Raw genomic sequence first — 57,671 nt, forward strand, 5'->3', positions numbered from 1 at the left:
CGTTTGGTGATGATGGCGGAAGGGATCCACGCGTTCCCATCTCGAACACGACCGTTAAGCCTTCCAGCGTCGATGGTACTTGAACCGCAGGGTTCTGGGAGAGTAGAACGTTGCCAAGCAGAATACCCCTAGTGGGTATTTTTTTTGCCGCCTTAGGCGAATTAACAAATACATGGGCCCTTAGCTCAGCTGGTTAGAGCGCACCCCTGATAAGGGTGAGGTCGGTGGTTCGAGTCCACTAGGGCCCACCATATTCCTTGGCAGCACGGTTTTATATATAATTATAGATAGACCATTTGGCGGCGTAGCTCAGCTGGCTAGAGCGTACGGTTCATACCCGTAAGGTCGGGGGTTCGAGCCCCTCTGCCGCTACTTATTATTTTGGAGAGATACCCAAGTGGCTATAAGGGGACCCTCTGCTAAGGGGTTAGACTGCGTAAGTGGTGCGAGGGTTCGAATCCCTCTCTCTCCGCCATCTGTATAAACTTAATACGCCGTTGTAGCTCAACTGGTAGAGCAACTGACTTGTAATCAGTAGGTTGGGGGTTCAAGTCCTCTCGACGGCACCACATTACCCAAAAAAGTGTTGAGAAGCTTTGTAGCAACACCGATTGCTTTTTCGGGGGCCGATAAATCTTTTTTACACGGAGGCTTAGTGAAGTGGCTAAACACGGCAGACTGTAAATCTGCTCTCTTCGAGTTCGGTGGTTCGAATCCATCAGCCTCCATCTCCTACATTGGGGATTAGCCAAGCGGTAAGGCAACGGACTTTGACTCCGTCATGCCAAGGTTCAAATCCTTGATCCCCAGTACTTCCCATAAATCATTAGCTCAGCTTGATAGAGCACTCGTTTTACAAGATGGTAACAATGAAGCCTTTGAATAAGGCTTTTTTTTGTTTTTTTCATACAATAGCCATGAACCCTTACGTTAGTGAATGGCGACTAAAGAAGTTCAGGATACGTATTGGAGAAAGTCTTACGAAATAATTGTCACAGAGGGGAAATAATATGTATAAACACATAATTTGGGACTTTGATGGTACTCTATTTGATACATATCCGGTGATGGGGAGAATTTTTAAGGGAGTGCTTGAAGAAGAAGGTATTGCAGAGCCATTAGATGAAATCGTGAAGCATATGAAAGTATCTATGTCTCATGCTTTACAATACTATGAAGAAAAATATCAGATTGATCAGAAATGTATAGGGAAATATCATAAACAAAGAAATGATACGGAAATAAATATATCAAGGCCATTTGAAGGAATTGAAGAAATTTGTAAGTACATTCATGTTTCTAATAGAAAAAATTATTTATATACGCATAGAGGGGAATCAGCAATCCAATTATTGAAAATGTACGGTTTATATGATTATTTTACAGATTTTATAACGTCGCAACAAGGTTTTGAAAGAAAACCGAGCCCTGAAGCTATTACATATCTTATTGAAAAACACCGTATCATTGATACAGAAGCGATAATGATTGGTGATCGAGATTTGGATATATTAGCAGCCAAAAATGCTGGAATAGATGCTTGTCTTTTTACGGATCGTAATGAAAAGCATAGTAGTTCTGATTTTATGATAAATAAGATTCAACAGTTATATTCGATTATTTAACATTATTAAACTTGAATCAAGCCTATACTTTTCACCTTATGCAAATTAGTTGTTTGGATCCTACTATTAAGGACTTGGACAACACTGTTTCTCTAGACCCACACCTGTTATGTCGAGTATGATTGTCTTCGACGTGGATAGTGAGGTGGAAAAAATAGAAAATTTATATGAGGACATCAAGCAAGGTGAAAAAGGTGCTTGGTTAAGTATTATTGCTTATATATGCTTATCGGCTTTGAAATTAACCATAGGTTACATAACCAATTCCGAAGCGCTTTCTGCGGATGGTTTAAATAACGCTACAGACATTATTGCATCAATTGCTGTTCTAGTTGGGTTGAAAATATCCCGAAAACCACCTGATAAAGACCACAGATATGGTCATTATCGAGCTGAGACGGTAGCCGCTTTAATCGCTTCTTTTATTATGTTTGCGGTAGGAATTCAGGTTCTCTTTCAAGCATTTATTAAGTTTCGTTCTCCAAGTATCGAGTCTCCCGATATGGTTGCCGCATGGACGGCAGTTTTTTGTGCGATTGTCATGTACGTTGTATATGTATACAATGTTCGTCTGGCAAGGAAAATAAATAGTAATGCCATGATGGCAGCAGCACAAGATAATCGATCGGATGCGTTTGTTAGTATCGGTGCCTTTATTGGTATTGTTGGTTCTCAATTTGGTCTACCTTGGCTGGATACATTAACAGCTTTACTTGTCGGAGTTATTATTTGTAAAACAGCGTGGGATATTTTCCGAGATTCTACTCATGCTCTCACGGATGGGTTTGATGATGCTGAGCTTCAAACCATTAAACAAACCATTCGTGACGTCCCCGGGGTGGAGAAGGTCATTGATATCAAAGCACGTATCCATGGAAACAATAAACTAGTCGATGTGACCATTGGTGTAGACCATGAGCTTAACGTAAGCGAAAGCCATGACATTACCGAACATATTGAAAATCGAATTCATGAACTTCATAACATATCGTATGTGCATATTCACATAGAGCCTATTGAGGTATCAAGTAGTCAAGAAAAATAATCAGAGTGACTAATCTCACATACACGGCCTTTTCTTCGACCTATAATGAAATCATAAAGGACGAAGGAGATGGTTGAAATGATGAAATGGGTAAGGGAAAATAATTACGCTGCAATACTTCTGACAATCATTCGTTTATATGTTGGTTGGGAATGGATGATAGCTGGATGGCACAAAATCACAGGTGACAAAGCTTTCGACGCTGCAGGTTATCTGAAAGGGGCCATCGCTAAACCTGTTCTAGAAAGTGGTACGACGGATCTGGTTTATGCGAATTATGTGGCTTTTTTGAAAACCGTCGCACTTCCGCATGTCGGATGGTTTAATGTTCTCGTTCCATGGGGTGAACTCTTAGTTGGTGTGGGGTTACTGCTCGGTGCGTTGACAACGACAGCGATGTTCTTCGGCTTACTGATGAACTTCATGTATATGTTTGCCGGCACGGTTAGCTCGAATCCATGGTTAGTGCTCCTCGGATTCATTATTTTAGCAGCTGGGGCGAATGCCGGGAAATTTGGTGTGGATCATTTGATTCTTCCGTACCTGCACAGATGGTTTGATAAGTTATTAGAGGTATGTCATTTAAAGACGAAACTCAGATGAGCTCTGCTTCTGCTTCCATGTTAAATCGTTGATAAACCTATTCCTTTCTCCAGTTATTGAGAGGGGAATAGGTTTTTTTGTGTTTATTGCAGTGTGACATTTTTCACTATGCGGCACTATCCCTAGCTAAATGTGCTTCCGTCTGGGTCGTCGGGTGCGATATGCCCTTCTTATCCAGCTCAGCTGCTCAATTGTTATTGCAAAGTAAGCAGGATGGATTTGAGGCCGTTGTCCCCTTGGTGGCAGGTAGATGGCATTGACTTGAGGATTGTTTCTCAGATAAAGACGATGAGGACTACGAGACCATGAAGCACATGGATATGCAGTGAAAGTAACGAATTGTTCATGATTCCGATTGGTGATCGTGATAAAAGTCACTGTATACGAAGTGTTATTTTCTTAAAATAAGTGCAAGACGTTTACATAGTAGGGGGTGATTGGTATGAATAGTCATCACAAGCATACACACGCATCTGAGCGAACAGAGCATAAGCCAGAGCCTTCCTTGCGGGGTACATTTGCCTCGGTGTTGGTCGTAGGACTCTTCTTAGTAATCAGTTGGGTCGCGGTATTTCTTCTTTTTATATCTAGACAGTAAAGGGGATTAGAACATGCATATCCATAAACTCGAAAAAGTCTGGTTAACCATTGGGATCGTCATGTTGATTGTCTTTCTAGGCGTGTTAGGGGTGTCTGCATTCGCTATGGGAGCCAAGCCGCCAAGTGCGCACCATCATCAGATTGATCCTTCTAAGGTGTCGGAAACTGCGCCTTTCGATAAGCCAGGACTTCATCCAATCGGCAACAATGCCTATGAGGCGGTCATGACTGCATTTACGTTCGGTTATGCACCGGACAAAATGGAGGTCCCAGTGGGGGCAACAATTAATTTTGTCGTGACAAGTCAAGATGTGGTACATGGCTTTGCTATTCCGGGTACGAACGTTAATATGATGATTGTTCCGGGCGAAGTTAGTCATGTTAGTCACACGTTTACGAAGCCAGGTGAATACCTGATCCTGTGCAATGAATATTGCGGTGGTGCACATGAGTATATGAAAACAACGATTATAGTTAAATAGCCCAGGTGCCAAGAAAGGTGGAAGACATCATGAGAAGTGAAGCTATCGGGAAAGTGACTCCTAAATTTGATCTTAAGGATGGCAAATTGGTTGTCGCCCATGTCCTTGTGGCATTCATCGCGCTGCTTATCGGTGGAATTGCAGGACTTCTGCAGACAATGGTGAAAAGCGGGACAATCAAATTACCCTATAACATCGGCTATTACGAGCTGCTGACAGCTCACGGAGTATTGATGGCCATCGTGTTTACAACGTATTTTATCATCGGCTTTATTTATTCTGGTATCTCCTATACGCTTGGCGGCAAACTGCTTCCGGTGGTTCACCGCATGGGGTGGGCTGGATTTACCCTCATGACTGTGGGGACCGCACTTGGCGTTGCGATGGTGTTAACGGGGAAGGCAAGTGTTCTATACACGTTCTATGCGCCAATGAAGGCGTCCCCTTATTTTTATATCGGATTAGCCTTGCTTGTGGTAGGGAGCTGGATAAGTGGTTGGGGGATTTTCTATCAATATAAATATTGGAAAAGGACGCATGAAGGCAAGCTGTCTCCATTATTCGCTTTTATGTCAGTTGTGACTTTTCTGATGTGGCAAATCGCAACCATCGGGGTTGCGGCTGAGGTGTTGATTCAGCTAATCCCTTGGTCTTTCGGTTGGGTGGAAACGATTAATGTGATGCTCAGTCGCACGTTGTTCTGGTACTTCGGCCATCCGTTGGTGTATTTCTGGCTAATGCCCGCGTATATGTGTTGGTATGTGATCATTCCCAAGATCATCGGCGGCAAAATTTACAGCGATGCGCTCGCGAGACTTTCCTTTATTCTTTTATTACTATTCTCGATCCCGGTAGGCTTTCACCATCAATTAATGGAGCCAGGCATCAGCTCTTTTTGGAAATACTTGCAGGTTATCTTGACCTTTATGGTGGTTGTTCCATCGCTGATGACGGCATTTTCATTATTTGCAACCTTTGAACTGAACGGTCGTGCGCTTGGGGCAAAAGGGCTATTTGGCTGGGTGAAAAAGCTGCCTTGGAAGGATGTGCGATTCTTCGCACCTTTCATGGGGATGCTCATTTTCATTCCTGCTGGTGCAGGCGGACTGATTAATGCAAGTAATCAAATGAATGCGGTTGTGCATAACACATTATGGGTAACCGGACATTTTCACCTGACGGTGGCGACGAGTGTGGCACTTACGTTCTTCGGGATTACCTATTGGTTACTGCCAGCTGTTACTGGGCGTGTGTTGACGCCCCGCATGCATACATTAGGGATTATTCAAACGATCATCTGGTGTGTGGGTATGTTCCTCATGTCAGGTGCTATGCATATAGTCGGATTGTTCGGCGCACCAAGGCGGACCGCTTTCACAGACTATGAAGGAAGTGCAGCAGCGGGATGGGTGCCGTATTACGTGTTCATGGCAATTGGTGGAACAGTGTTATTTCTCGGTGTCCTGCTTATGGTCTATAATGTCATTGCTTTGTTGTGTGCCCCGAAAGGTGAGACGGAGTATCCAATTGCTGAAGCGATGGAATCAGCCGAGGCAACGCCAGCCTATTTGGATCGTTGGCGGATATGGATCGCGGTATCGATTCTTTTAATCTTGTTTGCGTACACGATTCCGCTGATGGATATGATTGTGAATCCGGCACCTGGTTCGAAAGGGTTTATTACTTGGTAGGGAATAGGGGAAGGCCATCAGAAGGCAGCAAAGGACTTACAAGATGGTTACAAACATCTAGGCCAAGGATTAGCAATGAAGATATTAAAGGATGTGTCTCCTTTTTTGTAAAGGAGGCATGTCCTTTATTAGTTCTATTATAGTCCTGTGACATATGTCACAGAGAACATGATGAAATAGGAGTACATTTTAATTATAGGATGAGGAGTTGATGATAAATGATCACTTGCGAACAGTGTGGTAAGACGAATGGGTCAAGAAAGATAGGCAACAGTTGGGTCTGCGGGGATTGCAAAATAGGTGAAGTCAAAACGATTCTTCTGAACAAAGCGGGCAAGGTTACGATGGTTAAAGAGAAGATAGTTGGCTATGCATGCGATGAAGAATCATTGTCCAGAGATCATAAAGTTGAATAAAAGATTCATTAGAAATGAGACGCATGCACGAATTAGATTTTGTCGAAACGAAGGTGCTCATTCATGAAGTTGAGTTTAGTCAAAAAAATTGTAGTTGGTATTGTTATTGTTTCTATCGTCACCTATGGCTGCAGTGCGCTATTTATTTTCTACTTGAAAGACATAATTGCGCCAAGTATGGCAGATTGGCTATACCTCTCTATCATTATGCTGCTCGGCATTTTTTGGACAGGATTATTGGGTTGGTTTGGCGCCACCTGGTTTACCAAACCACTTCTCCGATTGACAGATGCCGCAAACGAAGCAGCTACCGGTAACTTACAAGTGGAAATTCCATTTTACCATTCGAATGATGAAATACGCTTACTTAGTGGATCCTTTGAGAAAATGATCGGGAATTTGCGGCAAATGATTACGGATATATCTGCTAGTGTTTCGTTTACGGATAGTCATGCCGGCGTATTACGAAGTGGTATGGAACAGGCAGCCAAACAGATTGAACTGACAGCCGGCGCTGTAGAAATGATATCGAACGGTGCATCGGAGCAAGCAGCATCTACGCAAGGAACGTTGACTGCGGTCGTGCAGATTAAACAAGCGGCAGATGAAATCGGTGCCAAAGCAGGAGATTCGCAGACCATTTCGCGAGAAACGTTGAAAACCATTAAGGAGAGCGAGGTTATCGTACGTTCACTCGTACAAGGTCTGCTGAACTTAGCTAATTCCAATCTGGAATCTATTGGCGTCGTCAGGCAGTTACACGATAATGCGAAGGAAATCGGACATATAACCCGAGTTGTTGGCGATATTGCAGAACAAACGCACTTGCTTGCCTTAAATGCTTCCATTGAAGCAGCAAGAGCAGGGGAGCATGGTGCAGGTTTCATGGTCGTAGCTGGAGAAATTCGCAAACTGGCTGAACAAAGCGCCAGGGCGGTGAAGGATATCGACCAGTTGACCACACGAATTGAATTGGATGTAGCGGGAGTAGTAGAGAAAATAACCGATCAAGAACAACTCGCAAGCCGTGAAGTTGGCAAGGGTGAGGAAGGAAAGAAGGCACTGAATCAAATTAACAAGGCCGTCTTGGAAACCGCACAAACGGTTGAGAATATTGTAGATTGTGTGACGGATCAGATCCAGAAGATTGGAAGTGCCCTAATCAAAACGAACGAAGTAGCGGTGATTGCAACTCAGATTTCAATGGAGACGAAACATGTATCCATGTCTGTACAAGAACAAATGGCTGTTATGGAAGAACTATCTTCATCTTCGGAAATGTTGCGATGTCAGGCGGATCAGTTGAAATCCAAAATTAATGTTTTTCAAATATAAAGCTATCATTTACTCCGAAGTACGGACTTTCACCCTGCGTTGAAAGATTGAATATAAGAAAAAGGATCTCCTAGTCAGGAGATCCTTTTTTACTTTGCGGTTAGTTCATCTTGACTGGGTTTAATAGCGAATAAAGCAAGAAGCACAGCAACTACACATGTACCCGAAATACTATAGAACATTAGTTGCGGTGAAAATTTTACAAGGACTGAGGCCAGAGGGGGGCCAGTTGCAACGCCAATGAATCGCATAGAGCTATAGATGGAAGTTATTGTACCACGCTCCGCTTTATCAATTCCTTCTGTTATTAGAGAATCTAAGCAAGGTAGAGTGACCCCAATTCCAATGCCAGCAAGACTAATTAAGGCAATTAACCAATACAAGGATTGAACCATACCCGAAACAACAAGTGAGGCAGAGACTATTGCTACTCCACCAAAAGTAATCCACTTCATTAAGTTCTTGTTTTCACCAATTCTTTTGCCTGTAAAGAATGAAGCAAGGCATAAAGCAGCCGAAGGGATGGCTATCACACATCCTTTCCATATGCCTTTAATATGGTATTTGTCCTCTAGTGTGTCTGATAAATAAAACAGTGTTCCAAAAATAACAAACATACAAATGCAACCAATAGCAAAAACAGCAGATAACCAACGGCCATTGTTCACAAATATTTGTTTGAGATTTTGAATAAAGTCTCTAAATGTAACACGTATGGCGGTTTCATTCTTTTTAGGAGGAGCCTTAACAAGAAAGGCAACTAATCCAGTAGAAAGGATACATAGTACTGGGATGGTAAGAAAGGGTAGAAACCAAACAATGAAAGCCAATGCAGAACCTACTATCGGACTTAGCACTTTTCCTAAAGTATTAGCTGTTTCTACTATCCCAAGGCTTTTACTAACTTCACTTTCACTTTTATAAATATCACCGACCAGTGGCAGAACAATTGGGAAAGCTCCTGCGGCTCCCACCCCTTGTAACGCTCGACCTAGCATAATGACCACATATGGATGCTCTAGCCACCAAGCTCCTAATCCGGAAATTAAACCACCTATTCCTGTAATGAGTAAACTGGGGACAATAATGATCTTTCTGCCAAAACGATCCGATAAATACCCGGCAATCGGTATAAGTATGATGGCAACTGCAGAGTAAACCGTAATTAATAAGCTCACTTGAAACGATGTTATTTGTAATTTGTTACGAATCGCCGGTAAAACGGGAATAAGCATGGAATTCCCCAACGTCATAATCAAAGGAATGGAAGCAATCGAGATGAGGCCCCATTTATTTTCTTTCAATAGTCTGTGCCAAGCCTATTTGCTGCCATCTCAATCCAACACGTGTTCATTCTTTCACTCATAAATTAACCTCCTCAGCGTACAACTCTTGGATGTAGTAAGGCAGACTGATGGTTTCGCTGCCAGCGAAGCTCCCTTTTCACAATGAAATGACATGATTATCATACCCATGTAATTCTTTACAATTCATGGATGTATTTTTTAGGTTCAGGTACTAGTGAGTTGTGAGGCTGTCTGGCCTTAAACCATTGATAGAAAAAGATAATAATAATAAAAATGTCAATGGCATCCCCGCCATAGTACATAAGCTTAGCCCCGTTTTCCGCTTGAATTGCTGAAATACCGTGAGGGGGGTCCACATAAATGGTTTTAGATAATATGCCATGTGCGGCCATGGTTAATACGAAAACAATACCACGGTAGACGTGGCTAGCTCGATGAGGTGGTTTGTCGATATAAATCATTGAGGTTGTGAATAGGTAACCTGCAGCAAATAAATGTAGATGAACAATAAAATGTAAAAATGAAAAATGGCACATATTCGAATATAAGTTGGTTGTGTATAGGATACATAGTCCACCGATGTTTAATGTTGAAGCTACTGAAGGATCGCAAAATATACGAATCGGCATGCTTTTAAGTATCCGTGAGACCTTCCGAGCAGTTTGTAAGGGGAGGGTCCTTAAGATGAGAGTTACAGGCGCTGCAAGCGCTATGAAAAGGGGAGCCATCATCCCAAGAAGTAAATGGCCTGTCATGTGCGCCGTGAAATTGATATGCGAAAGATTGGCTATAGGGCCAACAACAGAAAACGCAATACATAGTAAACCTAGTAACCAGTAGATATTTCGTGAGAAGGGCCATTGTCTATAAGTGCGACTGGATATGACTGCAGCGTAGAGATAAAGTAAGCATATAACTGAAAATAGGAGTAGGAGGATAAAGTCAGAATTAGCGCTAGTACCATGAGCAAAATGATGGTCATTTGTCATCCGAAGGTTTCCTCTCGACAGGGGCATTAGTTCGGGAATGAAGGGTTAACATGATTCCGACGAATAGCATGATTATAGCGCTGATATTCCATGTGGTATCGTAGATGATGACATCCGGGACATAACGGATTTGGTGAAGTCGCATGATTTTATGTTGGATGGTCCCATCATATAGTTGGAAAAAGCCAGCACCTAGTAAAATGCCACCAACCCACCTTTTTAGGTAGAGTGCTTTTCGACGTCGAAGATCTGCAAACATAAATAGCGAGCCTACGGTCACAAACCAACTAAAAGCGTGGAACAAACCATCGGAAATCAAACCAATTTGGGTCGTGGATTTGTCGTAGAAATGATGCCAATGTAAAAGTTGATGAAACACTGTTTCATCAATAAAGCCGACGAGACCAAGGCCAAATAGTATTCCCGACCATAGATTGCGATTAGCGGTTTCCACTTTTCATAACTCCTTTTCACATTTCTCGGCTACATATCTCACTTCTAATTTGCCCAGTTTATGGAATTGTAACCCAATCACATAACCACGTAAAAGGATAGTAAAGCACTAAATATGTTGTTACGAAAATAAAACAGCCAGCAATTCGATGGAAGCTGAATTGCGTGGCTGTTTAGGAATCTCTTTTTATTTTCTAATGTTGAAGCCGATAAAAGCTTTTGTGTTGAAATCAAACACGGCGGTTAACGGTCCAAGCAGCTCATCTTGATCTGTGTTGTAAGTAACCGTCACGACATTGCCGTGCGCAGCCTGCACGTCTGCAAGCAATTTCTTCTGCTCATCGGTGGAAGGCAATACGCCTACTTCGTTAGAGGAAACGATTTGAACAGCTGCTTCGTCTTGCTTCGTTGTAATATGGGAAGCTTGCTCTTTCACTTGCGTCCATGCCAAGTTGCGGTATTCCTGCGCTGCCTCTGGGGACATTTTCGGCGTGCCGATTACAGGTGATTGAGTCTGAACGACGAGAAGGAACACAGGGCTTTGCGGAGGTAAGCTTTTCGTTTCAATGGGACCGTAGTAGGCTTTTACTTTCGTGCCAGCTTTCAGGTCTTCCCATTTCACGGACTCGCCTTGTGATGTCATAACGCGAGTTTCTTTGCCGCCATTAAGTACCAAATTGTCTAATTGAACTTGCCAACCATCATCAGTATGCTTCACTTCTTTGATTGTATCTTCTTTAACCAAACGGTCTGCATGAACGTTAATGTTTACAGCTTGCGCTTGTCCCGGAAAGCTCATCAGCATCGCTGGACCGAACTCGGCATCGATTTGAGTGCCGGCTTTAAGATCGGCAGCAGTTAGCGTTTTACCTTCTAGGTTCTTGATGGTAGTCGACTTGTCTACGGTTAAAATAACCCATGTGCTGCCGAGCAGCTCGATACGTGTATTACCGTCATCCTTCGTCTGTACGCTTACGATTACACCGGATGCAGGCATCAGGGCAGCTTCTTCAGCTTCGTCAAGCTCGATCTCTTTGTTCGCTTCATCGTAATTTACCGTGTAGCCAAGCTGAGTCGCAGCGTCACGTACGGGAAGGTACGCTTTGCCATCAATATAGACAGGCGTTAGCTTACTGTCTTGTCCATTTACAACAATTTTTACATCCTTTTGTAAGTAACCTGTAACCTTTTCTACGAAATCCTCAGCTCCGACTGCAGCTGTTGTGCCAAGTATCCCAACCAAACTTAATATGACAGTTAATTTCTTCTTCATCTGATAAATCTCCTTCCAATATTTGAAATGTAGCGTCAATCATGTTGACAATCCATCAGACGGAGGTTGATAGGAATAGGTTGCAGTTGTCCAAAAAATTATGTTGTTAAATATGGACTGCACACTACTTTACACGGTTAATTTGTATAACCCAACATTGTGTAATATGTGATAAAATCGACTTCATAGAAACATTGTAGGAGGAATGACATCGTGCGTTATGGAGCCATTGAAGCAGGGGGAACTAAGTTCGTTTGTGGTATTGGGAATGAAGAAGGTATCATTGAGGATCGGATTAGTTTTCCAACAGAACATCCTGAGCAGACAATGCAGAAGGTAATTGACTATTTTGCAGATAAAAATGTGACAGCGATTGGCATCGGATCATTTGGTCCCATCAATGTCGATCCAAGCAGCCCCTTATATGGCTACATCACAACGACGCCTAAGCCAGGCTGGGCCAACTATGATGTTTTGGGGAAATTGAGAGAATCTTTCAATGTCCCTTTCGGTTGGGACACGGATGTGAACGCCGCTGCCTTCGGAGAAGCTAAATGGGGGGCTGCACAAGGTCTTGATAGTTGTGTCTACTATACGGTCGGTACTGGAATCGGCGTAGGCGTGTATATGGAGGGCCGCTTGGTCCACGGTCTTGTTCATCCTGAAGGTGGTCATGTCATGATCAGACCGGCCTCGGATGATAGCTTTCAAGGGACATGCCCCTATCATGGTGATTGCTTAGAGGGAATGGCAGCGGGCCCTGCCATCGAGCAGCGCTGGGGAGTGAAAGGCAGTGAGTTGCCCGTAGACCATCCCACATGGGATTTAGAGGCGTACTACCTAGCACAGTCCATTAGCTCCACGATATTAATGATGTCACCGAAGAAGATTATTCTAGGTGGCGGTGTGATGCAGCAAGCTCATTTATTTCCATTGATTCATACGCATGTTCAGAAGATTTTGAATGGTTACATCCGAACTGAATCTTTATTAGAGAATATACATAGCTACATTGTGCCTCCTGGTTTAGGAACGAACTCAGGCTTGAGAGGATCTCTTGCTCTGGGCGTAGAAGCCAAACGTAATCAGCAGTAATGTTCGCAAGCTCACAACAATCCCCCAAGCTTGATGCTTGGGGGATTGTTGTGATTTCCAGTTAGTTGGCGTACAGGAATTTAAAATGACAGGTACGATAGTACCTTAGTCAGCGAACAGATGAAATGGTTTCGTACATGGGCCGCTTGTTTAAGTGGCTTCGATACAGTGTAATTCCTTGGGATTTCCACGCTAGGAGGTCATCTAGTTGAGACGAGGGGACAGCAAGATTACTCAACTTATCTCGTTCGAAAGGTGTCGTACCCGTATAGTTGCGTGCAAGCGTCAAGTGCGGGTGAAAGGCCCTTTCTTCCGGGGTAAAGCCAAGTGGTGTAAGTGCGCGAGTTACCTGTTGCTGTAAGCTATGAAGTCCTGTTAGGTCGCCGCCGACACCGGCCCATAGAACAGAAGGGTGGGTAGGACGACCAAATAAGCCGAGGGATTCAACACGCAGCCAGAGAGGATTAGTTAGGGCCGATATTTCCTGTAGTGTATGAGTTATGAGAGGGACACGTTCTGACCATGTATCTCCGAGAAACTGCAGCGTAATATGCAGATCCTCATGATGGACCCATTTGCGAAACGGTAGATGTGGTTTGATTTCATCCATCCAATCATGAACTGCAAGCTTTATTTCTGACGGGACGGGCACAGCAACAAATAAACGCACTTGATTGATTGGATTCATAATAGCCTCCATTATTCACTAAAAAGGCAGCTCTTCCCACAGTCGTGTAGAGAGGAGCAGCCCGCAGAAATTAAACCTGATTTTTTGGAATACCATGTAAACTAGGGACGTAATCATCTCCATCGTTGTTAGTATGAGACGGTTGCCCCCATTTTATGCCAATGTGTCCAATTTATAAACTGGACAATCTAAGCACGGAAGGATAACCCCAACTCCTATACCAGCAATGGGAAACCCTTTTTCATTGTATTAATTGAAAATGAATCAATCATAAAATTAACAAACAAACATACCGTTGGAGTAGGAATAGGGAGGTGTGTTTTGTTATGATTCAACAAGCATTGTTCGAACATCGTTTTTGGCTTCAAATATTGGGAGACCACGCTAGGTTTATCTTTAACGCCTTACCGCCGAGAGAGACACAACAAATTGAAAAGGCCAATGAATTTATCAATGTATTCGATCAGCTCCTGCATGTGGCAAGACAACCTGATGCTCCTTCAAGAATCAATGACTTGAATAAACACGCTTATGAATTAACCGTAAACCTACGGGTATTTAAACTAAGCTTGTTAGACCAGATGTTAGTAGGGAAAATAAAAATTGGGCTTGTACCAACCTTTATTAATCATATGGTCAATGAGCTTGAAGAATATTTGAAAATTCTTGTTTCACTCTTAGAGGGAAAACCAGTACCCATTTATTCTCCTCTTCACCATGATTTACTCTGGTTGCCAGATGCTAGCGGACATGCGGTTTCCATTGCCATGGAGTTAGATGCCGTCGAAAAACGATTAATAAAAAAGAGTGAACAGTTCGAGCAGCATTTCAATGCCTTTTATTTAAAGGCGATTGAATTATCCGGATATACACGTACAATGAGAACAACCTTCCCAGCATTGACCAGATTCCATAACGATGTGAATATGGAGATGTCTATATTTATGGCTTTCTTACTGGAACTTGAAACCATAGATATAAGTGCAGAACTGCTTAGCCGATTAAACCCGCTTGTACCAGATCATATGTACCGAGAAGAATGTTATTATTTATTAAAACTTTCACAAAGCGGAGCTTCTGTTACTGTGCCGGAATGCGATCCAACCAAACCAAGAGTTGAAGCGGAATAACTTAGATTTTAGAAAATAAATAATTTAGTTAAATGATGTGAATAAGGTTAGAAAATATCCTCATAATATAGCTGGAAGTCGATCTTTGGAAAAGGAGGATAAAAACGATGACATCAAATAGAGGACAGCAAGGAGCTCATGGCACTGGACAAATTGTTGAGCAACTGAACAATCAAGCAGAAGCCGCGGAGCAAATGCAAGGAAGTAACAAGGTTGATCAGGAAATTAATGCAGCAGCCAACGAACATAGTTCGGAGCTAGATGAAATATTTAATAATGATAATAACTAGCAAAAACTCCTTCAAAATTAATAGGCTTACTCCTGCATAAGTCATTTATACGAAAGTGAAAGCTCGAGGGAAAGCATCCCCCGGGCTTTTATGTGATTTCTGGGAATAAATTTTATCTTCATTACCCATAATAATGGCACAACTTAGAGAATTTTTGGTTTAAAGAATTGAAGGAAGTAAGGAGCACTGTAAATGAAAAAAATAATGATCCCCAGTTCTATTGTTTGTTTGAGTATAGCAACTGCCATTTCGTTTCCTGTTTACTTCGCGCTTAAAGGACGATGAAAAGACGAATCGTAACTAGAGTTTAAAACAACACCAAAAGGCTGCCGTAAATGATCGGCAGCTTTTCTCATGCTCATTCCCCAACTACATCGATAATAACCATCCTGTACATAAAGAATCTCAAGCAGCTACGATCCCTCTTTTTAAAATAATAGTTGCAATAGCATCCTATCCAGCATATGATGAAATTAGTTGCAATAGCATCCTACATAAAGGAGGGAAAGTAATATGAGTCACCAATGGAGTCCTAATAACGATGGTATACCAACTGAATCACATGGCCAATACATCTCAGCGATTTATCGCCATATGCAGATAGCGATCTCAGCCGAGTTGGCACCATATCGTATCGGAAGCGGGCAATATATTTTTCTAATGGCGATCGCGTTTGGGCAGCCCATTACGCAGAAAGCGCTGAGCGAAAAGCTGCTCATTGATAAGACAACAACCGCGAAAGCCATTTCCAAGCTAGAAGCAGAAGGTTATGTACGGAGGGAAGTCGATACCTCTGACAACCGTTATCAGTTGTTATATTTGACGGAAGCGGGACGTGATGTGGTACCTAAGGTACAGGAAGCTCTGGCTCGTGTGAAAAATAAAACTAGAAAAGGCATGACTGATGAAGAGTATGACAAGATGGTAAGCCTGCTGAAAATCGTACTTAACAATTTGACCGATTAGTAGCAGACGCAGGGTTGATCGGAAACGAGCAAATAGCTGTGAGGAGGATGTAGATGATGAAAGCTATTCCCTTTATCGTTGTGGAAAACTGTAAGGATGAAATCAAGTACTATCAGAGTATTTTTGGCGGCGAGGTTACGATTTTACGCAAGCAAGGAGAAGAAGTGCTAAACGCGGACCTACATGTCGAGGGGGCCATCCTTAAGTTTGCCGATACACTAGCGGCAAAGCCAATCATGAAAGGTGATTACGTGAGAGTGTTCGTGACGATTGAGAGAGAGGAAGCGTTTCGAACCATCTACGGAGAGCTTGCGACAGGTGGGTCAATTAACGTGGACATGTATGAAGCGCCATTCAACGGACTGCTTGCCATCGTTACGGATCGAAATGGCGTGTGCTGGGTGTTGTCCTATTATCGATAGAATGAGAAGAAAGGAACCGGCCAGCTGACCGGTTCCTTTCTCATTATAGTTCCAAAACCTTCACACCATAAGGAGCTATCTCCAGCTCCCCCATACGAACCCGTTCACCTTCCAACAAGTCTTCCAGCTCCTTCAGCAGATTAGCTTTGACTGGTTTGTCGGTGTAGTTCAGGATAAAGGCAAACCGGCGATCCCGTTTCACGCGGATGGCAACCTCCACCTCAGACGGCAGTTCCGCCCAACCTGCGGTAGCAGGCTGCAGCCCAAGGCGGCGGATCAACCCATCCGCTACCTCGCGGCTGAACGCGGCCCCGAAATAATAGGCTTCACCGCTGCCATATGGGTTGCGGGTAAGCGCCGGTTTGCCTGTATAGTAGTCGCCATCATACAGGGCTAGTGTCTCTACGCTGCCGCTCTCTGGCAGGAGAATGTCGTTGAACAGACGTGCAGGCGTACTGGCGTCGTCTCCACCATCGATCCAGCGCAAGTTCGGTGTCGCCGCTTCTTTCAGGACGAGCGTAAAGTCTTCCACAGTTATGCCGCACAGTTCTGCGATGAGACCCGGGAATGGCGTCATTCGGCAATGCCCGCGTTGGTCTTTATAACCGGATCGGGCTCCAAAAATAAGCTTGCCTCCTGCAGCTGCATACTGCTTAAGCAGCTCGGCCGTTTCTTCTGACATGATGGCAGGATGAGGGTAGATGAGCACCTTGTAACGAGCTAGGTCATCTAGGGTAGTCTTATTTTGCACATACAAATAATCGTAAGGGATATGGCTGAACTGCAGGGCTTTCCCCCAGTTGTATTCACTCTCTCTTGTTAGCGGCCCATGATATTGGTCAAGTTCCCCATCCCACTCATTGTCATAATCGTGCAGAATAGCCACTTCCGCTGTGAAACGAGATCCGGCAATAACCTCTCCGATTTTCCCCAATTCTTGGCTAATTGTTGCTACTTCAGCAACCCTTCGGTTAGGACGGTTATGGTAATCGTTGATCCCATGCCAATAAATTTCGGTGCCAAATGTTGCCGTTCGCCATCTGAAAAACAGGACCATATCCGCCCCGTGAGCAACTGATTGATAGGTCCATAATCGCATTTGGCCTGGTTTGGGTGCTGATTGTCCCATTGTGTTCACCCAACCGCCAGGGCCTGACTGCTGCTCCATAATGCAGAAAGTGGGTGAGATCGAACGAACCTTGGTGAGTTGGTTGGAATTGCTGCGATCCATGAGTGGATTCTCGCGCTCGGCATCGTTCCAAATGGTTGAGAAGTTCGGATACGAGTCGAAAGAAAAGAAGTCCAACAGTTCATCCGTCATGGCATGGCTATCCAAATGGCCAAACATGCCGTTGGTGGTGACCCACTGTGTTGGGGCAAGCAGTCGCAAGATGTCTGCCTGTAAACGGGCGAAGGATATGGTGTTATCCGAGATAAATCGCTTTTCATCCAGCGCTTGATGTGGGTTAACGGATTTGGAAGGCGCCGGGCGAGGCAAATGAACTTGCTCCCAGTCCGAGTAGCTCTGATTCCAGAAGACGGTTCCCCAAGCCTCATTTAATGCGTCTAAGGTACCATATTTCTCCTGTACCCACTTCCGAAATGCGGCATGATCTGCTTCGGCATAGAAGACGTTCACCTCACAGTTAAGCTCGTTATCAATCTGCCAGCCTACGACCCCTGGATTGTTGGCATAATGCCGCGCCATAGCCTCAGTAATTTTCGCACAGTATTCGCGGTAAATGGGGCTGCTGTAATTGTAGTGACGTCTCAGTCCGTGCTGATACTGCACGCCATCAAAGTTAGCATTCAGAATCTCTGGGTATTTGTAGGTCATCCAAGCAGGCGGTGTTGCTGTGGGAGTGCCGAGAATGACCTGTAGTCCATGCTCGTGAGCAAGATCAATTGCGCGGTCGAACAGATCAAAGGCGAATACCCCTTCCTCTGGTTCAAAGAAATTCCATGCAAACTCACCCATTCGCACGATGGTAAAGCCGATTTCTCGCATTCTCCTATAGTCGTCCGCCCACATAGCCTCAGGCCACTGCTCAGGGTAGTAGCATACGCCTAGATCAAATTTCTCACCCGGAATGGTCTTTTCCATGAATAATAACATCCCCGTTTCTATGGATATAGTAATTTTTTGTTATTCAAAATCCTTATGTACTTATTATATTTCTTTATATTATTATGTATATAACATCATTTTGCTGCATGTATTAGATTTTTGCGCTTTGGAGGGTATATGAGAATTCACTATGTATTACCGGAGCCCATGTACAAACACTACACGGTTTATCCGGATATGATTGGTCAATATGCGGATTTCCCCGAGCATCAGGAATGGCGGTTTAAGGGGCAGTTGCAACAAGCCAATTTGCATATTGTATTAAGTGGTAAAGGCTATGTCAAAGCGAATGGGAAGGAGTATTCCCTGGAAGCAGGGCAAGGGTTCTATTACGGGGCGGGCCTTGAGCAGGAGTATCGAACGGATCCGAATGATCCGTGGCAAGTATTCTGGGTACACCTTGCAGGAGAGGGACTCGACAGGCTGTTGAATGATCAAGGCACTTCAGCTGTGTGGCTGTTTACGTACAGGGATGTACCTAAGCTCAAACAATTGACCGGGGACTTACTGGCGCTGGCATCTCCGTATGATCGGAACGAGGTACAATTGGCTGTAAAACTCTATGAACTGCTGGCTGAGCTTGCCTTACGTGCGGAGACGCACGGAACAGTAACGATACTGGATAAGCGCGCACGGATGAGAGAGGTTGCGGAATATATTCGTACGCACTGCACGAAACCGCTAACTCTCCTGCAGATGGCTGAGCAGGCAGGTTTCAGTACCTTTTATTTTAGTCGAATGTTTCACGAAGTAATGGGGCGGACTCCGGTCGTGTGGCTGTTCGAATGTCGTCTTGTTGTAGCTAAACAACTGCTCATGTCTACCGAATGGACGATTAAGCAAGTGGCAGAGCATGTCGGATTTTCCCAGAGCAGCTATTTTATTGCGCGCTTCCGAGAGCATATCGGAATGACGCCACAGGAGTATCGGCGGCTGTACAGCAACTAAAAACGCGTAAAAAACCTTCAAGTAATTGAAGGTTTTTACATGTTATTGCGAGCCATTGCCTCTACAGCGTGACTCTTTTGAAATTCGGAAAAGGCTTCTCAGCCTCAGGAAGTGACGAGAGGCTTACCATTTCGGCAACTTTCATCATGTTCTCCCAAAGCGGCCATACTTTCGGGGAGCTATGCGCTTTGTGCATAGATTCCTCTGATAACCACTCAAATATTTCAATTAGCGTTCCATCTACAGATTGAAGTGTCACTGGCGGGAATTCGGTGATAAGCCCTTCTTCGCGAAGCATAGGGATGTGCCCTTTAACAATCTCGGCTAGTTCAGCTTCTTTCCCAGGATGGGGGCGATACATCGCCATAGTAATCATGCTTGAAGTGGACATTTGATTCCTCCATTTTAAAGTCATAGGTTCCATTTATTGGAGTTAGTATATCAGATTGATTTCATCGTTTCCAATGGTGTTCGAATTGACGTGATCGTCTTAGCAGCCGACGCCACAGAGCTTTATCTCCTAAAGAGCACTAATAAGTAGCAAAGTATGGGATAATCAACGTCACTCCTATATGTATGCGCTTTCATCAACTACCAAAGTCAAATAAGCAAAAATAAAAGGCGAATCTACGTTTTACATTCGATAAAGAACGGCGTAAGATTCATTACGACAAGTTGATTTTTGTGAGAAAACCTCTATCGAAGCCACTCGAAGATGAGCGACCGCGTATAGAGGTAGGTTTTATCGCCAATAAGAAAGCTATTTTCGGGAACCGAAAACTTATACTTTCTTATGTGGTAATAAGAAACCACTTAATTCCCAGTAGGGGAAACGGGGGAACCAATCGAAGCCGTTTAAGCAATACTTGGCTTCATGGGGTGAATCCTAATGCTCGCAAGCATTAGGTAGGACGCTCTCAAGTCCGAATCCGACAGCTAACCTCGTAGGTGCATTGAGAGAGAACCGTACACTCGCCTTCTTATGTAAAGAAGTCCGAGAGTAGAGATTCTCTACTCTTAGGGCTTCTTTTTGCATGCCGTCAACCCAAAATGTTACATAATTGTTATAAGGAGGCAATACCATGCATGCTATTGAAATCAACAATCTGACCAAAACCTATGGGAACGCAAGAGGGATTACCGATGTTAGTTTTTCAATCGAAGAAGGGGAGATCTTTGGGTTTATTGGGCCGAATGGAGCAGGGAAATCAACGACGATTCGAACGCTGCTGTCACTGATTTTTCCAACTAGCGGCAGTGCCAAAATTTTCGGGAAAGACTGCATCCAGTTTGCGCCAGAAATTAAGAAAGAGATCGGGTATTTACCGTCCGAGGTGTTCTATTATGACAACATGAAGGTGATCGACCTACTCAAGTATTCGGCCAGCTTTTACAAGAAGGATTGCACCAAGAGAATCAAAGAACTTGCTGAAATCATGGATCTAGACGTTACGAAGAAAATTGATGATCTATCTCTGGGGAACAAAAAGAAGGTGGGCATCGTTCAAGGGTTGCTGCATGATCCTAAGCTCATTATTCTGGATGAACCTACAAGTGGACTGGACCCGCTCATGCAGCAGAGGTTTTTCGAATTGCTCGAACAACAGAATCAAAGAGGAGCTACGATTCTTTTTTCCTCTCATATATTGAGTGAAGTTCAAAGATTATGTGATCGAGTCGCTATTATTAAGGAAGGCAGGATTGTAACGGTTGAGAAAATCAGCACGTTAAAAGAAAACAACTTCAAGCGATTTAAAGTGGATACGGCACAAGCGCTTGATCCTAACTTTTTCAAAATGACCGGGGTCAATAACATTGATGTCCATGGCCAGACGACGAGCTTCTTATTTAAAGGCAACATTAATCAAGTCATGCGAAAGATTGCTGAAATCGAAATTGATAATCTGTGGATCGAAGAGCCTGATTTAGAGGAGATCTTTATGCACTACTATGAGAAGGAGGCTTAGAGGGGGATGAATATATACCTTCATGAATTGAGAGCTTATCGGAAATCCACGATGACGTGGACGTGCTCCTTAATTGCGGTCATCGTTTTATTCCTATCCCTTTTTCCTTCGGTTTCTAAGGATTTTGCTGAGTTTTCTTCCATATTAGAAGGGTATCCAGAAGGGGTCAGGAAAGCGCTTGGTATTCAAATCGAAACGTTTGGTACCCTACTCGGGTTCTATATGTACATCTTTATGTACATTACGCTTTGCGGAGCCATTCAAGCTATGGTTCTGGGAACGTCCATACTCTCGAAAGAAATGCGTGAGAAAACAGCAGACTTTCTACTTACAAAGCCCGTAACACGTACGAAAATAGTAACTTCCAAGCTATTAGCGGCTGTTACTTCCTTAGTTATTACCTGCGTAATCTATATCGCTGCAGCTTATCTAATGGCGCTTCAAGTAAAAACGGTCGATTTTGATGTGAGCACATTTCTATTAATTTCCTTCACTTTGCTGTTTATCCAGCTGATGTTTCTTGCTATCGGATTCATCATTTCGGTCGTATTTTCTAAAATCAAAGCAGTTTTATCCGTTAGTCTGGGTACGGTGTTTGCCTTTTTCGTTATCGGAATGATCGTTGCCGTAGATGGGGAGGGGGTCAAACGCTATTTCTCACCATTTAAATACTTTAGTGGAAAATACATGCTTGAACATGCCAGCTATGAAGCCTCTTATGTCAATGCAGCCCTCGCAATTATCGTTGTTTCGATTGCGGCCAGCTACATTATTTACACGAAAAAGGATGTTCATGCCGTATAAAAGCGGGTGAGAGGAGGGAATAGCACGTGAATATTTTTTGGCGTGAACTGAAAACGTATCGGAAATCGATGATTTTTTGGAGTCTAGGACTCATTTTTCTAATCGCAAGCGGCATGAACAAGTATCAAGCAACAGCAGCGAACGGACAGATGAATGATCTTATGGCGGAAATGCCAAAGTCACTCCAAGTGATTATGGGTGGCGGCGCGTTAGATTTATCGAAGGCTAGCGGTTATTTTGGCATCTTGGTCCTATATTTCTTGTTAATGGCAACGATCCATGCGGCCATGCTGGGCGCCAATATCATCGCGAAGGAAGAGCGGGATAAGACGGCAGAGTTTTTATTCGTAAAGCCTTTATCCAGGCATCAAATCATCACGTGGAAGCTACTAAGCGCTTTAGTTAACATTGTTATTTTTAACCTCGTGTCATGGATTTCGAGCATGTTGGTTGTTGGGGCATATAGCAAAGGCGAGGCGGTCAACGGTGATATCTCCATCGTCATGCTGGGTATGTTTATTTTGCAGCTGCTCTTTCTAGTCATCGGAACATCCATTGCAGCCGTTTATCGAAATTCCAAAAAAGCAGCCTCGCTGTCTACGGGCATCATGCTCATTACGTTTATCTTATCCATTGCCATTGATTTTAACGATAAACTGGCATTCTTGAAATATGTAACCCCGTTTAAATTTTATGAGGCGAAGAATTTGATGTATGGCGGTGGATTCGATGCCGTGTTTGTCATCATTTCGGTAGTTATCATTGCCTTACTGACGGTTGTTACGTATGTTTCCTTTCAAAAACGAGATTTGCACGTCTAAAGACTAGAAAGACCTTTCACCCTATCCATAGCTGGATGCGGGCAAAAGGTCTTTCTCATTTAATGGGATTAATAATAAAATAATAGCTTATTTCTTCAAATCCAAACGCACATCGCGACCATCGTCTTGTACGGATAACTCTTTACCAGCAGCCTTCAGGGAATTGACGTGATTGACCCAAGCGTCTAGCATGATGGCGCCATCTTTCCAATCCTTCACTTCGCCGAATACCGTAAAGCCATCGCCACTGCCTGTAGCCATGAAATCATTGGTTGTCACTTTGAACGTACGTTCTGTATTAAACTTGCCATCCACGTAGATCGGAGTGCCATCTACTAAAGTAATTTTGGAATATTTCTCACCAAGTGGCTTTGTGTTATCCCATTCTACCTTCAAACCTGAGAATTGAATGGCAGGAAGACTTGTATACTTGTCTGTAACTTCGAGCGCTTTTTTAATTTGTGCAGCAGTCATCGTACCCGTTACATTGTAATTGCCAAAAGGGAGTACTTCAAACATTTCGCTATAGGTTAGCTCACCTTTGTCAATATCCGTGCGAATACCGCCAATATTCGTGAAAGCAATATCGGATTTCTCAGAAGCGCGCATCGCATCTGTAATGCTGTTGCCTAACTGTGTTGCACCGTCGCGGTCAGCCCCGCCATTAGCAGCAAAACGGAAAGATTTACGATTAAGCTGCTCTGCAACTACGACTTCTACTTCGCCGGATTTGCCTGAGATTTTGGCTTTATAGTCTTCAACCGTTTGGTGAATTTTCGGGTCAGCCGTCGTTAAGTTCGTATAGGTCTCGAGCAAGCTTGCATTGGAGGAAACGACTTGCTTTGTAGTTTTGTTTACGAACAGTTGAATGTGTCCAACTGCATATAGCCAACTTTGAGCTTCAACGACAGGAATGCCATTCACAATACCGGCAACGCGCATGTGGGAGTGACCACCAACAATCGCATCCAAGGTGCCATTCCCAGTACCTTTTGCAAGATCAGCAAGCTCACTAATAATTTCAGCGGATTTTTGATTTTGCTCACCTGGCAGGTGGGAGGTAACCATGATGATATCGACGCCTTTCGCGCGAAGCTCATCTGACAATTCTTTCGCCAAAGGAACTGGATTTACAAAGGAAAGGCCTTCGATGTTCGTTGATTTCGTTGTTGTTTTCGTTTGAGGCGTTGCGAACCCGATGATTCCGATTTTCAGGCCATCTTTTTCAATAATGACATAAGGCTGTGTCCAGTCGACTCGTTTGCCGGTTTGATCATCAATAATATTAGCCCCGAGAATAGGGAATTTAGCCTTCTTAATATTGTCGATCAGAACGTCACGGCCGAAGTCGAACTCATGATTTCCGATTGCCGCAGCATCATATTGCACTTGCGCCATTGTATCCATCACGGATTGACCATTCGTAGTATTGGAAATTAGTGTACCTTGCCAAGCGTCGCCGCCGTCAACAACGACTGTTCCTTTGGGATTGACAGCACGGAAATCGGACACGATCCCGCCGAATGTTTCGATCCCGCCTTGACCTTGATTACGCTTTTTATCGAAGCCGACTTCGATTTTACCGTGAATATCGTTCGTTGTTAAAATATCAACCACTTTAAATAGAATAGGCTTAAGCGCCTTAGCTACTTCATCACGCGTTACTTCAGCAGTAGGGTTGAAGTTACCATCGAGAGTAGGAGTGAAAATTCCGCTAATGACGGCATAAGCGACATAAGGGCGGGAATCTTTGGCGATAGAAGTGGAGTCTTTGAAGTAATTCAACACATTCTCGTTTACTTGTGGCAGTTGGCCGCCAGTAACGACTTTCACGATTAACTCGGCAAGCTCTTGACGCGTCACGGCAGCATTCGGATGAAACGTACCATCAGCGAAACCGCTAATTAGCTTAGCTGCAACGGCATTCGCAACCGCTTGTTTTTGCCAAGTCGCAAGGTCCGTGAACGTAACCGTACTAGGATCAGCACTTTGCAGCTTGGCTGCACGGTTAATCATTGTTACCACTTCAGCGCGAGTAGCGGTATTGGCACCACGATAGTCTGTATCTCCGTAGCCCTCTACAATGCCATTATCAATGGCAAGACGCATATCTGTTTTCATTGAAACAGGTGAAGTCGGTGTGGTTGTTTCGGCAAATGCTAGGTTGCTAGCGAAAGAACCAGTGAGAACGGTTACAAGCGCAAGCGCAGTAAGGCGAGTAGTGAATGTTTTTTTCATGTGTTAAAAATTCCTCCTACTAATTAATAGAACATTGGTTAATAAACCCGTCTTTTAGTATAAAGGAAATGCTAGATTTTGAGAAGTAAAGAAATTATTAACTATTTAGTCTCTGAATTCCTTCGGTATAAGCGATGCTGAAATCGTGGAATACTGATTCTTAAAGGGGAGGATTTTATGCATGTGGACTGGATTTGGAAAGCGATCGTCATTATCACTGTTGGTTCATTGCTCCTCCGACTTACCGGTCGTACATCAATTGGCAAATTAACAATGCTTGACGTGCTGTTAATGCTGATTCTGGGTCCGTTATTCATTCGACCTGTTGAGGATGCAAACATGTGGAAGACCTTCGGCACTGCCATCGTTCTTATATTGACCGTATGGTTGATTAGAACTTTGCTGGTACGTTATGCGTCTCTTCGTGCTTTATGGATCGGCAAACCAATACCGATTATTGTGAACGGAAAAGTGGAGCTTAGTGCAATGAAATCGCTGAATCTTACCGATGAAGGGCTTAATGCGCAGCTGCGCACCGCCGGGATCAACGATCGCGATGATGTGGAATGCGCAACGATTGAGTCCAGCGGTCAGCTGACGATTCGGTTAAAACCACATAAAGTTCCTGCGACGAAGCAGGATATTGAACAGCTGAAACAGCTCATCGAGTCTCGGTTACCCAAATAGATGCACATGAACTGCCGCACAGAATTATCAACCCATAAGACCAAGAGCAAAGGAGCTAAGCGCAAACACGCATTAGCTCCTTTGCGATGCCGTTAAACTTCCTGCGCCGCTAAGCTCATTTCCACGCACATAAGGATAAATGCGCCAGCGCCGTGCAAATCGTTCTCGCTTGTAGGACGCGCGATGTAGTGGGCGTAGTCACCGATTCCTGTACCGATACAGATCTGGCCAATGACTACATGACCGTTCTCATCAAACTTTAGCGTATCAATAACCCCTTGATAGCCCTTCCACGCATAGGTCAAATATTTAGGATCCAAATAACCGAATCGCACGGCTTTGGCAATAGCATGCACATACAAAGCGGTGCAGGAGTTTTCCAGCCAATTATCCGCCATGTCACCCTTATCCACAACTTGATACCATAAACCTGTGGCAGCATCTTGATAGGGGATCAAAGCGATGAGCAGGTCTTGAAGGATTCCCGTTAACTCAGCTTTATCTTTGTGGTCCGCAGGAAGGTATTCGAACATTTCCAGTAACGCAACGGGATACCAGCCGATCGCCCGTCCCCAGAATTCCGGAGCCAAGCCTGTTACAGGATCAGCCCAAGCAGCAGCTTTAGTTTCATCCCACCCGTGGTACAGCAGGCCGGTGTCAGGGTCCTTGGTATGCTTTTCCATGAGAATAGCTTGATAGGTCATCATGTCAAAATACTCGGCTTCATCGAAGGTTTTACCGAACTGCGTAGCAATGGGCCCCGCCATATATAAGCCGTCTAGCCACATTTGATTCGGATAACGCTCCTTATGCCAGAATCCGCCGGATGGATTGGTTTTCCATGCTTTTAATAGGGGAACCAATGTGTGTAAGGCTTTCTTATACCGTTCATCGCCAGTTTTCTCATATAGATTAAAGAGCAACACGCCAGGCTGGATATCATCCAGCTCTTCTGGATTGTACTTCTTGATGCTGCCATCAGGGAGAATCTGGCTGTCCACCCATCGTTTGATATACGTGTAGTATTTATCGTCGTTAGTTTCCCGCCTGCACTTCTCCATACCGGAAAGAAAGACGCCTTGATGATAGTGGAAACGGTCCGGGGGAAGCTGTTCGGGTTCAAATTTGGCCATTAACGCTTCGCACGCTTTTTCCGCCCATTGGATGGGAGTCAGTGCTTCTTGTGTGGTGTTAGTGATTTGGATGTTGTTTTCGGAAGTTTGCATCTTCGTTTATTCCTCCTTCAATCTACTAAGCTTATCTTAGCAGAGGAAAATGTACATTTTTTGCGGAAATACGTAATTTCTTCTTATATCTTGCAGGATATGAGGAGAGGCGTATAATAAATGGTTAAACGGAGTGAAAGGTGAGTAGAACATGGAAGATTTTCAATTCGATAACGGAAAAGGTTCCTTCTCCGTATCTTATCGTAAAGCATTAAGTCACAATATGCCGGTTAACCATTTTCACAGTACCTACGAAATCTTCTATTTGATGTCCGGCAAACGGACGTTTTTTATAAAGGACAGGACGATGATTATCGAAGAAGGGGATGTCGTCATCATCTCCCCGAATATCCTTCATCGGACCACCAATACGGAAATGCCGAAGCATGAGCGGCTCATTGTGAATATTCATGAGAGCCAGATGGCCTCTGTGAATGATGCCTACCGGGACATCTTCCAGCCCCTTTTTGAGCATGCCTACTTAATCATAAAATGTCCGCTGCAAGACAAGCTTGCTATCGAGTCGGTTGCTCAAAGCATCATGCAGGAGATGCAGGAAAAGAAACCTGGCTTCGAGATGTTTGCGCAGACGTTGGTGTTGCAGCTGCTCATTATTTGCTGTCGTCATGTTAAGCAGAACGCGATAGAGCCATTGGATACACCAAGCCCTATGTATGAAAGAATCTTAGAGGTTGTTCGTTATATGAACACCCATTACATGCAGGATCTGCCGCTGCATCTGTTGGCGGAGAAATTTTATGTAAGTCCCTATTATCTAAGCCGATTTTTCAAAGAAGCGACGGGGTTTACATTCGTGGAATATTTGAATAGTGTCAGGATTAAGGAAGCGAAAAAGCTCTTGGAGCAAACTTCGCTGAAAGTAAGTCTGATTGCCAGAAAGGTTGGCTTCGGCAGTGTAACGCATTTTGGCAGAGTGTTCAAATTGGTGACAGGACATGCCCCGTTGTATTATAGGAAGGACAAATAGGAGATGATCTGTGATAAGAGGTAGGGCTAAGCCTGCCTCTTATTTTCTTGTTTGGTTACTGCCATCGCAGGTTTCCCGGCTACTTACTTATGATCTAAATTTTTCATAGATGAAATAGCATTAAGAATAAGCTTGGCGTAAGCTTCAGCTCCCTTAGTTGTTAAGTGGACACCATCACTGACAAACCAATCCAGCTTATTTTCACTATATGAATACCAGTCGACGAGTTTAACATTCGCATGCCCTCTACTTACACTTGCCAAAGTACCATTTACTACATACTCCCATTTTTTGGGTACACGTGTATTAATGAGAATAATCTTGCGGTAATCTCCAATCGTTTCGAGCAGAATATCAAGCTGTTCCGAGGTAAAAGGTCCATTCGTACCGAGGTGAATGACGACAATTGGACCTAATGTGTTATCGGCTTTGAATTGCTTGATCATGTCAGGAGCTTGCGACAGTTGCCGACTGACTTTCCCGTCTACAGTAATCCCTGGAATCATTTTCTCTAAAACCGGAGCAGCGCCCAGCATGACGGAATCCCCGATAGCTGTAACGCTTTGGGTTAACAGAACAGGGTTATTTGCGCCAGAGGCGTTAACTGGGGCAGGGCTTGTCGATGCATTTGAATTCTCAGCTTTAGGCGATACCGTTGGGGCAGGGCTGGTTAGTATAGCTGGATTCTCAGTTTTAGGTACCGTCGGGACGGGGCTTGTCCGTGCAGGTGCATTTTCAGCTGTAGGTGATGCTGTCGGTGTAGGACTTGTTGTAGCAAGCGAATTTTTACCTATAGGTGTAGATGTCGTGACAGGGCTTGTCAAACCTGGCAATTGATTAACGTCAGGAGATGTAGTCAGGACATCGCTCGTTAATTCGCGTGATTGACTCGCAGGCGAGGCAGTCCCAGCTAATCTCGTCAAACTTTGTGAAGAGAATATGCTCAAATTCATAATGTTGGAAACGCAGATCAGCATAAGTATGACAAGCGGTACGGTTCTAACTAAAAACTTAAATGGAGTTTGCGTTGTCATCCCATTCAACCGAAGTTTGACGATTTTGGACCAAATGCTCCAATCACCAGTTCGAAAAGGGGTTTCAATAAAGGAGTAGGACCAAGCAGCTAATCCGATACTGAGCGCGAGCTGAATCATTAGGAGAAAGTAGCTGGTATCCGTAATAGGGCTAGTCGGATTCGTTATGACGATCACAGGATAATGCCAAAGGTAAATGGAGTAAGACCGTTTACCGATCCAACGTAGAGCCTTCCAACCGAGAATTTTGCTAACCAAGCTAGTTGGACTTGCTGCCGCTGCAATAACGAAAGATGATACGAAGGAAAGGAGGAGCATACCACCTGTGTACAGCGATGGATCGTATTCTCCGGTTCGAATAAACATGTAGATGACAACCAATAGTCCAATTACACCCGTCATATCTATCCACAAACGATGTTTGCGTAAATTAGGGTCAATAAGTTTACTACTTGGCCATATAAAAGCAAGGGATGCACCGATCAAGAGTCCGAACGCCCTTGTGTCCGTTCCGTAATATACCCGGCTGGGGTCCGTGCCAGGATCATATAAAAGCATCATCGCGATGAAAGAAAGGATGGCTCCAGCGAGTGTAAGTAAAACAAACTTACCGCGTGTTGGGCTAAAGAAACGACTCAAGCCAATGACAAGCAGCGGCCATATCAAATAAAATTGCTCTTCAATGGCAAGCGACCACAGATGCCCTAGAGGCGAAGGAGGTCCGAAGCTCTCGAAGTAAGAGATGTGGTGAAAAATGTTGTACCAGTTGCTTGTATATGTTAAAGCCGACCAAATATCCCCCTGTATGGAAAATAACCTCGGGATATTCGTAACTGCTAGATAGACGGCAACAGCAATTATCATGGCCACCATTGCAGGAAGTAATCTGCGGATGCGACGAATCCAAAACCTTTTTAGATCTATACGTTGTTTATTCTTGCGCTCTTCAATCAGCATATCCGTAATCAGGTAACCGGAGAGTACAAAAAATACACTTACTCCTAAGAATCCCCCTGAGGCAAATCCCCAGTTGAGATGATAGCTAATTACAGCAAGAACCGCGAGCGCCCTGATCCCATCCAATCCAGGCATATAAAGCCGATGATTTTGTGTGATTTCCTTCATGTTGATAAATCCCCCAATGTGTCAATTCCTGAAAACAATACTTCTTAGACTGTGTTCTACTTCTAGCAGTTCAAAAAGAAACAAAGTTTTTTTCTTTTAGTTGGAGTCGGATGATCTAAACATGAAATTGAAGATATACGATAGCTGCATATCGTCGTTATCATGATCAGAGAAGATCCATCCGGAGGATTCCTTCATTAGGAAGTTAGGAGTGTGTAAGATAAGACGGCTTTCCATTTTCGGATGTAAGGAGCCATCTTTTTTTGTGTATATACGTTGAGACATTACCGCTAGTTATTACGTTCCTTTTCTTGCAGAAGCATTTTATTAAAGGGATTGCGGAAGGAGCTGTTAAGGGGTAGAGCTATTTTTCAAAATCTATCGTGAAGGGAGTGAATGGCTGAAATAGATCTGAAAAAAGAACAAAAACTGAAGTGAATCGAGCAAAGACAATACGGCAAGAAACCGTTTACAATAAGCTTGTAAAACAAATTTATGAGCGGGGGTATTAGAAATGAAAAAGAATTTCGTCGTTAGTATATCGGCATTAATGGCCATGTCCTTGACGTTAGCGGCTTGCGGAAACAGTACAGCCAGTCCATCGCCGAGCATAGCTTCCACGGGCGAGAAGCAATCCGCAGCTCCAACGACTGCGAGTAGTGAAGCTCCAAAGAATGCGAATAACGATTCTTACACGTTGCGGGTATCCAGCTGGTTCTTGGATGACACGACGCAATCAACGAATTTCAAACAAGCAGCAGAAAAGAAGTTTCGTGAAAAATACCCGAATGTGAAGGTGCAATGGGATACGTTAATTGGGGAGAAATATATGGACAAATTGAAGGCGGATCTTACCGCAGGCAGTGCGGCGGATGTCATCTTCAGTCAGAACGTCGCGCAATTCGGAAAAGCCGGATATTTGGCTGATTTGTCTAACGAACCATGGGCGGCGAATGTCCTGGATGCTACTAAGCCGTTGGAGTCCTTCGATGGCAAGCTGTACGGCGCAGCAGCAACGGTTTCGGTGAACGGTGTATTTTATAACAAGAAGATATTTAGCGATGCCAGCTTGCAGCCACCCAAAACGTGGGATGATTTCATCGCTATTAACGAAAAGCTGAAAGCCAAAAAAGTGACACCAATTATTGCCGGATTCAAAGACGCGTGGACGATTGGATTGACACTTGGCGTGATCGCCGATTCCATGATCGAAGTGGCTAACCCGAACTATTTATTCGATATTTATAATGGCAAGGCTAAGCTTACTGGCCCAGAAATGATAGCTACGACAGATGCGTTCCTGCAATTGGCTAAGGGCGGTTACTTCAATAAGGACGCCCTATCCTTGGATTGGCCGGGCAGCTTGGCTGCTTTTGAGCAAGGGAAAGCGGCCATGATTATTCAAGGCAACTGGGTACCGGGGATGATGGACGGTGACGTGAAGGACAAAGGTATGCCGAAGCAAGAAGTTGGTTTCTTCGCAATGCCGAATAAAGAGGGGAAATCAGCGCTTTCAGCGGGACCTGACCACAGCATTTCGGTCAATGCCAAAACGCAGCATATGCAAGCGGCGAAAGATTTTGTTGCCATGGTTTTAAGCCAGGACGTTCTATCCGTGCACATCAAAGACGTTGCTTTCCCTGGCATTAAAAATATTAAAGGGGATTTCGCCAATCCAGCCATGACGGACGTGATGAATGCAATGAACACCAGCGCTTCCGTAATCGGCGTGAACAGCAGCAATTTCCTAGCTAGCTCAGCTTGGACAGGGATTCAAAACGGGGTGCTGAAAGTCATCGGCGGTGGGGATATCGGTGATACACTCGCAGTTGCTCAACAGAACTATGATAAAGATAAAGGAACAATCGTTATTCCTAAGCAATAAGAACGCTAAGTAAAAACTCTAAGGATAGCCAGTTGTGGCCTCAGCTGAAGCTGGCTGTCTAATCAGGGGAGAATCGTATGAACAATGAACGCAAGCTGTTTCGCTTTGGGCTGTTGTTAACGTTGCCAGCGACCTTCATATTTTTACTTTTTAATTATTATCCGTTTGTTAGCTCTCTGTACTATTCCTTTACGCAATGGGACGGGATTAACAAACCTATTTTCATCGGTCTGAAAAATTATACCGACTTATTTCACGATCAGGCGATGCTCCATGGTGGGCTTCATACGCTGTACATCGTGATCTTCGGGATTATCATCTCTAATCCGCTTTCCTTGCTTCTGGCTTTGCTTTTAGACAAACCGTTTCGGACAAAATCGATCCTGCGAACCGCCTTTTATTTGCCCGTTATTATTAGCTTGGTCGTCGTGTCGATCGTGTGGAACTTCTTATTGAAATACGACGGTGTCATGAATGCAGTACAAACTGGGCTGGGATTGGGTGCGTACACGCAAGATTGGCTGGGGAGTATTCATTATGCGCTTGGGATGATCATTATGATTTCCGTATGGCAGGGTACCGGTTTTGGAGCTATTATTTACTTGGCAGGGCTGCAGTCCATTCCCAAGGAAATCTTGGAGGCCTCGCAGATAGATGGTGCCAGCGGCTGGCGTAAGGTCATTTATATCATTATCCCGCTGATCATGCCGGTGGTGACGATTTGTACGTTTTTCGGTCTTGTTGGCTCTTTAAAAATGTTCGATTTACCGTTTGTACTCACAAACGGGGGGCCAGGGGATGCGACGCTGACGATCGCACAAGCAATTTATAATTTTGCTTTCGTCAATCAAACGTATGGCTATTCAACGGCAGCAGGTATTGTCTTCATGATCATTTGCCTGATCGTGACAACGCTACAATTGCGAATTACCCGGAAAATGGAGGTGGAACTATGACACAATCCTCCCTTACAGCAAGGCGCAAGCCTGTTTTTTTTGTGCTAGAAGTAATTCTGCTAGTCATGGCTCTGCTCTATCTTTTTCCGGTTATCTACTTATTCGCAGCGAGTATGAAGAAGAGTGCGGAGTTCTACGAACCGCTTAAACTCCCACATTGGTATTTCGGCAATTACGCCAAAGTATTCGAGCAGACCCATCTGTTTCAGGCTCTGGGCAACACCCTCTATATTTGTTTGGTGACGCTCGCTATCAATATTCTCGTCTCGTCGATGGCGGGTTATATTATTGGAAGAAACCAACATCGTTATTTTCAATTGTTATTCTATGTGTTCCTATCCGGCATGATTATTCCGATTCAGACGAGCATGGTTCCTTTATTCAAATTACAGCAAATTCTTCATATGCAAAGCTCGCTCACGTACTTGTGCCTGCTGTATGTCGCGGGCGGAATCCCTTATGGGACGATGGTTTATACCGGATTTATCAAATCGGTTCCGAGGGAACTGGAAGAGTCGGCTTCGATCGACGGGGCAGGACGATTCCGAACCTTTTGGTTGATTATTTTTCCACTGTTGTTGCCGGCTACGGGCACGATACTCGTAACGACCGTATTTTGGTATTGGAATGATTTCATTAGTCCATTGTTATACTTGGATATTAACCATACACCAACTTTGATTACGCTGATCTTTAAATTTAAAGTCGACCGTGGTGTGGATTGGGGACCGATTTTCTCCATTTGCGTATTGGCGACTTTACCCTTAATCGTATTGTTCTTGTTTACGCAGAAATATCTCATTAAAGGCTTTGTTGCAGGTGCCGTGAAAGGGTAAACTGACGAAGCCTCCTACATTCATATCGGAGAAGGAGAATTTTTATGAAACAAACCGAGGTAGCTGTTTACTATTTTCCCAATTATCACCCCGATCCACTAAGCGAGCAATGGCATGGTCAAGGTTGGACGGAGTGGGAATTGGTTAAAGCGGCAAGACCACGATTCCAAGGGCACGATCAACCCAAAATTCCAATGTGGGGTTATGAGGATGAATCAGATCCAGCGATTATGGCCAAAAAAATTCAAGCGGCTGCCGATCATGGCATCTCTTCGTTTATATTCGACTGGTACTGGTATGAGAATGGTCCCTTCCTACACGGTGCGTTGGAGCGCGGGTTCCTAAATGCAGTGAATAGCCAGGAATTGAAATTTTCGCTGATGTGGGCAAACCATGATTGGTATGATATTCAGCCTGCACCGCGCAACTTCCGCAATAATTTGGCGGCAAGCGGGAAAGTGACGGAGGAGCAGTTCATCGCGGCAACCGATTACATGATTACGCATTATTTTCATCAACCGAATTATTGGCGGGTGGATGGCGGGTTGTATTTTTCCATCTATGAGTTAATGAACCTAATTGAAGGATTGGGCGGAAGTTACGAGGAGACGAAGCGTGTTTTAGTGGATTTCCGTACTCGTGTACGTAATGCTGGGCTTGGTGAACTGCATCTGAATGCGATCGTCTGGGGGGTGCAGAACCTGCCTGGCGAGAAAGCCATTGAAGATGTGAACAAAGTGCTGGAGGATCTTGGTTTTGACAGCATCACCTCGTATGTCTGGATTCATCACAACGCTATTCCACACTTTCCGATGTCGGACTATTCCTTGTATCGCGAATTATCGATGAAAGATTTTGAACGGTTTACGAATGAATACGAGCTTCCGTACTTTCCAAACGTTTCGATGGGGTGGGATTCCAGCCCGCGTACGGTTCAGACAGATGTGTACGATTGTGTTGGTTATCCTTACACACCTATCTTGGTGGGCAATACACCGCAGCAGTTCGAGAAGGCACTTTGGGAAGCGAAAACCTTCCTGGATAAAGGTGTTACCAGGCCTAGTATTTTAACGATTAATTCATGGAATGAATGGACAGAGGGAAGCTATCTGGAACCAGACACCCGTTATGGGATGAAATACTTGGAAGCGATTCGCGATGTATTTGGTGTTAAACGCATGGAAGGATCTCAAACTGAGGTTGGATAATATTATCCTATTCCTCGCTAGGAGGGAGAACCTATGAGTAACATAAGGCAAGTCGATTTTCTAAATTTGGCCCCCTATGTCAGGTATGTGCATGAGTTTGAGCATAAGGAGCTTTATGCTGCCAAGGTGCCTCCACGCATTATTTATGATTACGAAATGATTTTCATGATTGGAGGCTCAGGGAACTACCGAATTAACGATCGTTCCTTTGTGCTGAATGCGGGGGATCTGTGCATCATCCCCCCTTTCGTGCAAAATTCCTTCTTTGTATCGCAAGGACAATACTGCAATTACATCGCTGTGCACTTTGATCTCGTCTACATGGGGCACAATTATGATTTTTCACCTGAGGATGTTTATGTGAATCTAGATTATCAGAATATGGATAGCATTCCTTGGGAAGAAGAGTTAACCCACCGGCCTCATGTTGTGCTCAATGAAATTTCATTCCCTGATCATATGCAGCCAAGCGATCCTATTTTCATAGCCAATACATTAAAAGATCTGCATGCCGCCTTCGTATCGAAGCAGTATGGCTATCACTTAAGGCTGCGGATTCTGCTTCTGCAATTGTTGGAGGCCGTAGTGAAGGATATTGCGACGAACGACGGGGTCGGCAAACGGCATAAGTATCGCGAGACGATCGCAGGGGCCATTCAGATTATGAAAAATCAATACAAGGATCCGCCGGATTATCGGCAGATGGCCAGTGATTTCGGTTTATCGCTGAATTATTTCCGTACGCTTTTCAAGGAGGCGACGGGTAAAGCTCCGCTAGAATATTTGATTCAAATCCGCATGGATAAAGCGAAGGAACTGCTAACGACCACCAACTATTCAGTTGGAGAAATCAGTGTCATGGTGGGGTATGACAACATTCATCATTTTAGCAAATTATTTAAAAAGATCGAGGGCATTTCACCAAAGCATTACTTGGAGTCCTTGACGGGACGCAAAGGAGTGTCAACTACGCGGAATTCAACGAATTCGACGTAGAGGTAATGGACATCTGCTGAAGATGTTTCTAATACGCCCTCGCAAGTCGAAAAAATCGACTTACGCGCCGCCAGCGGGGATCTGCCTTGTACAGGTGTTACCTTATTCGCTTGTCCCCATAAAAGTCCTACAAACTAAAGTTTCGTTCGCTGTATAAGCGAACGTAAGAGTCGTAATTGCAAGAGAAGAGACCAACCTCAAGTAGTGACAAACTACTTAAGGTTGGCCTCTTCTTTTTGAACCAGAAGGAGTGCTGGTAGTTAACGTAATAAACTAACACTCTCACAAACAATTTCTAATAGTAATCTAATAGTCTTCATTTACTATACAGATATAGGCAAAGTAACTCATCCTTATAACTAGAACGGAGATGGATACGATGGAATCCAAACTTCAGCAGAAAATTGACAGCTTGCGATTCGAAATGATCAATCAAGCTGCGATCAATGGTAGCCTAACACATGAGAAAGTCGTATCCGTTAGTCAGTTGTTAGATAGATACATTGTGCTATACCAGAAGCTTATCCTCAAAAAAGCAAAATTAAAATTAATTAGTTAACTATGGCATTCATAACGATGAGCTACTCATTTTGTGGATCTGGAGCGGGTTGTTCTTCGGCTACAGCGACTTCATCATTCGCTTCTTCATTCACTTCTTCATTCACTTCATTCGTCTCTTCACTTACTTCTACCTCAGAGCTGCCGCTTTCTGTCTCGCTAGGAGCTTCATGCTCACCCGCAAGTTGTTGAAGCGCTTCTAATCTGCTGCTCAAGCTCTTAATTCTTTCATCAGCTTGGTTGCTAGCGCCAGATAGTTGCTGTGCATGGCGGAGCAAAGATTGTACTCTTTTAATTTCGGCTGTATGTGCCATCGTTATGTTGCCTCCCCATAGTCTCGTTCATTTTATCAAACACCAAGGAAAACTATCATCCAAAGAAAAGTGTATACTTTTCTATCTTGTACTACAAGAGAAATTAGCATGGCTACCCATGGTATCAACGAGCGAGGATTGAAGAACACTTTTTCTGTCCAAAATAGGAGTAAAACTGTTTCAGACAGATGAGTGGTGACGATGAAGGATATAACCTTTAAAGCTTTGGCCATAACGAATGAAATCGATTTGAACAAAATTGCCGCCTATTGCGGGATACCCAAAAAATTCACATGGGAACAGCCTTTAAGTTTAAGAGGTGACATTCTCTCTAAGATTCTCCATAAGGATATAGCTGGCTTACAACAAGTGTTTGTGTTTTCTTTCGGAAGCGTTGTCTTTGTTAATCACGTAGACAAGGGAGAAATAGCTAGCTTCTTGAAGTTTATTCAGACATTTGAACCAGATATCGATCTTCAACATGCAGAGAAATACACCGAAAATTACAGTCTGCACACCGAGCAAATCGATAAGATGGAATTGACTGACAAGTATGTCGTTGTCACTGAATTTGAGCCCTATTACCCGGAGTTAATCTCGACAGTCCTTGCAAAATCAGTTGCACTTGAAAAGATTGAGGAACAGCTTGGGAAAATTCATGATAGTCTCGAAATAATGATCGATAGACTTGAAAAAGGGAAGCTTCGTGTAGGCAACAAAGAATTGGCAAGAACGACAGCTCAAATTGTTCGTCATGAATATAACACCCTTGCGTATATCATGATATTGGATAAACCTGATTTGACTTGGTCAAACAGCTCTGCGGGCCATTTTTACGATGAGATGATCGAATTTTTTGAGTTGAGCGATCGGTTCACCATTCTTAAAAGCAAAACGGACATTTTGTATCACATTTTGGAAGGTTTTTCAAACATTAGTCACTCCATCCGAGGCCTGTTCGTTGAATGGATTGTTGTGATTCTTATTGTTATTGAAGTGGTATTAACGATCTTGCAAATCTTAGGTTGGATTCCCTCACATTAACCAAAAAGCGGCCCCTTCTAGGAGGAGGTCGCTTTTTTGCTTTTTCCTATTTTTGTAACAATTCAATAGGAAAAAGGATAGGCTTTGATATATAATAAAAAAAGACCGTACGGTTCGGTTTTTTTAATTAAAAGCTCCTCTTTTGAAAGGATGAAGGTATGTCCACTAGTAAAAAAGCTTACTTATTCATGTTATTAATTACTTTTCTATTTATCGTGTATGTCTTGTACGCCAACTTTGTTCATGATCCGCAAGCAACCGCATTTCTGGGCCATAAAGAAGCGCTTAAACGAGCTTTACATACGGAAGTTTGGCTGAAAGTGATGAATGTACACGTCATTTTCGCATGTATGGCTATGCTATCGGGGGCTGCTAATTTCTCTACAGTTATCCTAAAAAAGTATCGTAAATTCCACCGTATGAACGGGTATTTCTACTTGATCTCCGTGGTCATCGTTGACGTCACTTCCGGATATATGGCGCCATATGCGACAGGTGGGAAAGCCAGCAGCATGGGGTTTAACTTGATGAATATTGTGTGGCTGGTTATGACCATCGTCGCAATCGTAAAGATCAAGAAAAAACAGGTCAATCCACATCGCAAGTGGATGACGAGGAGTTATGCTTTCGTGTTTACGAATCTCACGATTCATACCATAACTGCGCTGCTCCACGATGGGATTGGTCTTGCATATATAACCAGCTACACCATAGCCGTGTACGGATCGATTATCTGTCTCATGCTGGCTGCTGAGATCGTTATTCGAACTGTTTTTAGAAAACCTAGCACGACAATAATCTGAAGGAGGGACTATTATGCACGTTCAAGTCGTATTATTTGATGGATACGATCTCATGGACGCGTTAGCTCCATACGAAGTTTTCGCTGCAGCGGCGATGTATGCGGGTGGAGCCATGACGGTGGAACTAGTGTCAGCTGAAGGGAAACGCTCAGTACCGAGCGGCATGAAAGGACCTGCGATCGAAGCACAAGCCGCATTAGATCCGAGCCGCTCAGGTATTATTCTTGTTCCGGGAGGTTCAGGCAAGCCAGAGGGAGATTCCGAAGATGCTGTTCCTAGCATTCTGAGGTTGGCCATGGAGTCTGATTTAACATCGTTGATGAAACGAGCTTTGGAGAATGAGCATATCACGGTTGCGACGGTGTGCGGAGGTTCATTGGTGCTTGCCATGGGGGACTTGTTGGAGGGGCGTTATGCGGTCACGAATCATTTGGGGATGTCTGCCTTAGGAGCCACAGGTGCAATTCCGATTGAAGCCAGAGTCGTTGAGGATGGACATCGGTTGGTAAGCGGGGGAGGTGTGACATCAGGACTTGATGTAGCCCTGTACTTGGTGGAGCGTGAAGTAGGGCCCCAAATCGCATCTGCTGTAGAGAAATTATTTGAGTATGAACGGCGGGGGACGGTGTGGCGTGCACAAGGCATGGTGCCGATTAACTTCGCAGCGAGTTCAGATGCATCCAGCGAAGATCTGCTAATCCCTTTCGTTGCTGAGACTACCAATGGAGATTCGACGATAGAAGGCACGTGGCAAACGACGATCGCAACGCCTATTGGTAAAATGTCCGTCATGCTGCATATTTCCATGAAGGACGGATCCATTCGGGGGACAGCAACACAAGGTGATGAGGTTGATGAACTCCTTAATCCTACCTGGGATGGTCGTCAAATGACATGGATGCAGAAGGTGAAGAAGCCGATGAGACTGAATTTGAAGTTCGAGGTAACGGTGCAAGGTGACGTTATGAGTGGAACTGCCAAAGCAGGGATGCTGCCATCATCGAAGGTTACGGGCAGACGAGTGCACTGAACAAGCGCAGAGAAAACGGCTGCTAATGAGCCTTGTAGGTCATGAGCAGCCGTTCAATATGTTGCATAGCATAAGCGACATGACGGTTGTCACGCGTTAGCCTGCTGGCCATGATGGCACCTTCAATGCTTGAAAAAATAAAAGAAGCCACAGATTCTAACTCGATCTCCGGTTGAAATTCTCCGGTACTCACCCCTTGAGCCAGTAAGGATTGAATGAATCCCAACATTTGCGTGTAAGCCCCTACAGCATGATCTCGAAGAACAGGAAATGAGTGGTCGCTTTCGACCGCTGTATTTAAGAAGGGGCATCCACCTTGAATCGGAGGGTTATGGACGGTATCCCGGTACACATCGCACATGGCTATAATTTTACCGATCGCCGTGTCCTGAAGTTCGATGGCAGCGGAGAAATGCTGCCATAAGACTTGTCCAGCGTATTGGAAAGCTTCAATCGCAATGTCGTCTTTGCTGGTGAAAGTGCGATAGATCGCTCCTTTAGTTAAGCCAGTCGCGTCCATAATATCTTGCATCGTCGTGCCTGTGTACCCTTTATCATTAAATAGAACAGCCGATTTCTCAATGATGCGGAGTTTCGTTTGTTCACCTTTGCGCATGGGGATAATTCCTCTCTAACCAATCTGACCATTTTAGCTCAATTATAACACATCGCAACGCACCTGATTACCCTTTCGCCGTTCCCACAGTGACACCCCACATTCTTCCAAAAAAACGGTTGCAAACGATCCAAATCCGATGTAAGATACAAATAAGCAAAAAGCAAACGCTTACAATCAATTGTATTAAACCGGTTTAACAAAGCGGAATAGGAAAGTTAACATCTTAGGAAGAGTACCCGCATAGCTTGTATAAAGCGCTTACATTTCATTAAAACGGTTTAACTACATACAGGTCAAAAAAATTTATAATCTTATTAAACCGGTTTAAGGATATTCTGCCTTGGAGGTGAAAGGTACCGATTTCCAATTTAAGCGATAAGGCCATAAGGATGAACAAGTTTAACATTATGGAGGGGATTGGCTTGAAAAGAAGTGGTTTGTTTATTGGGATGATGTTGGTATTTGCAGTTGTTTTTGCGGCATGTGAGAGTGAGAGTGAACCAAAAGCAAGCTCGGCAGTGAAAGAAACAACAGGTCCAGTTGCATCAGCGGCTACAAAGATAAGCGGATTCAAGGAAGCCCCGATGTTAGCTAAGCTTGTTACTGCAGGATCGCTTAAGCCAGTCACAGATCGGTTGCCTGTTAAGGAAGATATTATGGTCGAAAAGGTAACGGATGAGATCGGTAAGTACGGCGGAGACTGGAAAATGCCTTGGGCAGGACCCAATGATCGCTGGACGGTTGGTGCACCAACCGAGGAGTCGCTCTTCCGTTTTAATAAGGATGGAAGTACAGTTGAGCCTAACGTTGCCAAAAGCTTTGAAGTGAATAAAGACTCAACGGAATTCACGATCCATTTGAGAAAAGGAATGAAATGGTCAGATGGTATGCCTTTTACTGCAGATGATGTCCTGTTCTATTGGGAACATATGCTAACGAAAGAAACATTCGGTAAAAAGATTTATGATGCTTACTACTCCATCGATCCTGTATCCGGAGAAAAGGCATTGGCAACAGTGACGAAAGTGGATGATTATACGTTTAAAATTACTCATAAATATCCTAGCGTGCTATTTCTAGAGCGTGTTGCCATTGATAACAAATGGTTCTTTGCACCGGCACATTTCCAAAAAACGATCTTACCTGAGTTTGTAGGTGATGCGAAGGCGCTTGAAATTGCGAAGCAATGGGGTTTTGCCGATGTGAAATCTTTCTTGGTAGCAACAGGCTATTACGATTGGATTAATCCTCAGATCCCAAACTTAAGACCTTGGGTAGCTAAAAACGATCCGAATAGTGATCAATTTATTATGGAGCGTAATCCTTACTATTGGAAAGTGGATAGCGAAGGCAATCAACTGCCTTATATGGACCGTCTCGTAGCAACCAAAGTGCAGGATCCAGCACAAAGAGTTCTTGGCGCATTAGCTGGCGATTATAATCTGCTTGATTTTGATTTTAAAGATTTTACTGTATTGAAAGAAAATGAGAAGAAAGCAGCGTTCACTGTCACGCCTTGGACGCAAGCAGCATGGTCGAGTGCGGGTCTTCAATTCAATCAGACTATAGGTGATCCTAATCTGCGTAAGCTTTTCCAAGACATTAAATTTAGAGAAGCTGTTTCTGTTGCGGTCGACCGCAAAGAAATTTCAGAAATTGTAACTAACGGCTTAGGAGCTCCTCAACAAGCTTCCGTTCCGGAAGGCTTGGTTGGCTATCAAAAGGGCTGGGCCGATCAATGGAGTAAATTTGATCCGGCACGAGCGAATCAACTTCTGGATGAAATCGGTTTGACGAAACGTGATAAAAACAATTTCCGTTTGAACGCTGACGGATCTGATCTAACGATTACGGTTATTGAGAACACAACGAATACAGCAACTTTCTTGGAATTAGTCAAAAAATATTATGAAAAAGTGGGTATCAAGGTAGATATCAAGGTTGTAGATGCCGGTACGCATAATGATCTCAAATACGCGAATAAGATCCCAGCAACGACAGAAAATATTTCGCTCGTCAATGTAGCGTTTAGACCGGATACACTTGTACCGCTGCGCGTATTGACACCATGGCTTGGAAATTATGGCTTGTACACTTCATCCAATGGGAAAGACGGCGTTAAGCCGGAAGGCGACATTGCGTTGATTTTGGATTACTGGAATAAAGTTAAATCCTCGACAACGAAGGAAGATATTACGAAGTGGAGCAATGAAATCATTAAACTCAATCAAAAGAATCAATGGCTGATTGGTTATGCAGGTCCAACACCTAAGCTGATTGTTGCATCTAACAAGATCGGTAACGTGCCTAAGAATTTAATTTATGCGGATGAATTCCGCAGTTTAGGCCATGGACATCCGTCTCAATTCTTTATTAAACAATAGATCATTGTTAACGAGATACTGGGGAAAGTTAATTTCCCCAGTATACGTTTCAAGAGGAACATCGAATTAACCGGAGAGGACAGGATCTAGATGCTCCAATATATTTTAAGAAGAATCATTATGGTCATACCCGTCGTTTTTGTTATATCCGTAATCGTCTTCTATATCATTCAGTTACCTCCTGGTGACTATGTTTCATCGTATGCGGCGAAGATGTCTGCAGCGGGTGAAGTCATGACACAAGCAGATATTGCTGAAATGAGAGCTGCCTTAAAATTGGATCAACATTGGTTTATTCAATATCTGGATTGGATGAAAAACATTTTCACCGATTTTAACTTTGGCTATTCATTTAGCTATAACAAGCCTGTATTGAGCGTGATATCGCAATTTATGGCGTTAACCCTAATCGTTTCTCTGGCGACGATGGTATTTACGTACGCGGTGGCCATTCCGATCGGGATTTACTGTGCTGTAAAGCAATATTCCATCGGTGATTACATTTTCTCAGCATTTGGTTTCCTTGGCATGGCTACACCTCACTTTTTAATGGCGATCATTCTCATGTATCTGTCCTACGTGTATTTTGGTGATCCATTGTTAGGTTTGTTTTCGAGTGAATACGCAAGTGCGGCATGGTCGATGGGCAAAATTCTTGACTTGCTGAAACATATGATTATCCCTGTTATTGTCATTGGTTTAGCGAATACAGCAGAACTCATTCGAGTTATGAGAGGGCAAATGCTGGACGAATTGAATAAGCCGAATGTGGTGACGGCACGGTCCAAAGGCTTATCAGAAACGAAAATATTACTGAAATACCCGACGCGCGCTGCGCTCAACCCGATCGTAAGTACCCTTGGATGGTCCTTAACGTCCATTTTTACAGGTTCAACGATTACAGCGATTGTTCTGAATTTGCCGATTCAAGGTCCAGTCATGTACAACGCATTATTAGCTCAGGATATGTATCTGGCAGGCACGTGGTTATTATTTATGGCCGTGTTAACGGTTGTGGGAACATTAATTTCGGATATCTTGTTGGCATGGCTTGATCCCAAAATTCGCACGGCATTCAGAGGTGTGTGACCTATGAAACCAATAACATCAATAGGAAATCAAATATCGACCAGATTCAAGCGTCCTAAGAACAACGATGTCTACTACAGCTCACAGTGGCGTCTTATCTATCGCAGGTTGAAAAAACATAAATTAGCTCGTGTCAGTTTAATTATTTTAGGCTTATTCTACTTAGCTGCGATCTTTGCTCAGTTCATTGCGCCTTATGGATTACAAAGCTACGACAGTAAATATGTCAATGCGCCCCCTACGAAATTGAGCTTCAAGGATGCGGAAGGCCATTTTCATATGAGACCATTTGTCAATGAACTCAAATCAGGCAGAGATCCTGTTACACTGCGGAAAATGTTTGTGCAGGACGAGAGTGTTCGTCATCCGCTGCGTTTCTTGGTAAAAGGGGAAAGCTACAAATTTCTAGGCTTGGTTCCAACGAAAACTCACCTATTTGGTGTAGATGAGCCCGGTCGTATCTTTCTTTTTGGTACAGATGGCATGGGCAGAGACTTATTGTCGCGTGTTGTTCTGGGCAGTCAAATTTCATTAAGTATCCCGCTCATTGGCGTGTTTATAAGCTTCGTCTTAGGCTTGTTTATCGGAGGCATATCCGGTTATTTCGGTGGATGGATTGACTCCGTTATTCAGCGGTTCATTGAAATCATTCGTTCCTTTCCAACGCTTCCTTTATGGATGGCCTTATCAGCTGCCATACCAGCCCGCGTTCCCGTCGTGACCATGTATCTGTATATCGTCATCATCTTTGCATTCATCGGTTGGACGGATTTAGCCCGGGTTGCGAGAGGAAAGTTTATATCATTAAAGAATGAAGAATATGTTTTAGCAGCTAAAATAGCAGGTGTTAGCGACGCTAAAATTATCATAAAGCATCTTTTGCCTGGATTTATCTCCTATTTGGTTGTGGCGACGACACTTGCCATCCCAGGTATGATTCTGGGGGAGACAGCGATGAGCTTTCTAGGACTTGGCATACGATCTCCTGCGACCAGCTGGGGTGTACTCCTTCAGGAAGCACAGCAAATTGAGAACATTGCTTTGTATCCATGGAAGCTAATTCCGCTCGGATTTGTCATTGTTACCGTATTAACGTTTAACTTTCTAGGCGACGGTTTGCGTGATGCAGCCGATCCATACAAGAAATAAACTAAGGTAAGGCGGGGAATGTCATGACATTAAAAGCTGTTATTGATTCACAATCCGAACTACCCTTACTGTCCGTGCAAGACCTCAAGATTCGTATTCAGATGGATAATGGGGAAATGAGGGCCGTAGATGGCGTTGATTTTGATATAAAAAAAGGGAAAACACTTGGACTGGTTGGCGAGTCTGGCTGTGGGAAAAGCTTAACCAGCAGAGCTATTATCAGCATTAATCCGAAAGAGTGCGAAACTTCCGGTAAGATTGTGTATCACTCCACGTCGGAGAAGGAGTTACATGAATTAAATTTGTTATCGCTTGATACAAAGGGTAAACAAATTCGATCCATTCGCGGCCGGAAAATTGCGATGATTTTTCAAGAGCCGATGACGGCATTTTCACCGATGTATACGATTGGCAATCAGATCATGGAATCGATCCTCATCCACCGTACCAAGGATAAAAAAGAAGCGAAAAAAATTGCGCTTGAAATGTTAAGCAAAGTGGGCATTTCGGATGAAGTGAAAAGATTTGACCAGTACCCGCATGAATTCTCGGGTGGTATGCGTCAGCGGGCGATGATCTCCATGGCCTTATCCTGTAATCCGGAATTGTTAATCGCCGATGAGCCCACGACTGCGCTCGATGTAACGATTCAAGCCCAAGTGATGGAGCTGATGAAGGGACTTCAAAAAGAGTTTGGCATGGCGATCTTGCTTGTCACGCATGATTTAGGCATCATTGCTGAGATGTGCGATGAAGTAGCTGTTATGTATTTAGGGAAGATTGTTGAGCAATCGACGGTAGGCGAAATTTTCAAAAATCCCAAACACCCCTATACCAAAGGCTTGCTCAATTCCATGCCTAAGTTAGCTGGCAACCGAAATAAACGGTTAGAATCGATTGAAGGTACCGTTCCGATGCCGATCGATATGCCTCCGATGTGCGGTTTCTATGACCGATGCAAAGATCGGATTGAAGGGGTATGCAACAAACAAGCGGTTCCCAAAACGCGGATATCCGATAACCATATGGTTAGATGTTTCCTTTACACGAAGGAAGGTGAGGAGCGTACCTATGTCTAAACCTATTTTGAAAGTAAACCATCTAATCAAAAACTTTGAAGTAAAAGACAAAAACAAACTGTTTGCTAGGCCTTCATCCGTTCGTGTGTTGAACGATGTTTCTTTCGAACTCATGGAGGGAGAAACGCTAAGTATCGTCGGTGAATCAGGCTGTGGGAAAACAACGCTAGGCCGCTGTATCGTGAGGGGAATGAATGCTTCCTCAGGGGAAGTGATCTACCATACGGAAGGCGAGGAGCAAGTTGATTTTCTAGGCCTTCGCGGGAAGGAATTCAAGAAATTCAGAAAAGATATTCAGATGATCTTTCAGGATCCGTATTCCTCACTAAGCCCGAGAATGAGTGTGTATGACATTATTTCGGAGCCGCTGCTTGCCAACTTTAAGCTAACGAAAGCAGAACTGGATGAAAAAGTGACCTTAATCGCTGAGAAAACGGGATTGAATGTCAGCTACCTGAAGCGTTATCCGCATGCCTTCTCCGGAGGGCAAAGACAGCGTATTGCCATTGCGCGGGCACTCATTTCCAACCCTAGACTCATCGTCTGCGATGAAGCGGTGTCAGCGTTGGATGTTTCCATTAAAGCGCAAATTATTAATCTGTTGAAGGATCTGCAGAAGCAGCTTCAGATTACATATATTTTCATCTCGCATGATTTATCTATCGTTCAAAATATTTCTGACCGTGTAGCGGTCATGCACTTGGGGCGGATTGTCGAGTTAGCACCTGTGGATTCACTATTTCAATCACCTAAGCATCCCTACACAGAGGCGCTTCTATCGGCCGTACCTGAGCCTGACCCGGATTATAAGAAGGAACGTATCATTCTAGAAGGTGAAGTACCGAATCCGGCCAATCCTCCGAGCGGGTGTCATTTCCATCCTAGGTGCATGTATAAGACCGACAAATGTGTGAAAGAAGAACCGAAGCTGCAGGATCTAGGCAACAAACATTACGCAGCTTGTCATTATGCTGATCAATTAAACTTAAGAGGTGTCGTACATGAGTAAACCAACAACGAAAGATCATATGCCGATTGATCCCAATGCAAAGAAGCTGATTGTTTTCCTGGACTGCGGAGATACCATCATTGATGAAGGAACCGAAATTAGAGATGAGCATGATATTGTGATTAAAGCTGATCTGATTCCTGGGGCTGATGTGATGGTGAGGACACTTGCTGAACGTGGCTATATCCTGGCTCTTGTAGCTGACGGGAGAGCGCAATCGTTCAAAAATATGCTAACGGATCATGGCTTGTATGATTATTTTACCACGATGATTTATTCCGAAACGATTAAGGACTCGAAACCAAGTCCTCGTATGTTTAAAGCCGCGATGGGCGCGTTAGAACTCACGGAGCAGGACTGTTCAAGAATCGTCATGGTGGGTAACAATCTAAGCCGAGACGTGAAAGGTGCTAATCAAATGGGGATTACGAGCATCTTCTTGAGTTGGACGTCAAGATACCCGAAGGTGCATGAAGACGAAAGTCAAAGACCTGCCTATACCATTAGCAATCCGGTAGATTTAATTGACTTGGTTGAGAAGCTTAATGCACAATTGGAATAAACGGATATTGTAACGAAGGGATGTTTACCCGAACATGGCAAAAATTGATGATGTTGCAAGGCTAGCGAAAGTCTCAAAAGGGACAGTTTCCAATGTCTTTAGCCAAAAAAGACCGACAAGCAACGAAGTCAGAGAGCGTGTGATGAGTGTTTCTAGACAATTAAATTATGTCCCTAATCATACTGCGCGAAGCTTGGTTACCAAGAAAACAATGGCCATTGGCTTAACCATACCGCACGGCAGCTTCTTCTTTAGCGCCTTTCATACGCAGTTTATTAACGGGGTCATTCTGGAAGCAGCTTATTATGGGTACAGGGTCCTGTTGGATATCATTCCTGTTCATGAGGTGAAAACGCCATTTTTGACGAGTTATCCGATCGATGGTGCTGTTGTGATGAGGCCTACGGCCAATGATGAACGGATCAACCTCATGCATATGGGACAGATCCCTTTTGTGACGGTAGGTCATGTGATGAATGAAAACATAGAGCATTCTACAAGCGTAGATAACGATAATGTACAGATGATGTCCAATATTTGCGAGTATTTAGTTGGTAAAGGCCATAAAGATATTATGTTTCTGAATGCGAATGAGCATATGACCGTTTCTATTGACCGAAAAGCTAGCTTCATTCAAGCGATGAAGGATCGTGGGCTAGACGTGGAGGAGCACATGATTCACCATAAGCCTGAGCTGAACTCCAGTGAATATATGGATTATGGGTATGAAGAGACGATCGATATTCTCGGTAAGCAAAAGAAAAAAGTGACCGCGATTATTGCGGACGATGATCGTACCGCATTCAGTGTTCTTAATGCCATTAAGGATTTAAATCTTAGTGTACCTGGGGATGTCTCATTATTTGTGATATGCGGTGATAACTCGATGATGGTGCAATCGAACCCGTCTTTGACGAGCATGGATTTGCAGCCATCTGAATTAGGTGCCCAATCTGTCCGATTGTTAATGCATCAATTAGGCGTGCTGCAAGGTGAATATGATGAAAATATCATTGTTGAAGGCAAAATTATAGAGCGAAATTCAGTCTCGACGATTGGTCACGAGGAAGATCGCAAATAAGGGAGCGAACATGATGAGTAATAAACAATGGAACGTAGGCATTATTGGCCTTGGCGGTATCGGCGATTACCATATGAACAATCTTGCGAAAATTAGCAATACAAACGTTGCCGCCATCTGTGATGTGAATGCGAAAGCGGTGGAACAGGCCGGCGAGCGTCTGAATTTGCCAGCTGAGAAGCGATACACGGATTATCGAGCCATCATAGCCGACCCTGACATCGATTTCATCATTTCAGGCGTATCTAATAAGTTCCATTGTGACATCTTGAAAGTGGCGATTGCATGCGGTAAACCGATATTTTCGGAGAAGCCTTTTACCCGAACCATGGAGGAGGCGGATGACTTAATACGGTTGTATGAAGCAAATCCGATACCATGCATGATCGGCTTCTCGTATCGGTATAGACCTTGCTTCCAATACGTGAAGCAGCTCGTTACGGACGGTGCTTTAGGCCGGATCCGGCATATCGCTGCGCATTATTTACAAGAGGAAAACGCGCCAATGTTTAACAAAGAGTACACATGGCGATTTAATAAAGCCATGGCGGGATCCGGCATATTAGCGGATATAGGCTCGCATATGGTGGATGCGGCACGCTTTTTTGTAGGCGAATTTACGCAGGTGTCAGGTATGATGACCACGTTCACGGATCGCCGATTGGATAAGCGAACAGGGGAATACGCCGAAGTTGATGTGGATGATTTTACTAGCTTCCAGTGTGTATTAGAGGGCGGCGTGATGGGGTCGTTCTATACCCATAAGAATGCAATTGGCACGGGGAATCAATTCAACGTTACTTTGTTTGGCGACCTGGGGACGGTCCGAATGTCAGTCGAAAAGCCAAATGAAGTTCATTTGACGCTCAGATCGGGTGAAAATCTACAACTGACCGAATCTGTCATTCACTTGGATGAGAAATCAATGAAGCCGATGCTACAGGACTTTGTAGATTATTTGGAGCAAAAGAACTCTTCTTCGCTCCCGACAATAATCGATGGATACCGTAACCAACAAGTGCTGCAAGCCATCATAGATTCAGCGCAAGACGGCGTAACGAGGAGCTTATCATACCATTCGCATGTGAAAAGGGAGGAGCTTGTATGATCCGAGTAACGATATGGAATGAATTTCTTCAGGAGCAAAGAAAAGAAGAGGTAGCTCGGATCTATCCCAAAGGTATGCACGGAGCTATTGCTGATGGAATTCGTCAGGATGGATTTGAAATAAGTTGTGCAACTTTCAATGAGCCTGAACATGGGTTAACTCAAGAAAAGCTGGATCAGACGGATGTCCTTATTTATTGGGGACACGTTGAGCATAAGGGCTTTCAAGATATCGTCGTTGATCGTATATGTAAACGTGTACATGAGGGTATGGGGCTGGTTGTGCTTCACTCAGGTCATCATTCCAAATTGTTCCGCAAACTGATGGGCACTTCCTGCGATCTGCTATGGAGAGAAGCGGATGAAAAAGAGCGACTGTGGGTCATGGATCCATCACATCCAATCGTAGAGGGAATTGGACCTTATATCGATTTGGAAGAGGAAGAAATGTACGGAGAGCATTTCGATATCCCTACACCAGAGGAATTAATCCTCGTTAGTTGGTTTCAAGGGGGAGAGGTGTTCCGCAGCGGATGCACGTATCGTCGCGGCCAAGGGAAAATCTTTTATTTCCGTCCAGGTCACGAGACGTATCCTACTTATCACAACAAAGATGTGCAGCGCGTCATTGCCAATGCTGTGAAGTGGACAGCCCCAATTAAAAGGGAAAAGACGTTTTACGGGCATCATATGCCGCTTGAGGAGATCAAGAAGTAGTGAGCTTATTTGCAGATATAGCTTCTTTCATGGTGAAAGAAGCTGTTTGGCTTGCGAATTCAGTCGCATTCAAGGGCATGGAACTCGCAACTATGATTCTAGGTTGAGGTGAAAGATGATGAAGACCTATCCGTTACTAACTGCACATACGGGATGTATGGGCACACCTGATAATAGTTTGCTTTCTATAGAAACGGCATTTCATAGCGGCGCAGATATTGTGGAAGAAGATATATTAATAACCGCTGACGGGGTCCTGGTGCTTTCTCACGACGACAGCGTTTGCTCCGTGGACGGGACGGCATATAAGATTTCCCGCATGAGCTATGCTGAGTTAAGTAAGCTGGAAATCAAAGCCCATAACGGGTCACCTGGGGAGACGATTCGGATCTTATCCTTGGAGTCGGTTCTACCTATCTTGAAGGCTTCAGGTAAGATTATGAATCTGGATTTGAAATCAGATGCCTGTATAGAACCTGTTTCCCGATTCGTAGAACAAAACGAGTTAATCGAGCAGGTCATTCTTAGCGGGTGTGAGACTTTGCGGGCACAAGCTGTTGACCGTACGAATCCACGATTACGCAAGTTGCTGAACGTGGATACGTCCTTATTTCTAACGCTAAATGAGAGGGAAGCAGTTCGCATTAGCTGCGAGCAAGCGTTAAGCGCGAATTGCTTTGGTCTCAACGTGAACTATCGAATTGTTGGGCCAGAACTCCTTCAAGCAGCAGCCCTTCACGAGCTGGATGTCTACATCTGGACAGTTAATACCGAAGATGAGATGAAGCATTTTATGGAGATGGGCGTTGAGTCGATTACGTCTCGAAATATTTCGGCTTTGGTGCAAGTAAGGGAGGGAGCTAAAAGATGAATTCGAAGCGAACAGCTCATATCATTTCCCATACCCATTGGGATCGAGAATGGTATTTACCTTATGAGAAACATCATGTGCGTCTCGTCAAACTGGTGGATGAGCTGCTGAATAAACTGGACCAAGATCCGAATTATCGCAGTTTTTTCTTGGACGGACAAACGATTATTCTTGAAGATTATCTGCAGGTCAGACCCGATCAGCAAGAGCGATTATCCCGTTTGATTCGGGCCGGCCGGATTTTGATTGGTCCCTGGTATATCCTGCAGGATGCATTCTTGACAAGTGGCGAGGCCAACGTAAGGAATATGCAGATTGGTCACCAAGATGCGATGAAATATGGACCTGTTTCGAAAATTGGCTACTTTCCCGATACCTTTGGTTTGGTAGGTCAGACGCCGCAACTGATGCGGCAGTTTGGGATTACGAATGTGTTTTTTGGGCGAGGCGTTAAGCCAACAGGCTTTAACAATACCGTGTCAGATGGCGATTACGAATCTTCGTTTTCGGAATTGACTTGGGAAGGGCCGGATGGATCACAGGTACTCGGCATTTTGTTTGCCAATTGGTATAACAATGGATGGGAAATCCCTGTTGATCGTGAACAAGCGAGAGTCTACTGGGACCAGAAGCTGGCAGATGCAGAGAAATACGCGTCGATGGGTGAATTGCTCTTCATGAATGGCTGTGACCATCAGCCAATTCAACTGGATTTGCCAGAAGCACTTCAAGTGGCGCGCGAGCTTTATCCAGATACAGCCTTTATTCATTCTAATTTTATTGATTATTTGCAAGCTGCCGAGCGTTCCTTGCATCGTGAGCTTTCCATTATAAAAGGCGAGCTTCGCAGCCAACGTACGGACGGTTGGAATACGCTTGTGAATACTGCTTCTGCTCGTGTTTATTTGAAGCAAATGAACCAAGTAGGGCAAGCGATGTTGGAGAAAGTGGCGGAGCCTTTGGCCGCTTTGGCACATGTCCTTGGAACGCAGGAGAAATATCCCCATCATCTGTTCACCTATGCCTGGAAAACACTGATGCAAAATCATCCGCATGACAGCATATGTGGGTGCTCCGTAGACGAAGTGCACCGAGAAATGGTGACGCGCTTTGAGAAAAGTCGACACGTGGCAGAGGCCATCATTGACGAAAGCAAACGAGCCATTGCCGACATGATTGACACATCGGGTTTTGCCAACATGGGAGAAGAGGCGCTGCCCTTCATTGTGATGAACACATCTGGTTGGGAACGCAGCGGTGTAGTGAGCATCGAGCTTGATGCCTTGCGTTTGTACTTCCGTGACGGTTACACGCCTGAAGACGCAAGCCGTATCATTCAAGCGTTGGATCTTTCTGGCAGAATACTCGTGGATGAATATGGGAATGCCATCCCTTGTGCCTTCCAAGATCTCGGGCAACAATTCGGTTACGATCTGCCAGATGACAAGTTCCGTCAACCATATTTGTGCCGCAAAGTGAAGCTTACCTTTGAAGCGGAGAATGTTCCTGCATTAGGGCTGAAAGCTTATGCCTGGGTGAAACGTGCAACGAAAATTGCAACCTCTTCGTTGCTAGTTGGAGACCGCGTGCTGGAAAATGAGTCGCTCAAGATCGAAGTCGGCGCGAACGGTTCATTCAACTTAACTGACAAGACGAACGGCCGTGTCTATCGGGATTTAGGCATCTATGAGAATTCAGGGGACATCGGCAATGAATATATGTATAAACAGCCGGATGGTGAAACGCCTCGAACGACCCATGGGGTGGCTGCGCAAATCCGAGTGTTAGAAGATACGCCGTATCAAGCATCCATGGAAATTGTACACGATTGGGAAGTGCCTGCATCAGCAGACGCTATGCTAGAGGCGGAACAGCGCAGCTTAAGCTACTTTGGTACGCGAAAAGCACAGCGCTCAACCCGCATGCTACCTATGCAGATTCGCACGTTTATCAGCTTGAGCCGCAGGGGTCAGGGGGTAGACATTACAGCTACCTTCAACAACCAAGCGAAGGACCATCGTTTACGGATGCTCTTCCCAACGGATGTGAACACGCAAGTTCACCGCGTTGACACGATGTTTGAAGTCCCGCAGAGAGACAATGAGCCTGCTGCCGAATGGCAGAACCCAAGCAATACACAGCATCAGCAAGCATTCGTTGATCTCAGTGAGGACGGGGCAGGCTTGGTCGTCGCCAATGTAGGCCTGAACGAATACGAGATTTTGCGTGACGGCCGCAATACGGTTGCGATAACACTGCTTCGTGCTGTTGGTGAGCTTGGTGACTGGGGCTTGTTCCCAACGCCAGAAGCACAATGTTTGGGGGAACACACCATCCGAATGGCGGTTATCCCACATAACGGGGATGGTATTCAGTCGGGCGCTTATGCGGAGGCTTATCAGTTCCAAATTCCATGGACATCCTGCCAGACAGATAACCACCCTGGAAGGATTTCACCTTCGTTTGCCCCATTCCAGTGGGAAGGCAGGGATCTGGCATTCTCCTCTATGAAAATGAAGGAAGGATCGGATGAGCTCCTGCTGCGTTGGTACAACATGAGCACCCAAAAGGCTAGCTTGCAGCTAAGTTCTCAACTTTCGTATAACGAGTTCTACAGGAGTTCCATTAGGGAAGAGCTCGGCCCGCGGATCGAAGCTGAATCTAATGATCAAATTCATTGGTCGGTTGGCCCATGTGAAATTGTGACGATCGGGATTCATCGATAATTTATAGATATCGGAGGAGAGAACAGTGAGGCAACTAGAGAAGATATATGTTGTTTTTAAAACTCATGTAGACTTGGGTTTCACGGACTTAGCCAGCAACGTCATCTCCCAATATAGAGAAGAAATGATGAACGACGTTCTAGCTGTTTGTGAAGACACGAGGAAGGATGGACCAGACCATCACTATGTGTGGACACTGCCTGCCTGGATGCTGAAGGAATGTTTGGATACGCCGGATGCGGGGAGAAAGGACCGAATGGAAGCCTTGATTACGAACGGACAACTGCGTTGGCATGGGCTTCCGTTTACGACACATACGGAGTTTTGCGGAACTGAAGAATACATTAGAGGGTTATACATCTCGGAAAAGCTTCGTGATCAATATGGACACACAGTCATTTCTGCCAAAATGACGGACGTCCCCGGTCATACCTGGATGCTGCCTACCCTATTGAAAAATGCAGGCATTGAATTTCTGCATTTAGGCGTAAATGCGTGTTCTTCACCGGTTGATTTACCGCGGTTATTTCATTGGGAAGGTCCGGATGGCAGCAGAGTCTTAACCTATTATTCCAAGGGGGCCTATGGCACAGACCTGACGCCGCCAGAGGACTGGCCATATCCCATTTGGATAGCGCTGCTGCAAACGCAAGACAACTATGGTCCACAGGATGGCTCTGTGGTGCAAGACTTGTTGGATGAGATTGCGAGTAAGTATCCGAATACCGAGGTGAAAATCGGGACTATGGACGATTTTGCACGCGATTTTGCGGCCAGAGATTATCAGGATATCCCTGTAATTCGCAAGGATTTAGCCGATACATGGATTCATGGGATTGGCACCTATCCAGAAGAAGTGTCCCGTGTACGGAGGATGCGCTCGGATATTGCAACACGAGAAAGCTTATCAACGCTCGAGCAGCTGTCAGGTAAAGGTGATAATGATCACAGGCATGCCATAGCGGAGGCTTATGAACACACGCTGCTATTCGGGGAGCATACGTGGGGAATCGATATTAAATCGAATTTGTTGCCTGGCCGTAACAGCCAGCGCGCTTTTGGGAAAGCTGCGATTCAGAAAGACCGCGCGATGTTTCCGGACTCCTATCTTAAGACGGAGGCTTCTTGGGCCGAACAGACAAATTACGTAGATCAAGCTGAGAAAGCTTTAAGTGAAGTTCAACCTTTTACAGCGATAGATTCGAATATCATTGGTGTGTATAACCCGCTTGCGTGGGAACGACAGCATGTGAAGATCAAGCTTGAGCATCGGAAGCACGGTACACTGACAGATAGAGAAACGAGGGAATCCTATTTCGTTAATGAAACTGGCGAGGCCGATATTGGTGAATTGCCACCAATGGGGTATCGAACTTTTGAATATGCGGAAAGTACGGTTGACGCTCATTCATCTGCCATCGCAGTGAAAGACGCGGAGAACGCAATTTTGGAAAACGATGCGATACGCATCGTGGTTAACATGCATACAGGCTGTATAACGAGCTTTTATGATAAGCAGAATCAGAAGGAATGGGCCCTAAACGGAAGGTTCGCGCAATACGAATACGATGTTTACGGGAAAGAAGATATCCTGAATTTTGTGAAAACATACAGCTATGATCTCATGGATTGGTATGTGAACGATTTTGGTAAGCCAGGTTACCCTAGAATTGATCATAAGCGGTATGGGCTTCATCTTGCAGATGTTAAGATCTCGAATGGCGATAGCTGGGGCAACGTTGAAATTAGTTTCACGACGCCTAACGAAAGTTACGAGGAGTTTGGAAATGGTGAAGAAATTGGCGTATCGATCCGTATGGAAGCAAGTCAGCCATATGCCGATATGCGAGTGACTGTGCGTCGTAAAGCATCTACTGCGTATGCTGAGAGCGGGCATTTCACATTTGCCTTGAACGCGGATCAGCCGAACTATCGGTTTCAGAAATTAGGCAGCGTTGTCAATCCGCTTGAAGATATTGAGAAAGGTGCGAATTCACGGCTTCACTGCGCTAGTCAATGGGTTGATGTGCAGGATGAACAAGTGGGATTAACGATCATTCCCTTCGATACACCGCTATTTTCCATTGGTGAAAAGGGGATTTACCAATATGCCAAAGAAGTGTATGTACCTGAGCAGCCAAACCTTCATTTCAACTTATTTAACAATCAATGGGGAACGAACTTTCCGCAATGGATCAGCGGTAGTTTCCAATATGCCTTTCGGATTGTACCTCACGCGGGAGATTGGAAAGCAGGACGCGTTCAGCAGCTAGCCGCCGAAGCCTGCATGCCGCCTCAGGTGACAGCAGGTTGGAAGCCAGAAGGACTAGCCGGGTATCGCTTCCTGAAAGAAAGCGTAGAAGGGATCCATGTGTTATCCTTCAAAAAAGCGGAGCAAGGCGACGCCTACGTCATACGATTCCAAAATCTGCTCGATATGCACTTGGCAGTGAAGTTTCCATTTACGGAGTCTCTTGCCGATGTGAAGGAATGTGATCTGGTCGAACGTACGAAGGAAACGAACGTAGAATTTGGTAGAGATCTTTTTGCTGTGACAATGAATCCTTTTGAAATTAAAACGATGAAGCTTTGGTTTGCTTGAAGCGGATCACAAATAAACAGACAGCTGGCATGCAGCTGTCTGTTTATTTACGATGAAGCCAAATATCGCAGCGTGCTTCTAATGAAGCACAGATGTTGCCAGCAACGCCATCATGATACGCACAACCCGGAGGGGGAAATTGGATGCTCGAATGAGAGATGTACCCTATCTGTTGCGGCAATTGTACGTGGGATACCGCAATTGTACCTATCCATGTCGGAGAAACATCCCTACAATGAGCATAAAGAAAGCGTAACCATTATGGGGGAATTACACTTATGAATGACATGAAGCTATGGTTTAATCGTCCAGCCTCGAACTGGTCGCAAGGATTGCCTATCGGGAATGGAAGATTGGGGGCGATGATCTACGGCGGTGTGGAACATGAAACCTGGAGTTTAACAGAACTGACCTATTGGTCAGGGAAGTCGGAAGCAATTCCAGGTCAATCCAACACGAGAGAAGATCTAGATCACATGCGGGAGTATTTTTTTTCCGGGGATTATAAGCGGGGAGATGAGTTGGCGAAGCAGTCTTTACAGCCTAAGAAAGGCAACTTCGGCACGAATGTATCGATGTGCGATGTGCAACTAGCATTTGACGATAATGGCAATGAGTTGGTTCGAGAGCTAGATCTTCAGAGTGCTAGCACGCGAACAGTTTACACATC

At 44.4% G+C, this 57,671-nt stretch carries 53 protein-coding genes, 6 tRNA genes, 1 rRNA gene and 1 riboswitch (1 of these 61 running past the window's edge); of the genes, 48 read left to right on the forward strand and 12 right to left on the reverse strand.

Annotated elements, in window-relative coordinates; genetic code table 11:
* Positions 1 to 2 precede the first annotated feature (2 nt).
* The 15 genes from rrf to L6I86_RS27000 all read left to right on the forward strand — a co-directional run bounded on the left by rrf (position 3) and on the right by L6I86_RS27000 (position 7,797).
* Positions 3 to 119 (forward strand): 5S ribosomal RNA (rrf, locus tag L6I86_RS26930).
* A 55-nt stretch (positions 120 to 174) separates the two neighbouring features.
* Positions 175 to 251 (forward strand) — tRNA-Ile (locus L6I86_RS26935).
* Positions 252 to 298: 47 nt separating this feature from the next.
* A tRNA-Met gene (locus tag L6I86_RS26940) sits at positions 299 to 372 on the forward strand.
* An 11-nt stretch (positions 373 to 383) separates the two neighbouring features.
* Positions 384 to 475: transfer RNA gene (locus tag L6I86_RS26945), tRNA-Ser, on the forward strand.
* Positions 476 to 493: 18 nt separating this feature from the next.
* Positions 494 to 569 (forward strand) — tRNA-Thr (locus L6I86_RS26950).
* 77 nt (positions 570 to 646) lie between these two features.
* A tRNA-Tyr gene (locus L6I86_RS26955) sits at positions 647 to 728 on the forward strand.
* 10 nt (positions 729 to 738) lie between these two features.
* Positions 739 to 810 (forward strand) — tRNA-Gln (locus L6I86_RS26960).
* Between the two features lie 200 nt (positions 811 to 1,010).
* Entirely contained in the window at positions 1,011 to 1,625 is a 615-nt protein-coding gene (locus L6I86_RS26965; protein ID WP_236291493.1) for an HAD-IA family hydrolase, read from the forward strand.
* A gap of 133 nt (positions 1,626 to 1,758) precedes the next feature.
* Positions 1,759 to 2,670 (forward strand): cation diffusion facilitator family transporter, encoded by a 912-nt coding sequence (locus L6I86_RS26970; RefSeq protein WP_276574900.1) that lies wholly within the window; start codon positions 1,759 to 1,761, stop codon positions 2,668 to 2,670.
* 78 nt (positions 2,671 to 2,748) lie between these two features.
* Entirely contained in the window at positions 2,749 to 3,273 is a 525-nt protein-coding gene (locus L6I86_RS26975; protein WP_236291494.1) for a DoxX family membrane protein, read from the forward strand.
* Between the two features lie 442 nt (positions 3,274 to 3,715).
* Positions 3,716 to 3,871 carry a cytochrome c oxidase subunit 2A gene (locus L6I86_RS26980; RefSeq protein ID WP_236291495.1) on the forward strand — a complete coding sequence of 52 codons (156 nt, stop codon included), beginning with the start codon at positions 3,716 to 3,718 and terminating at the stop codon, positions 3,869 to 3,871.
* Between the two features lie 13 nt (positions 3,872 to 3,884).
* The gene (locus tag L6I86_RS26985; RefSeq protein ID WP_236291496.1) at positions 3,885 to 4,355 is read left to right on the forward strand and encodes a cytochrome c oxidase subunit II; all 471 of its coding nucleotides are present in this window, start codon (positions 3,885 to 3,887) and stop codon (positions 4,353 to 4,355) included.
* 29 nt (positions 4,356 to 4,384) lie between these two features.
* On the forward strand, positions 4,385 to 6,046 hold the full coding sequence (locus L6I86_RS26990) for a cbb3-type cytochrome c oxidase subunit I (RefSeq protein ID WP_236291497.1): 1,662 nt from the start codon (positions 4,385 to 4,387) through the stop codon (positions 6,044 to 6,046).
* Between the two features lie 218 nt (positions 6,047 to 6,264).
* A complete protein-coding gene (locus L6I86_RS26995) occupies positions 6,265 to 6,462 on the forward strand; it encodes a hypothetical protein (protein WP_236291498.1) in 198 nt (65 codons plus the stop codon).
* Positions 6,463 to 6,525: 63 nt separating this feature from the next.
* Positions 6,526 to 7,797 (forward strand): methyl-accepting chemotaxis protein, encoded by a 1,272-nt coding sequence (locus L6I86_RS27000; RefSeq protein WP_236291499.1) that lies wholly within the window; start codon positions 6,526 to 6,528, stop codon positions 7,795 to 7,797.
* A gap of 89 nt (positions 7,798 to 7,886) precedes the next feature.
* Here the strand turns inward: L6I86_RS27000 and L6I86_RS27005 are convergent, their stop codons facing one another.
* From L6I86_RS27005 to L6I86_RS27020, 4 genes are all read right to left on the reverse strand, one after another.
* Positions 7,887 to 9,101, reverse strand: coding sequence for a bacillibactin exporter BcbE (locus L6I86_RS27005; protein WP_236291500.1), 1,215 nt, complete (start codon positions 9,099 to 9,101; stop codon positions 7,887 to 7,889).
* 179 nt (positions 9,102 to 9,280) lie between these two features.
* On the reverse strand, positions 9,281 to 10,120 hold the full coding sequence (locus tag L6I86_RS27010) for a cytochrome c oxidase assembly protein (RefSeq protein WP_338113448.1): 840 nt from the start codon (positions 10,118 to 10,120) through the stop codon (positions 9,281 to 9,283).
* The gene (locus tag L6I86_RS27015) at positions 10,083 to 10,547 is read right to left on the reverse strand and encodes a DUF2243 domain-containing protein (RefSeq protein ID WP_236291502.1); all 465 of its coding nucleotides are present in this window, start codon (positions 10,545 to 10,547) and stop codon (positions 10,083 to 10,085) included. The genes L6I86_RS27010 and L6I86_RS27015 overlap by 38 nt, the downstream gene beginning before the upstream one ends.
* A gap of 186 nt (positions 10,548 to 10,733) precedes the next feature.
* On the reverse strand, positions 10,734 to 11,819 hold the full coding sequence (locus L6I86_RS27020; protein WP_236291503.1) for a stalk domain-containing protein: 1,086 nt from the start codon (positions 11,817 to 11,819) through the stop codon (positions 10,734 to 10,736).
* 213 nt (positions 11,820 to 12,032) lie between these two features.
* On the opposite strand from L6I86_RS27020, the gene L6I86_RS27025 reads away from it, so the two are divergent.
* The gene (locus L6I86_RS27025; RefSeq protein WP_236291504.1) at positions 12,033 to 12,914 is read left to right on the forward strand and encodes an ROK family protein; all 882 of its coding nucleotides are present in this window, start codon (positions 12,033 to 12,035) and stop codon (positions 12,912 to 12,914) included.
* Between the two features lie 109 nt (positions 12,915 to 13,023).
* Here the strand turns inward: L6I86_RS27025 and thpR are convergent, their stop codons facing one another.
* Positions 13,024 to 13,602: an RNA 2',3'-cyclic phosphodiesterase gene (gene thpR / locus L6I86_RS27030; protein WP_236291505.1), complete on the reverse strand. Its 579-nt coding sequence runs from the start codon at positions 13,600 to 13,602 to the stop codon at positions 13,024 to 13,026.
* Between the two features lie 326 nt (positions 13,603 to 13,928).
* Here thpR and L6I86_RS27035 point away from each other — a divergent pair, with 326 nt between their 5' ends.
* The 4 genes from L6I86_RS27035 (at position 13,929) to L6I86_RS27050 (ending at position 16,410) form a co-directional block, all read left to right on the forward strand.
* The gene (locus tag L6I86_RS27035; RefSeq protein WP_236291506.1) at positions 13,929 to 14,732 is read left to right on the forward strand and encodes a DUF2935 domain-containing protein; all 804 of its coding nucleotides are present in this window, start codon (positions 13,929 to 13,931) and stop codon (positions 14,730 to 14,732) included.
* Between the two features lie 107 nt (positions 14,733 to 14,839).
* Positions 14,840 to 15,022 (forward strand): hypothetical protein, encoded by a 183-nt coding sequence (locus L6I86_RS27040; RefSeq protein ID WP_236291507.1) that lies wholly within the window; start codon positions 14,840 to 14,842, stop codon positions 15,020 to 15,022.
* Between the two features lie 513 nt (positions 15,023 to 15,535).
* On the forward strand, positions 15,536 to 15,988 hold the full coding sequence (locus L6I86_RS27045; protein WP_236291508.1) for a MarR family winged helix-turn-helix transcriptional regulator: 453 nt from the start codon (positions 15,536 to 15,538) through the stop codon (positions 15,986 to 15,988).
* A gap of 56 nt (positions 15,989 to 16,044) precedes the next feature.
* A complete protein-coding gene (locus L6I86_RS27050; protein WP_236291509.1) occupies positions 16,045 to 16,410 on the forward strand; it encodes a VOC family protein in 366 nt (121 codons plus the stop codon).
* A 43-nt stretch (positions 16,411 to 16,453) separates the two neighbouring features.
* On the opposite strand, the gene L6I86_RS27055 is transcribed toward L6I86_RS27050, so the two are convergent.
* On the reverse strand, positions 16,454 to 18,514 hold the full coding sequence (locus L6I86_RS27055; protein WP_236291510.1) for a beta-galactosidase: 2,061 nt from the start codon (positions 18,512 to 18,514) through the stop codon (positions 16,454 to 16,456).
* 141 nt (positions 18,515 to 18,655) lie between these two features.
* Here L6I86_RS27055 and L6I86_RS27060 point away from each other — a divergent pair, with 141 nt between their 5' ends.
* Positions 18,656 to 19,486, forward strand: coding sequence for an AraC family transcriptional regulator (locus L6I86_RS27060; RefSeq protein WP_236291511.1), 831 nt, complete (start codon positions 18,656 to 18,658; stop codon positions 19,484 to 19,486).
* A 61-nt stretch (positions 19,487 to 19,547) separates the two neighbouring features.
* Here L6I86_RS27060 and L6I86_RS27065 read toward each other — a convergent pair whose 3' ends face one another.
* On the reverse strand, positions 19,548 to 19,877 hold the full coding sequence (locus L6I86_RS27065; protein WP_236291512.1) for an antibiotic biosynthesis monooxygenase family protein: 330 nt from the start codon (positions 19,875 to 19,877) through the stop codon (positions 19,548 to 19,550).
* Positions 19,878 to 20,286: 409 nt separating this feature from the next.
* Positions 20,287 to 20,453, forward strand: a riboswitch (cyclic di-AMP (ydaO/yuaA leader).
* Positions 20,454 to 20,568: 115 nt separating this feature from the next.
* Between L6I86_RS27065 and L6I86_RS27070 the strand changes: the two genes are divergently transcribed.
* The 3 genes from L6I86_RS27070 to L6I86_RS27080 are packed head-to-tail and all read left to right on the forward strand — an operon-like array spanning position 20,569 to position 23,078.
* Positions 20,569 to 21,453: an ABC transporter ATP-binding protein gene (locus tag L6I86_RS27070; RefSeq protein ID WP_236291513.1), complete on the forward strand. Its 885-nt coding sequence runs from the start codon at positions 20,569 to 20,571 to the stop codon at positions 21,451 to 21,453.
* 6 nt (positions 21,454 to 21,459) lie between these two features.
* On the forward strand, positions 21,460 to 22,257 hold the full coding sequence (locus L6I86_RS27075) for an ABC transporter permease subunit (RefSeq protein WP_236291514.1): 798 nt from the start codon (positions 21,460 to 21,462) through the stop codon (positions 22,255 to 22,257).
* A 26-nt stretch (positions 22,258 to 22,283) separates the two neighbouring features.
* Positions 22,284 to 23,078, forward strand: coding sequence for an ABC transporter permease subunit (locus L6I86_RS27080; protein WP_236291515.1), 795 nt, complete (start codon positions 22,284 to 22,286; stop codon positions 23,076 to 23,078).
* A gap of 87 nt (positions 23,079 to 23,165) precedes the next feature.
* On the opposite strand, the gene L6I86_RS27085 is transcribed toward L6I86_RS27080, so the two are convergent.
* Positions 23,166 to 25,316, reverse strand: a complete 2,151-nt coding sequence (locus L6I86_RS27085) for a 5'-nucleotidase C-terminal domain-containing protein (RefSeq protein WP_236291516.1) — start codon at positions 25,314 to 25,316, stop codon at positions 23,166 to 23,168.
* Positions 25,317 to 25,499: 183 nt separating this feature from the next.
* Between L6I86_RS27085 and L6I86_RS27090 the strand changes: the two genes are divergently transcribed.
* Positions 25,500 to 26,003, forward strand: a complete 504-nt coding sequence (locus L6I86_RS27090) for a DUF421 domain-containing protein (protein ID WP_236291517.1) — start codon at positions 25,500 to 25,502, stop codon at positions 26,001 to 26,003.
* Between the two features lie 92 nt (positions 26,004 to 26,095).
* Here L6I86_RS27090 and L6I86_RS27095 read toward each other — a convergent pair whose 3' ends face one another.
* Complete coding sequence (locus L6I86_RS27095) at positions 26,096 to 27,229, reverse strand: glycoside hydrolase family 88/105 protein (protein ID WP_236291518.1); 1,134 nt, start codon at positions 27,227 to 27,229, stop codon at positions 26,096 to 26,098.
* A 151-nt stretch (positions 27,230 to 27,380) separates the two neighbouring features.
* Between L6I86_RS27095 and L6I86_RS27100 the strand changes: the two genes are divergently transcribed.
* Positions 27,381 to 28,217 carry an AraC family transcriptional regulator gene (locus L6I86_RS27100; RefSeq protein WP_236291519.1) on the forward strand — a complete coding sequence of 279 codons (837 nt, stop codon included), beginning with the start codon at positions 27,381 to 27,383 and terminating at the stop codon, positions 28,215 to 28,217.
* 83 nt (positions 28,218 to 28,300) lie between these two features.
* On the opposite strand, the gene L6I86_RS27105 is transcribed toward L6I86_RS27100, so the two are convergent.
* The gene (locus L6I86_RS27105) at positions 28,301 to 30,376 is read right to left on the reverse strand and encodes an acyltransferase family protein (protein WP_236291520.1); all 2,076 of its coding nucleotides are present in this window, start codon (positions 30,374 to 30,376) and stop codon (positions 28,301 to 28,303) included.
* A gap of 514 nt (positions 30,377 to 30,890) precedes the next feature.
* On the opposite strand from L6I86_RS27105, the gene L6I86_RS27110 reads away from it, so the two are divergent.
* The 6 genes from L6I86_RS27110 (at position 30,891) to L6I86_RS27135 (ending at position 36,816) form a co-directional block, all read left to right on the forward strand.
* Entirely contained in the window at positions 30,891 to 32,261 is a 1,371-nt protein-coding gene (locus L6I86_RS27110) for an ABC transporter substrate-binding protein (RefSeq protein WP_236291521.1), read from the forward strand.
* A gap of 77 nt (positions 32,262 to 32,338) precedes the next feature.
* Complete coding sequence (locus L6I86_RS27115) at positions 32,339 to 33,217, forward strand: carbohydrate ABC transporter permease (protein WP_236291522.1); 879 nt, start codon at positions 32,339 to 32,341, stop codon at positions 33,215 to 33,217.
* On the forward strand, positions 33,214 to 34,053 hold the full coding sequence (locus L6I86_RS27120; RefSeq protein WP_236291523.1) for a carbohydrate ABC transporter permease: 840 nt from the start codon (positions 33,214 to 33,216) through the stop codon (positions 34,051 to 34,053). The genes L6I86_RS27115 and L6I86_RS27120 overlap by 4 nt, the downstream gene beginning before the upstream one ends.
* 44 nt (positions 34,054 to 34,097) lie before the next feature.
* Positions 34,098 to 35,261, forward strand: a complete 1,164-nt coding sequence (locus L6I86_RS27125; protein WP_236291524.1) for a glycosyltransferase WbsX family protein — start codon at positions 34,098 to 34,100, stop codon at positions 35,259 to 35,261.
* 33 nt (positions 35,262 to 35,294) lie between these two features.
* Positions 35,295 to 36,257 (forward strand): AraC family transcriptional regulator, encoded by a 963-nt coding sequence (locus L6I86_RS27130; protein ID WP_236291525.1) that lies wholly within the window; start codon positions 35,295 to 35,297, stop codon positions 36,255 to 36,257.
* 379 nt (positions 36,258 to 36,636) lie between these two features.
* Positions 36,637 to 36,816 carry an aspartyl-phosphate phosphatase Spo0E family protein gene (locus L6I86_RS27135; RefSeq protein WP_056622930.1) on the forward strand — a complete coding sequence of 60 codons (180 nt, stop codon included), beginning with the start codon at positions 36,637 to 36,639 and terminating at the stop codon, positions 36,814 to 36,816.
* Positions 36,817 to 36,838: 22 nt separating this feature from the next.
* Here L6I86_RS27135 and L6I86_RS27140 read toward each other — a convergent pair whose 3' ends face one another.
* Positions 36,839 to 37,129 (reverse strand): hypothetical protein, encoded by a 291-nt coding sequence (locus L6I86_RS27140; protein ID WP_236291526.1) that lies wholly within the window; start codon positions 37,127 to 37,129, stop codon positions 36,839 to 36,841.
* A 201-nt stretch (positions 37,130 to 37,330) separates the two neighbouring features.
* Here L6I86_RS27140 and L6I86_RS27145 point away from each other — a divergent pair, with 201 nt between their 5' ends.
* The 3 genes from L6I86_RS27145 (at position 37,331) to L6I86_RS27155 (ending at position 40,006) form a co-directional block, all read left to right on the forward strand.
* Positions 37,331 to 38,173 carry an RMD1 family protein gene (locus L6I86_RS27145; RefSeq protein ID WP_236291527.1) on the forward strand — a complete coding sequence of 281 codons (843 nt, stop codon included), beginning with the start codon at positions 37,331 to 37,333 and terminating at the stop codon, positions 38,171 to 38,173.
* Positions 38,174 to 38,361: 188 nt separating this feature from the next.
* Positions 38,362 to 38,976 (forward strand): DUF2306 domain-containing protein, encoded by a 615-nt coding sequence (locus tag L6I86_RS27150; protein WP_236291528.1) that lies wholly within the window; start codon positions 38,362 to 38,364, stop codon positions 38,974 to 38,976.
* A gap of 10 nt (positions 38,977 to 38,986) precedes the next feature.
* Positions 38,987 to 40,006, forward strand: a complete 1,020-nt coding sequence (locus L6I86_RS27155) for a DJ-1/PfpI family protein (protein WP_236291671.1) — start codon at positions 38,987 to 38,989, stop codon at positions 40,004 to 40,006.
* A gap of 22 nt (positions 40,007 to 40,028) precedes the next feature.
* Here the strand turns inward: L6I86_RS27155 and L6I86_RS27160 are convergent, their stop codons facing one another.
* A complete protein-coding gene (locus L6I86_RS27160; RefSeq protein ID WP_236291529.1) occupies positions 40,029 to 40,622 on the reverse strand; it encodes a TetR/AcrR family transcriptional regulator in 594 nt (197 codons plus the stop codon).
* Positions 40,623 to 41,047: 425 nt separating this feature from the next.
* On the opposite strand from L6I86_RS27160, the gene L6I86_RS27165 reads away from it, so the two are divergent.
* The 13 genes from L6I86_RS27165 to L6I86_RS27225 form a co-directional block, all read left to right on the forward strand.
* Positions 41,048 to 43,009, forward strand: coding sequence for an ABC transporter substrate-binding protein (locus L6I86_RS27165; RefSeq protein WP_236291530.1), 1,962 nt, complete (start codon positions 41,048 to 41,050; stop codon positions 43,007 to 43,009).
* A gap of 90 nt (positions 43,010 to 43,099) precedes the next feature.
* On the forward strand, positions 43,100 to 44,098 hold the full coding sequence (locus L6I86_RS27170) for an ABC transporter permease (protein WP_056622946.1): 999 nt from the start codon (positions 43,100 to 43,102) through the stop codon (positions 44,096 to 44,098).
* A 3-nt stretch (positions 44,099 to 44,101) separates the two neighbouring features.
* A complete protein-coding gene (locus L6I86_RS27175) occupies positions 44,102 to 45,247 on the forward strand; it encodes an ABC transporter permease (RefSeq protein ID WP_236291531.1) in 1,146 nt (381 codons plus the stop codon).
* A gap of 23 nt (positions 45,248 to 45,270) precedes the next feature.
* Entirely contained in the window at positions 45,271 to 46,326 is a 1,056-nt protein-coding gene (locus L6I86_RS27180) for an ABC transporter ATP-binding protein (protein WP_276574901.1), read from the forward strand.
* The gene (locus tag L6I86_RS27185) at positions 46,319 to 47,335 is read left to right on the forward strand and encodes an ABC transporter ATP-binding protein (protein ID WP_236291532.1); all 1,017 of its coding nucleotides are present in this window, start codon (positions 46,319 to 46,321) and stop codon (positions 47,333 to 47,335) included. Before L6I86_RS27180 ends, L6I86_RS27185 begins: the two co-directional genes overlap by 8 nt.
* On the forward strand, positions 47,328 to 47,897 hold the full coding sequence (locus tag L6I86_RS27190) for an HAD family hydrolase (protein ID WP_236291533.1): 570 nt from the start codon (positions 47,328 to 47,330) through the stop codon (positions 47,895 to 47,897). Before L6I86_RS27185 ends, L6I86_RS27190 begins: the two co-directional genes overlap by 8 nt.
* Positions 47,898 to 47,931: 34 nt before the next feature.
* Complete coding sequence (locus tag L6I86_RS27195; protein ID WP_236291537.1) at positions 47,932 to 48,978, forward strand: LacI family DNA-binding transcriptional regulator; 1,047 nt, start codon at positions 47,932 to 47,934, stop codon at positions 48,976 to 48,978.
* Positions 48,979 to 48,991: 13 nt separating this feature from the next.
* Positions 48,992 to 50,086: a Gfo/Idh/MocA family protein gene (locus L6I86_RS27200; protein WP_236291538.1), complete on the forward strand. Its 1,095-nt coding sequence runs from the start codon at positions 48,992 to 48,994 to the stop codon at positions 50,084 to 50,086.
* A complete protein-coding gene (locus L6I86_RS27205; protein WP_236291539.1) occupies positions 50,083 to 50,802 on the forward strand; it encodes a ThuA domain-containing protein in 720 nt (239 codons plus the stop codon). Before L6I86_RS27200 ends, L6I86_RS27205 begins: the two co-directional genes overlap by 4 nt.
* A 118-nt stretch (positions 50,803 to 50,920) precedes the next feature.
* Positions 50,921 to 51,673: a glycerophosphodiester phosphodiesterase gene (locus tag L6I86_RS27210; RefSeq protein WP_236291541.1), complete on the forward strand. Its 753-nt coding sequence runs from the start codon at positions 50,921 to 50,923 to the stop codon at positions 51,671 to 51,673.
* Positions 51,670 to 54,399: an alpha-mannosidase gene (locus L6I86_RS27215; RefSeq protein ID WP_236291542.1), complete on the forward strand. Its 2,730-nt coding sequence runs from the start codon at positions 51,670 to 51,672 to the stop codon at positions 54,397 to 54,399. Before L6I86_RS27210 ends, L6I86_RS27215 begins: the two co-directional genes overlap by 4 nt.
* Before the next feature lie 25 nt (positions 54,400 to 54,424).
* On the forward strand, positions 54,425 to 57,001 hold the full coding sequence (locus tag L6I86_RS27220) for a DUF5054 domain-containing protein (RefSeq protein WP_236291543.1): 2,577 nt from the start codon (positions 54,425 to 54,427) through the stop codon (positions 56,999 to 57,001).
* Positions 57,002 to 57,279: 278 nt separating this feature from the next.
* On the forward strand, positions 57,280 to 57,671 hold the 5' portion of the coding sequence (locus tag L6I86_RS27225; protein ID WP_236291544.1) for a glycoside hydrolase family 95 protein. 1,921 nt of this gene lie beyond the right edge of the window; 392 of the gene's 2,313 nt are visible here — the first part of the coding sequence; the start codon lies at positions 57,280 to 57,282; the stop codon falls past the right edge of the window.

The organism is Paenibacillus allorhizoplanae (assembly GCF_927798215.1).
In the GTDB taxonomy this organism is placed as follows: domain Bacteria; phylum Bacillota; class Bacilli; order Paenibacillales; family NBRC-103111; genus Paenibacillus_E; species Paenibacillus_E allorhizoplanae.

Bases quoted from the DNA above. Each gene is read 5' to 3' on its own strand.
- L6I86_RS27150 (WP_236291528.1), top strand. From the start codon at position 38,362: ATGTTATTAATTACTTTTCTATTTATCGTGTATGTCTTGTACGCCAAC.
- L6I86_RS27115 (WP_236291522.1), top strand. From the start codon at position 32,339: ATGAACAATGAACGCAAGCTGTTTCGCTTTGGGCTGTTGTTAACGTTG.
- L6I86_RS27180 (WP_276574901.1), top strand. From the start codon at position 45,271: ATGACATTAAAAGCTGTTATTGATTCACAATCCGAACTACCCTTACTG.
- thpR (WP_236291505.1), bottom strand. From the start codon at position 13,602: ATGAATCCAATCAATCAAGTGCGTTTATTTGTTGCTGTGCCCGTCCCG.
- L6I86_RS27110 (WP_236291521.1), top strand. From the start codon at position 30,891: ATGAAAAAGAATTTCGTCGTTAGTATATCGGCATTAATGGCCATGTCC.
- L6I86_RS27215 (WP_236291542.1), top strand. From the start codon at position 51,670: ATGAATTCGAAGCGAACAGCTCATATCATTTCCCATACCCATTGGGAT.
- L6I86_RS27130 (WP_236291525.1), top strand. From the start codon at position 35,295: ATGAGTAACATAAGGCAAGTCGATTTTCTAAATTTGGCCCCCTATGTC.
- L6I86_RS27125 (WP_236291524.1), top strand. From the start codon at position 34,098: ATGAAACAAACCGAGGTAGCTGTTTACTATTTTCCCAATTATCACCCC.
- L6I86_RS26975 (WP_236291494.1), top strand. From the start codon at position 2,749: ATGATGAAATGGGTAAGGGAAAATAATTACGCTGCAATACTTCTGACA.
- L6I86_RS27140 (WP_236291526.1), bottom strand. From the start codon at position 37,129: ATGGCACATACAGCCGAAATTAAAAGAGTACAATCTTTGCTCCGCCAT.
- L6I86_RS27195 (WP_236291537.1), top strand. From the start codon at position 47,932: ATGGCAAAAATTGATGATGTTGCAAGGCTAGCGAAAGTCTCAAAAGGG.
- L6I86_RS27135 (WP_056622930.1), top strand. From the start codon at position 36,637: ATGGAATCCAAACTTCAGCAGAAAATTGACAGCTTGCGATTCGAAATG.
- L6I86_RS27050 (WP_236291509.1), top strand. From the start codon at position 16,045: ATGAAAGCTATTCCCTTTATCGTTGTGGAAAACTGTAAGGATGAAATC.
- L6I86_RS27185 (WP_236291532.1), top strand. From the start codon at position 46,319: ATGTCTAAACCTATTTTGAAAGTAAACCATCTAATCAAAAACTTTGAA.
- L6I86_RS27020 (WP_236291503.1), bottom strand. From the start codon at position 11,819: ATGAAGAAGAAATTAACTGTCATATTAAGTTTGGTTGGGATACTTGGC.
- L6I86_RS27070 (WP_236291513.1), top strand. From the start codon at position 20,569: ATGCATGCTATTGAAATCAACAATCTGACCAAAACCTATGGGAACGCA.
- L6I86_RS27000 (WP_236291499.1), top strand. From the start codon at position 6,526: ATGAAGTTGAGTTTAGTCAAAAAAATTGTAGTTGGTATTGTTATTGTT.
- L6I86_RS27045 (WP_236291508.1), top strand. From the start codon at position 15,536: ATGAGTCACCAATGGAGTCCTAATAACGATGGTATACCAACTGAATCA.
- L6I86_RS27010 (WP_338113448.1), bottom strand. From the start codon at position 10,120: ATGCCCCTGTCGAGAGGAAACCTTCGGATGACAAATGACCATCATTTT.
- L6I86_RS27065 (WP_236291512.1), bottom strand. From the start codon at position 19,877: ATGTCCACTTCAAGCATGATTACTATGGCGATGTATCGCCCCCATCCT.
- L6I86_RS26995 (WP_236291498.1), top strand. From the start codon at position 6,265: ATGATCACTTGCGAACAGTGTGGTAAGACGAATGGGTCAAGAAAGATA.
- L6I86_RS26980 (WP_236291495.1), top strand. From the start codon at position 3,716: ATGAATAGTCATCACAAGCATACACACGCATCTGAGCGAACAGAGCAT.
- L6I86_RS26965 (WP_236291493.1), top strand. From the start codon at position 1,011: ATGTATAAACACATAATTTGGGACTTTGATGGTACTCTATTTGATACA.
- L6I86_RS26985 (WP_236291496.1), top strand. From the start codon at position 3,885: ATGCATATCCATAAACTCGAAAAAGTCTGGTTAACCATTGGGATCGTC.
- L6I86_RS27035 (WP_236291506.1), top strand. From the start codon at position 13,929: ATGATTCAACAAGCATTGTTCGAACATCGTTTTTGGCTTCAAATATTG.
- L6I86_RS27170 (WP_056622946.1), top strand. From the start codon at position 43,100: ATGCTCCAATATATTTTAAGAAGAATCATTATGGTCATACCCGTCGTT.
- L6I86_RS27210 (WP_236291541.1), top strand. From the start codon at position 50,921: ATGAAGACCTATCCGTTACTAACTGCACATACGGGATGTATGGGCACA.
- L6I86_RS27085 (WP_236291516.1), bottom strand. From the start codon at position 25,316: ATGAAAAAAACATTCACTACTCGCCTTACTGCGCTTGCGCTTGTAACC.
- L6I86_RS27160 (WP_236291529.1), bottom strand. From the start codon at position 40,622: ATGCGCAAAGGTGAACAAACGAAACTCCGCATCATTGAGAAATCGGCT.
- L6I86_RS27100 (WP_236291519.1), top strand. From the start codon at position 27,381: ATGGAAGATTTTCAATTCGATAACGGAAAAGGTTCCTTCTCCGTATCT.
- L6I86_RS27060 (WP_236291511.1), top strand. From the start codon at position 18,656: ATGAGAATTCACTATGTATTACCGGAGCCCATGTACAAACACTACACG.
- L6I86_RS27095 (WP_236291518.1), bottom strand. From the start codon at position 27,229: ATGCAAACTTCCGAAAACAACATCCAAATCACTAACACCACACAAGAA.
- L6I86_RS27190 (WP_236291533.1), top strand. From the start codon at position 47,328: ATGAGTAAACCAACAACGAAAGATCATATGCCGATTGATCCCAATGCA.
- L6I86_RS27145 (WP_236291527.1), top strand. From the start codon at position 37,331: ATGAAGGATATAACCTTTAAAGCTTTGGCCATAACGAATGAAATCGAT.
- L6I86_RS27205 (WP_236291539.1), top strand. From the start codon at position 50,083: ATGATCCGAGTAACGATATGGAATGAATTTCTTCAGGAGCAAAGAAAA.
- L6I86_RS26990 (WP_236291497.1), top strand. From the start codon at position 4,385: ATGAGAAGTGAAGCTATCGGGAAAGTGACTCCTAAATTTGATCTTAAG.
- L6I86_RS27075 (WP_236291514.1), top strand. From the start codon at position 21,460: ATGAATATATACCTTCATGAATTGAGAGCTTATCGGAAATCCACGATG.
- L6I86_RS27105 (WP_236291520.1), bottom strand. From the start codon at position 30,376: ATGAAGGAAATCACACAAAATCATCGGCTTTATATGCCTGGATTGGAT.
- L6I86_RS27120 (WP_236291523.1), top strand. From the start codon at position 33,214: ATGACACAATCCTCCCTTACAGCAAGGCGCAAGCCTGTTTTTTTTGTG.
- L6I86_RS27175 (WP_236291531.1), top strand. From the start codon at position 44,102: ATGAAACCAATAACATCAATAGGAAATCAAATATCGACCAGATTCAAG.
- L6I86_RS27040 (WP_236291507.1), top strand. From the start codon at position 14,840: ATGACATCAAATAGAGGACAGCAAGGAGCTCATGGCACTGGACAAATT.
- L6I86_RS27055 (WP_236291510.1), bottom strand. From the start codon at position 18,514: ATGGAAAAGACCATTCCGGGTGAGAAATTTGATCTAGGCGTATGCTAC.
- L6I86_RS27200 (WP_236291538.1), top strand. From the start codon at position 48,992: ATGAGTAATAAACAATGGAACGTAGGCATTATTGGCCTTGGCGGTATC.